Raw genomic sequence first — 55,819 nt, 5'->3', positions numbered from 1 at the left:
GCACTATGCGTCAATCCCTCTCAGGGTTGTAAGGCTTGGGGTCTGATACGGGGGTCCTGGGGCCGGCCGGGGACTCAGCGGTGAAACGCCGAGCCCCCGACCGAACTCCCGTCAGACCTCTTCGACGCTGCTCGGCTCGCGCCGGGACAGGTCGATGCCGAGCTCCTCCGCTGCGCGGAAGACGTCCTCGTCGGTGTCGCGCATCTCGATGGACATGCCGTCCGAGGACAGCACCTCCACGTTGAGGCACAGGGACTGCATCTCCTTGATGAGCACCTTGAAGGACTCGGGGATGCCGGGCTCAGGGATGTTCTCGCCCTTGACGATGGCCTCGTAGACCTTCACGCGGCCGGTCACGTCGTCGGACTTGATCGTCAGCAGCTCCTGGAGGGCGTAAGCGGCGCCGTACGCCTCCAGCGCCCACACCTCCATCTCACCGAAGCGCTGGCCACCGAACTGGGCCTTACCACCCAGCGGCTGCTGGGTGATCATCGAGTACGGGCCGGTCGACCGGGCGTGGAGCTTGTCGTCGACCAGGTGGTGGAGCTTGAGGATGTACATGTACCCGACCGAGATCGGGTCCGGGAACGGCTCGCCGGAGCGGCCGTCGAACAGCCTCGCCTTACCGGTCGGGAGCACCATGCGCTCGCCGTCGCGGTTCGGGATGGTGTGGTTCAGCAGGCCCGCGAGCTCGTCCTCACGCGCACCGTCGAAGACCGGGGTCGCGACGTTGGTGCCGGGGGCGACCTTGTCGGCGCCGATCACCTGGAGGCGCTGCGCCCACTCGTCCGCGAGACCGGAGACGTCCCAGCCGCGGCTGGCGAGCCAGCCGAGGTGGATCTCCAGGACCTGTCCCGGGTTCATTCGGGACGGGACACCCAGCGGGTTGAGGATGATGTCGACCGGGGTGCCGTCCTCCAGGAACGGCATGTCCTCGATCGGCAGGATCTTCGAGATGACGCCCTTGTTGCCGTGACGGCCGGCGAGCTTGTCACCATCGGTGATCTTGCGCTTCTGGGCGACGTAGACGCGGACCAGCTGGTTCACGCCCGGGGGAAGCTCGTCGCCCTCCTCGCGGTCGAAGACGCGGACGCCGATGATCTTGCCGATCTCGCCGTGCGGCACCTTCAGCGAGGTGTCACGGACCTCACGGGCCTTCTCACCGAAGATCGCGCGGAGCAGGCGCTCCTCCGGGGTCAGCTCGGTCTCGCCCTTGGGCGTGACCTTGCCGACCAGGATGTCGCCGGCGACGACCTCGGCACCGATACGGATGATGCCGCGCTCGTCGAGGTCGGCGAGGACCTCCTCGGAGACGTTCGGGATGTCCCGGGTGATCTCCTCCGGGCCGAGCTTGGTGTCACGGGCGTCGACCTCGTGCTCCTCGATGTGGATCGAGGAGAGGACGTCGTCCTGCACGAGGCGCTGCGACAGGATGATCGCGTCCTCGTAGTTGTGACCCTCCCACGGCATGAACGCCACGAGCAGGTTCTTGCCGAGCGCCATCTCGCCGTCTTCGGTGGCGGGACCGTCGGCGAGGACCTGGCCCTCGATCACACGGTCGCCCTCGTCGACGACGACCTTCTGGTTGACCGAGGTGCCCTGGTTCGAGCGCGAGAACTTGTGCAGGCGGTACGTGATGTACGTGCCGTCGTCGTTGGCGACGGTGACGTAGTCCGCGGAGAGCTCCTGGACGACACCGTCCTTCTCGGCCTTGAGCACGTCGCCGGCGTCGGTGGCACAGCGGTACTCCATGCCGGTGCCGACGAGCGGGGCCTCAGACTTGATCAGCGGCACCGCCTGACGCATCATGTTCGCGCCCATGAGGGCACGGTTGGCGTCGTCGTGCTCGAGGAACGGGATCATGGCGGTCGCGACCGACACCATCTGGCGCGGCGAGACGTCCATGTAGTCCACGTCCGACGGCTCGACGTAGTCGACCTCGCCGCCACGCTTACGCACCAGGACGCGCGGCTCGGTGAACTGCAGGTCGTCGTTGAGCGCGGCGTTGGCCTGCGCGATGACGAAGCGGTCCTCCTCGTCGGCGGTGACGTAGTCGACCTCGTCGGTGACCTGGCCGTCGACGACCTTGCGGTACGGCGTCTCGATGAAGCCGAACGCGTTGACGCGGCCGTACGAGGCGAGCGAACCGATCAGACCGATGTTCGGGCCTTCGGGGGTCTCGATCGGGCACATGCGTCCGTAGTGGGACGGGTGCACGTCTCGGACCTCGAAGCCGGCCCGCTCACGGGACAGACCACCAGGGCCCAGCGCCGAGAGACGACGCTTGTGCGTCAGACCCGACAGCGGGTTGTTCTGGTCCATGAACTGCGACAGCTGGCTGGTGCCGAAGAACTCCTTGATGGAGGCGACGACCGGCCGGATGTTGATCAGGGTCTGCGGCGTGATCGCCTCGACGTCCTGGGTGGTCATGCGCTCGCGCACGACGCGCTCCATACGAGCCAGACCCGTGCGGACCTGGTTCTGGATGAGCTCGCCGACGTTGCGCAGACGACGGTTGCCGAAGTGGTCGATGTCGTCGGTCTCGACGACGATCTCGTTGCCGTTCTCGCCGATCGTCTCGGTCTCGCCCGCGTGGAGCTTGACCAGGTACTTGATCGTGGCGATGACGTCATCGGTGGTGAGCACGCCGGCGTCCAGCGGCTCGTCGGCGCCGAGCTTCTTGTTCACCTTGTAGCGGCCGACCTTGGCGAGGTCGTAGCGCTTCGGGTTGAAGTAGAGGTTCTCGAGCAGCGTCTGAGCGGCCTCACGGGTCGGCGGCTCGCCCGGACGCAGCTTGCGGTAGATGTCGAGCAGCGCGTCGTCCTGGCCCTGGGTGTGGTCCTTCTCCAGGGTGGCGCGCATGGACTCGTACTCGCCGAACTCCTGGAGGATCTGCTCGGTGGTCCAGCCGAGAGCCTTGAGGAGGACGGTGACGGACTGCTTGCGCTTGCGGTCGATGCGGACACCGACCAGGTCGCGCTTGTCGATCTCCATCTCCAGCCAGGCACCCCGGGACGGGATGATCTTGGCGGAGAAGATGTCCTTGTCGGACGTCTTGTCGATGGAGGAGTCGAAGTAGACACCCGGCGAACGGACCAGCTGCGACACCACGACACGCTCGGTGCCGTTGATGACGAAGGTGCCCTTGTTCGTCATGAGCGGGAAGTCGCCCATGAAGACCGTCTGGGACTTGATCTCGCCGGTCTCGTTGTTGGTGAACTCGGCGGTGACGAAGAGCGGGGCGCCGTACGTGAAGTCACGGTCCTTGCACTCGTCGATCGAGTTCTTCGGCGGCTCGAAGCGGTGGTCGCGGAAGGTCAGCGACATCGACCCGGAGAAGTCCTCGATCGGCGAGATCTCCTCGAAGATCTCTTCCAGACCGGACTTCCTGGGGACGTCCTGTCCCGACTCAAGGGCAGCCTCGACGCGAGCCTTCCAGGCGGCGTTGCCGAGCAGCCAGTCAAAGCTCTCGGTCTGCAGCGCGAGGAGGTTCGGAACCTCGAGGGGCTCCTTGATCTTTGCAAAGGAGATGCGCAGCGGGGCGGTGCTTGCGCCGTTGTTCGTATTGGTCGAGGCGTTGCGCGAGGCGGCCAAGAGGGGGTCCTTCCGAGGGCTCGGACTCACTACGCGCGTACCGGTCCCCTGCATCGCTTCACGGCAGACTTTTCCTGATACGACCAAAAGGCCAGCTCAGACGGGGTCGGTCCACGAAGCGGATGCGAAGGTATGCCCCTGGTGACGGGCAGGGGGCAGCTAACAGGCAGCGCAAAGGGTCAGTGTAGCCACTCGGCTCACTGATGTCCAGGGCGAATAATTCGCGACCCTCGTTGCTCTCAACTCCGCGGTACCTCGCGCCGTGCGGCGCACCTCGATACTGCCCGTTCAGTCGTCGATCCATGCCTCGGAAACGGATCGTTGTGACGACGCGTCCTGAGAATTGCGCGCTGCGTGCGGTTCGTCAAGGCCCCCCGGTCTGCGGGGCGCACGGCGAAGATCACCATACTCCGCCGCCGACGGCCCTCGGGCCCCCCGCCACGCCCTTCCCGGGGAACGCCGAAAGGCGACCACCCAGAAGGGTGATCGCCTTTCGATGCCCCCGCGTTACACGGGGGCAGGAGTCAGCTTCAGCGACTCGAAACGGTCTTACTTGACCGTGACGGAGGCGCCGGCGGCCTTGAGGGACTCGGCAGCCTTCTCGGCGGCCTCCTTCGCGACCTTCTCGAGGACCGGCTTCGGGGTGCCGTCGACGAGGTCCTTGGCCTCCTTGAGGCCCAGGGAGGTGAGCTCGCGCACGACCTTGATGACCTGGATCTTCTTGTCGCCGGCACCCTCGAGGATGACGTCGAACTCGTCCTGCTCCTCGACGGCCTCGGCACCGGCGACCGGGGCGCCCGGGCCGGCAACGGCGACGGCCGCGGCGGCGGTGACGTCGAACTTCTCCTCGAAGGCCTTCACGAACTCGGAGAGCTCGATAAGGGTCATCTCCTCGAACTGGGCGAGGAGGTCGTCCTGAGAGAGCTTCGCCATGATGGGCGATCCTTCCACTAATTCGGCAGGTGCCGGATGTATAGAGAGGCGGGCGTTACGGCCCGCTACGACCTGTGCCTAGGCGGCGCAGATCATGACGCGAGCCGAATTACTCGGCACCGCCCTGCTCGGCGAGCTTGACGCGAAGCGCCTCCGCGGTGCGGACGAACTTCGACGGCAGCGCCTGCAGGAGCGAGGCAGTCTGGGACTGCTTGCCCTTGAACGCGCCGGCCAGCTTGCTGAGCAGAACCTCGCGGGACTCGAGGTCCGCGAGCTTCTTGAACTCGTCGGCGGACAGCGCCTTGCCGTCAAGGACACCGCCCTTGATGACGAGGTTCGGGTTCTCCTTGGCGAAGTCACGCAGAGCCTTCGCCGACTCCACCGGGTCACCGGTGACGAAGGCGGCCGCGGTCGAACCAGCAAGCTGGTCGTCCAGCGCGGAGATGCCGGCCTGGTTGGCCGCAATCTTGGTCAGCGTGTTCTTCACCACGGCGTACTGGGCGTTCTCACCGAGCGAACGACGCAGCGTCTTCAGCTGCGCCACGGTGAGCCCCGTGTACGAGGTCAGCACGACGGCGTTCGAGCTGCGGAACTTGTCCTCAAGCTCGGCTACCGCGGCAGCCTTGTCGGGCCTTGCCATAGAGCGTCGGCCTCCTTCCGGGTGATGAGGACCGCTCAGAAGGCACTGCCACAACGAAAACGCCCCGGGCGCAGGCGCTCGGGGCTCAGCTCAACCGCATCACGAGGATTCGGGAACTCATCCACAATCACCTGCGCGGGTCGTTCGCATCACAGCGAATCCTTCGGCCACCGCACCTTGACGGCGCAGTGACGACCAGCGGTCTTTGGCTTCCTCGGAAGAGTACGTGACCGACACGCCCGGGGGCAAATCCGGCCTGACCGCCCCCGGACGCCTGCCGTGGGTCAGGCCTGACCGCCCCCTGCGCCGATGCCCTTCAGCATCTCGAAGAGGTCGACGGTGTCCTTGGCCGGCGGGGCCTGGACGGCGGCCTCGGAGCCGTAGTCGGAGAAGTGCATCCCCATCTTCACGGTGCCCTGCGCCGACTTCATGCCGATGTCCATCCGGGCCGGGTAGCCGTCCTCACGGACCCAGACCTCGGTGTCGTACGCCGTGATGCCGGCCTTCTTGACGCTCTCGACCAGGTCCGCGCGGTCCTTCTCGGACAGCACGTCCAGGGACTTGTTGGTGGCGACCATCTGCTCCAGGGTCAGCGTGCCCTTGTAGTGCTGGGTCTCGGCGCCGTCGACCTTCTCGGCACCGAGGTGCTTGAGGTCGGGCGAGTCGATGAGCAGGGCGAGCTGCTTGGCCGGGTCCTGGTTCATGTTCTCCAGGCCGCCGGTCATCGACTTCGACAGGGCCTTGTCGCCGGAGGCGGCCGCGGCGGCCTGCATGTCCAGCTTCATCCAGCGCTTGCCGTCCATCTGGGCGGCCTGCTCGGCACCCATGTCCATGTACATGACGTTGCCGAGCATGATCATGCGCATCTTGTCGGGGCCGCCGGCGTTGGCCGCGCCCAGCATCGAGCCCTTGACGGTGATGTCCATGACGGTCGGGTCCCAGCCCTGGACGCCGGTCATCTCCATGGTGCCGCCACCCTCGAGACCGGCCGGCAGCTCCATCGTCATCCGGATCTTCGCGGACTTGGCGGCCGAGGTCTTCTCGTACGCGGTCCGGATGACCTTCGTGATGTCGCCGAGGCTCTGCGTCTGCGCCGTGTCGGCGCCCGCGGCCTTCCCGTCCCCGTCCTGACACCCCGCGACTCCGGTGACGACGGCCACGGCCGTCACGGCGACGCCCGCGCGCTTCCATGCGGATACGTTCATCTGTTCCCCCACCCCTTGGACAGCTTCGTACGGTCCCTCGAACCGTAACAAAAGCCGGCCCCGCACCTCCGGAGAGGTGCGGGGCCGACTGACCACTCAGTGAGCCGGAAGGGCTCAGACCGCGGCCGGGTCCTCCTCGACGAGGAGGTTGCGGGTGCGGTTCGAGTCCAGCGGGATGCCGGGGCCCATCGTCGTCGTGATGGTCGCCTTCTTGATGTAGCGACCCTTCGCGGCGGACGGCTTCAGACGAAGGATCTCGTCCAGGGCCGCGGCGTAGTTCTCGACCAGCTTCGTGTCATCGAAGGAGACCTTGCCGATGATGAAGTGGAGGTTCGAGTGCTTGTCGACGCGGAACTCGATCTTGCCGCCCTTGATGTCGTTGACAGCCTTGGCGACATCGGGGGTGACGGTGCCGACCTTGGGGTTCGGCATGAGACCACGCGGGCCCAGGACGCGGCCGAGGCGGCCGACCTTGCCCATGAGGTCCGGGGTGGCCACAACGGCGTCGAACTCGTTCAGGCGGTTGCCCTTGGAGATCTCGTCGATGAGCTCGTCGGAGCCGACGATGTCGGCGCCCGCGGCGATCGCGGCCTCGGCACGGTCACCGGTCGCGAAGACCAGGACCCGGGCGGTCTTGCCGGTGCCGTGCGGAAGGTTCACGGTGCCACGGACCATCTGGTCGGCCTTGCGCGGGTCGACGCCCAGGCGGAAGGCGACCTCGACGGTGCCGTCGAACTTCGTGCTGGAGGTGTCCTTGGCGAGACGGACGGCCTCGAGAGGAGCGTAGAGCTTCTCGCTGTCGATCTTGGCGTCCGCTGCGCGGAGGGTCTTGCTGCGCTTCACTGCTTCTCCTGTTGGTTCAGGTGTGGAGTCGTGGTGCGGGCCGGCGCTGGCCCTACCACTAGGTCACGAGGGGGCTGATCAGCCCTCGACCGTGATGCCCATGGAACGGGCGGTGCCAGCGATGATCTTGGACGCGGCGTCCAGGTCGTTGGCGTTCAGGTCGGGGAGCTTGACCGTGGCGATCTCGCGGACCTGGGCAGCCGTGAGCTTGGCGACCTTGGTCTTGTGCGGCTCGCCGGAGCCCTTGTCCACACCAGCGGCCTTGAGGATCAGCTTGGCGGCCGGCGGAGTCTTGGTGATGAAGGTGAAGGAGCGGTCTTCGTAGACCGTGATCTCCACCGGCACGACCATGCCACGCTGCGACTCGGTCGCGGCGTTGTAGGCCTTGCAGAACTCCATGATGTTGACGCCGTGCTGGCCCAGCGCGGGACCGACCGGCGGGGCCGGGTTGGCCGCACCAGCGTTGATCTGGAGCTTGATAAGCCCCGTGACCTTCTTCTTCTTGGGAGGCATTGCTCTCTCCGGGTCCTAGTGAGAGTGTTCAGCCCGCCATCCGGTCATCCGGATGGAGGCATACCGCACAACGATAACGGGTATAGACGCGCGGCCAAAAACCGAGCAGGTCAGAGCGGCTGTAAGAGCCACTCTGACCTGGTCGGAAACTTGTGAGATCAGTTCTTCTGGATCTGGTCGAAGCTGAGCTCGACCGGGGTCTCGCGACCGAAGATCTCGACGAGGCCCTTGACCTTCTTCGAGTCGGGGTTGATCTCGTTGATGGTCGCCTGGAGGGTGGCGAAGGGGCCGTCGGTGACGGTGACCGAGTCGCCGACCTCGAAGTCCAGCACCTGGACCTCCAGCTTGCGGGCCGGAGCCGGCTTGCCCTCGGCCTCCGCGGCCTCGCGGGCGGCCTTCTCCTCGGCCTCGGGGGCGAGCATCTTGACGATCTCGTCCAGGGTCAGCGGGTACGGGTCGTAGGCGTTGCCCACGAAGCCGGTGACGCCGGGGGTGTTGCGGACGACGCCCCAGGACTCGTTCGTCAGGTCCATGCGGACGAGAACGTAGCCGGGAAGCTTGTTCTGCTTGACGTTCTTCCGCTCGCCGCCCTTGATCTGGACGATCTCTTCCTCGGGGACCTCGGCCTGGTAGATGAAGTCCTCGACGTTGAGCGAGACGGCACGCTGCTCGAGGTTGGCCTTCACGCGCTTCTCGTAGCCCGCGTAGGTGTGGATGACGTACCACTCGCCGGGCAGGGTGCGCAGCTCCTCGCGGAGCGCGGCGACCGGGTCGACCGGGGCGGCCGGCTCGGCCTCCTCCTCGGCGTCCTCGACCTCGTCGGCGACGGACTCGTCGTCCTCGTCAGCCTCGACCTCGGCGTCCTCGTCAGCCTCGGCCTCGACCTCGGCGTCCTCGTCGGACTCCGCCTCGTCCTGGTCCTCGTCCTCGACCTCGAGAGCGGCTTCCTCGGCGGCCTCGCCGGCAACGTCGTCAGCAGCGTCTGCCTGGTCCTCGTCGGCGGCCTCGACGATGTCCAGCTCGTCCTCGACGGACTCGGACTCGAAGGCGTCGTTCAGGTTCGCGTCAGACACGGTGGCTGCTTCTTCCTGCGATACAGATGGGGTGGAACAAAAAGTCAGCCGAAGACGTACTTGACTGCTTCCTGGAAGCCATAGTCAATCACGGTGACAAGGCCGATCATGATGACGACGAAGACAATCACCACGGTGGTGTACGTCGAAAGCTGGCTGCGCGTGGGCCAGACGACCTTGCGGAGCTCGGCGACGATCTGTCGGTAGAAGAGCGCGAGACGGCCCAGGGGGCCCTTCTTTCCGCGCTTGCCGCCCTTGCGGGACTTCTTCTTCGACTCGGAGGCCTCGTCATCGGCATCAGGCATGTCGATGGAGCCTACGGCGTCCGTCACGATCTCTCACCTGATTCCGGGTCGGCCGTGCCGCGCCCGGGTGGAGCCGCACGGCGGTGCAATGAAGTACGTACATGCGCACAACACCTGGCGGTGTGTGTAGCAGGGCCGGAGGGACTTGAACCCCCAACCGCCGGTTTTGGAGACCGGTGCTCTACCAATTGAGCTACGACCCTTTGTTGGTGTCCCTCAACGTACCGCATCGTGAGATGTGGTCGCTGCGGGCCAACGAGGAGTGAGCATACGTGGTCAGGGGCCCCCGCGTCGAACAGAAACCACGACCGACCTGCCGCCGGACGCGCGTACGACCGGTAATGACCGTTCCTGTCCGGTCCGTGAAACCTGTGTGCCGGGCCTTGATGGGGTCTGGGACGATGGGCCGCATGAGCGCTGCTACCCCTCCCACCGAGCGTCGGGTCTCCGCCCGGATCGGTGCGATCTCCGAGTCCGCCACCCTCGCCGTCGACGCCAAGGCCAAGGCCCTCAAGGCCGCCGGGCGCCCGGTGATCGGTTTCGGCGCGGGTGAGCCCGACTTCCCGACCCCGGACTACATCGTCGACGCGGCCGTCGAGGCCTGCAAGAACCCGAAGTACCACCGCTACACGCCGGCCGGCGGCCTGCCGGAGCTGAAGGCCGCCATCGCCGCCAAGACGCTGCGCGACTCCGGTTACGAGGTCGACGCCTCCCAGGTCCTGGTGACCAACGGCGGCAAGCAGGCGATCTACGAGGCGTTCGCCGCGATCCTCGACCCGGGCGACGAGGTCATCGTCCCGGCGCCGTACTGGACGACGTACCCGGAGTCGATCCGCCTCGCGGGCGGTGTCCCGGTGGACGTCGTGGCCGACGAGACCACCGGTTACCGGGTCTCGGTGGAGCAGCTGGAGGCGGCCCGCACGGAGCGGACCAAGGTCGTCCTCTTCGTCTCGCCGTCCAACCCGACCGGCGCGGTGTACAGCGAGGCCGACGCCGAGGCGATCGGCCGCTGGGCCGTCGAGCACGGCCTGTGGGTCCTCACCGACGAGATCTACGAGCACCTCGTCTACGGCGACGCGAAGTTCACCTCGCTGCCGGCGATCGTCCCCGAGCTGCGCGACAAGTGCATCGTGGTCAACGGTGTGGCGAAGACGTACGCGATGACGGGCTGGCGCGTCGGGTGGATCGTGGGCCCGAAGGACGTCGTGAAGGCCGCGACGAACCTCCAGTCGCACGCCACGTCCAACGTGAGCAACGTGGCGCAGGTCGCCGCCCTCGCCGCCGTCTCGGGCAACCTGGACGCCGTCGCGGAGATGCGGACCGCCTTCGACCGCCGCCGCCAGACGATCGTGCGGATGCTCAACGAGATCGAGGGCGTGTTCTGCCCGACGCCGGAGGGCGCGTTCTACGCGTACCCCTCGGTGAAGGCCCTGCTCGGCAAGGAGATCCGCGGCAAGCGCCCGCAGACCTCCGTCGAGCTGGCCGCCCTGATCCTGGACGAGGCCGAGGTCGCGGTCGTCCCCGGCGAGGCCTTCGGCACGCCTGGCTACCTGCGCCTGTCGTACGCGCTGGGTGACGAGGACCTGGTGGAGGGCGTGTCCCGCCTCCAGAAGCTCCTCGCCGAGGCGACGGACTGATCGCACTCCTCGCGGGCCCCCGGTTCCTCGGAGCCGGGGGCCCGTTTTTGCGTTCTAGCAAGGTCCCGATCGGGGAAACGGGGTGCCTTCGTCCATTCGGGTGCGGCAGGATCAGCCGATGGAGCACGTTTACCGCGATCTCACCCAGCTGCCCAAGGCCCATCTGCACCTGCACTTCACCGGTTCGATGCGGCCCACCACCCTGATCGAGCTGGCCGACAAGTACGGCGTGCACCTTCCCGAGGCGCTGAGCAGTGGCACGCCTCCGAAGCTGCGGGCCACCGACGAGCGCGGCTGGTTCCGCTTCCAGCGGCTGTACGACATCGCCCGCTCCTGCCTGCGCGCCCCCGAGGACATCCAGCGGCTCGTCCGCGAGGCGGCCCAGGAGGACGTCCGGGACGGCTCGGGCTGGCTGGAGATCCAGGTCGACCCCACCTCGTACGCCCCGCACCTCGGCGGACTCATCCCCGCCCTGGAGATCATCCTCGACGCGGTCGACGCGGCCTCGCGGGAGACCGGGCTCGGGATGCGGGTGCTCGTCGCGGCGAACCGGATGAAGCACCCCCTGGAGGCGCGGACGCTCGCCCGGCTCGCGGTGCGGTTCGCGGACCGCGGCGTGGTCGGCTTCGGGCTCTCCAACGACGAGCGGCGCGGGCTGGCGCGGGACTTCGACCGGGCCTTCGCCATCGCGCGCGACGGCGGCCTGCTCGCGGCCCCGCACGGCGGCGAGCTGACGGGTCCGGCGTCGGTACGGGACTGCCTGGACGATCTGCGGGCCTCGCGGGTCGGCCACGGGGTCCGGTCCGCCGAGGACCCGCGACTGCTGCGCAAGCTCGCGGAGCGCGGGGTGACCTGCGAGGTCTGCCCGGCGTCCAATGTGGCCCTCGGGGTGTACGAGAAGCACGAGGACGTCCCGCTGCGGACGCTCTTCGACGCGGGGGTGCCGATGGCCCTCGGCGCGGACGACCCGCTTCTCTTCGGCTCCCGCCTGGCGGCGCAGTACGAGATCGCCCGCAGGCACCACGGCTTCACGGACCCGGAACTGGCGGAACTGGCCCGGCAGTCGGTCCGGGGCTCGGCGGCGCCGGAGGACATCAGGGAGAAGCTGCTGGCCGGGATCGACGACTGGCTGGCCGTCCCGGTGGGGTGAAGCGGTGCAGCGGGGGCCGGGCCTGGAACCCGATGTCCACCTCGGTGCGGTCCCACCCGGACACGGGCTGCTCCAGGAACGGGGTCAGTGAGGCGAGCAGGACGTCGTGGCCCTTCGGAGCCCGCTCGTGCAGCGGCCCGTGTCCGGCCGCCAGGGCGAGTTCCCCTGCGGCGGCGCAGAACACGTCCCGGTCGCCGAGGAGGAAGAGCGTGCGGGCGTGCACGGCGGGCCGGAGCCGTCCGGCGATCCGCTCGGGGGCCGCTTCCCAGGCGGCGGCGCGGTCGGCGGTGCGCCGCTCGTCGGTACGGAGGGTCAGCGGCCGCCCGTCGCGGAGCCGGCCGCGCAGCGCGGGCCAGGCGGAGGGGCGCAGGCCGCCGGTGTCCCGGTGGGCCAGGACGAGGTCGACGGGGGTGCCCGGCGCGTAGGCGCGCGGCAGGCTGTCGCGCAGCGGGACGTGGACGAGCGTGTGCCGGGAGAACGCGGCGAAGGAGAAGAGCGCGGCGAGCCGGGCGAGGCCGTCGTGGTCGCCGACGAGATAGCCCCAGCGGTCGTGGAGGGGCGAGTTGAGCGTGGTGTGCCGGAGCGGGGGCCACGGCCGGACGACCCGGTGCTCGCGCTCGCCCGCGCGGATCCGGTACTCCCGGGCCTTGAGGCGCATCCGGAAAGACTGCGGCCCCGCGCGGGTCCCGCACAAACGCTTTAGAGGCTGACGCCGACCGTCACGGGCTCGTTGACCAGGGTGATCCCGAACGCCTCGTGGACTCCGGCCACGACCTCACGGGCCAGCGCGAGCAGGTCCTCGGTGGTCGCCTCGCCCCGGTTGGTCAGCGCGAGCGTGTGCTTGGTGGAGATCCGCGCGGGCCCGGAGCCGTACCCCTTGGTGAACCCGGCCTTGTCGATCAGCCAGGCGGCGGAGGTCTTCACGGCGCCGTCCTCGCCCGCGGGAAAGGCCGGCGGGGTGACGTCGGCGCCGAGGCGCGCGGTCACGCGCGTGAGGAAGGTCTCGTACTCCCCCGCCGTGAGGATCGGGTTGGTGAAGAAGGAGCCGGCGGACCAGGTGTCGTGGTCCGCGGGGTCCAGGACCATGCCCTTGCCGGCGCGCAGCCGCAGGACGGTCTCGCGGGCCCGCGCGAGCGGCACCCGGTCGCCCGCCCCGACGCCGAGGGCGCGGGCGGTCTCGGCGTACTTGACCGGCGCGGACAGGCCGTCCGCGTCCTCCAGCTCGAAGCGGACCCGGAGCACCACGTACCGCTCGGGGTGCTCCTTGAAGAGGCTGTGGCGGTACGAGAAGGCGCACTCGGCGTTGGTGAGGGTGACGGTCTCCTCGGCGCGCCGGTCGTAGGCGACGACCTCGGTCACGGTGGCGGAGACGTCCTGCCCGTACGCGCCGACGTTCTGGATCGGGGTGGCGCCGGCCGAGCCGGGGATGCCGGCCAGGCACTCGATCCCGGCGAGCCCGGCCTCGACGGTGCGGGCGACGGCGTCGGTCCAGACCTCGCCGGCGGCGAGTTCCAGCGTGGTCCCGTCGAGGGCGAAGCCCTCGGTCGCGATCCGCAGGGCGGTGCCGTCGAAGCCCTTGTCGCCGATGACGAGGTTGGACCCGCCGCCGATGATCAGCAGCGGCGTCCCCGTGGCGTCGGCCTCGCGTACGGCCGCGACCACCTCGTCGTCCGTGGTGGCGGTGACGAGCCGGGCCGCGGGACCGCCGAGCCGGAAGGTGGTCAGGGGCGCGAGGGGGGCGTCGAGAAGAGGCTGCACGGGCTCAAGAGTACGGGGCCGTCCCGGCCGGGAGACGTTTCGTCTCCGGGCCGGGACGGCGCGGGGCCCGCTCACACGGCGACCGGGTCCTTCTCCCCGGCCGCCGCCTCGGCCGCCGCCTCCGCCTTCCGCCGGGCCTCCTGGCGCCGCGAGGGCGCGAACAGCACCGCCACCGCGCCGAGGGCCACCGCCCCCGCGCCGACCCACAGCGCGGGCAGCAGGCCGTCGACGAAGCTCTGGCCGGATTCGTAGCCGCCCTGGGCGGCGAAGATCGAGGCCATCACGGCGACGCCGAGCGCGCCGCCGACCTCGCGCAGCGCGTTGTTGGCGCCGGAGGCGATGCCCTGCTCGGACGGGCGGACGCTGGACATCACGAGGTTGGCCGCCGGTGCGAAGTACAGCGCCATGCCGATGCCGCTCACGACGAGGGCGGGGAGCTGGGCGGCGTACGAGGCGTCGGGGGTCAGGACGAGCGCGAACCAGGCGAGGCCGACCGCCTGGAGGGCGAGGCCCGCGGCGACGACCGGGCGGCCGCCGACGCGGTCGGAGACGGCGCCGGCGAGCGGCGCGACGATCATCGGCATGCCGGTCCAGGGGAGCATCCGCAGCCCGGCCTCGGTGGGCGAGTAGCCGAGGACGCCCTGCATGTACTGGCTGAGCAGGAAGATCGAGCCGAACATGCCGAGGAACATCAGCAGGCTGGCCGCGTTGATCCCGGCGAAGGCCCGGTTGCGGAAGAGCCGCATGGGCAGCATCGGGGCCTTGGCGCGTATGCCGTGGCGGATGAATCCGCCGAGGAGCGCGGTGCCGGCGATCAGTCCGGTGAGGACGGTCAGGGAGGTCCAGCCGTCGATCGGGCCTCGGATCAGCGCGTACACGATGCCGAAGAGGCCGCCGCTGGCGAGGAGGGTACCGGTGATGTCGAGCGGGGCGCCGGTGCCGTGCGACTCGGCGAGGCGCAGCCGGGCGAGCGGCAGCAGGGCGAGGCCGAGCGGGACGTTCAGCCAGAAGATCCACTGCCAGGAGAGGTGCTCGGTGAGGACGCCGCCGATGAGGGGGCCCGAGGCGACGGCGAGTCCTTGTACGGCGCCCCAGACGCCGAAGGCCGTGCCGCGCTTGGCGGCCGGGACGGCCGCGGTGAGCAGGGTGAGCGTGAGCGGCATCATGATCGCGGCACCGACGCCCTGGACGGCGCGGGCGGCGATCAGCGCGTCGATGCCGGGGGCGAGGGCGGCCGCGGCGGAGGCGCCGGTGAAGACGGCGAGTCCGACGAGGAGGAGGCGGCGGCGGCCGAAGCGGTCGCCGAGGGCGGCGCCGAACATGAGCAGGACGGCGAACGTGAGGGTGTACGCGCTCACCGTCCATTCGAGGTCGTGGAGTGCGCCGCCGAGGTCCTCGCGGATCGAGGGGAGGGCGGTGGTGACGACGAGGTTGTCAAGGGCCGCCATGAAGCCTGCGGCGCTGGTGATGACGAGTGCCCAGGCGGCGGAACCGCGGCGGGCTGCTGGCTGGTTCATGACTGCCCCTCGGATCTCAGGTTAGTTATTGCTGACTAACTTTCACGATCATGAAAATGCCGTCAGGCGCGGCGATGGCGCCCCTACTTCTCCAGACGGCCGAGACGGCGGGCCGAAGGGTAGAGCCCCTCCCAGACCCGGTGCTCGGGGGGAAAGCCCATGGCGACGAGGGTGTTGATGAGCATCCCGTACGCCAGGAAGGTCGTCGTCTCGTCGGCGTCCGCGCCGAGCGCGAGGTGGACGGTCTCCCAGAGACCCGTCCAGCCGGCCCGCACGGCCTCGCCGAACTCGTGATCGCCGGCCGCCTCGGCGGCGGCGACGGTCACGTACACCTGCATCTGCATCAGGAGCCGGTCGGGATCCTCGGTGATGATCCTGGTGTACGCGTTGGCCATGGCACGCAGGGCCTCCTCGCCCGACAGCCCCTCCGAGGCCTCCTCGAAGACCCGGACGGTGTCGCCGATGCAGCGCTCGGAGGCGGCCAGGAAGATGGCCTTCTTGCCGGGGAAGAGCCGGAAGAGGTACGGCTGCGAGACGCCGACGCGCTTGGCGATCGCCTCGGTGGACGTGCCGTAGTACCCGCCGCGGCTGAACTCGCTCATCGCCGCGCGAATGACGCTCTCGCGCCGCTCCTCCGCACTCATCCTGGCCATGAAACCAAGTTAGTACTCAATCACTAACTTGGTCAAGAGCGAGCCGGGGCGGCCGCTTCCCGCAGCCGCCCTCTGGTCCCTGCGCGAGCCGGACCGGTCCCTACGCGAGCCGGACCGGTCCCTACGCGAGCCGGACCACGGCCCGGGACATGCCCAGGACCTTCTGGCCCGCGCACATCGCGGTCAGGTCGACCCGCACCTGCTGGTCGTCCAGCTTCGCGGCGACCTTGGCGCTGACCTCGATCAGCGCACCGGTCCCGTCATCGGGGACGACGACGGGCTTGGTGAAGCGGACGCCGTACTCGACGACGGCGGCGGGGTCGCCGGCCCAGTCGGTGACGACGCGGATCGCCTCGGCCATGGTGAACATGCCGTGGGCGATGACGTCGGGGAGGCCGACCTCCACCGCGAACTTCTCGTTCCAGTGGATCGGGTTGAAGTCCCCGGAGGCGCCGGCGTACCGGACGAGTGTGGCGCGGGTCACGGGAAAGGTCTGCGCGGGCAGCTCGGTGCCGACCTCGACCTCGTCGTAGGCGATCTTCGCGGTCATGGTCAGGCCCCCTCGGGTGCGCGGGAGACGAGCTTCGTCCAGGCGGTCACGACGTGCTCGCCGGACTCGTCGTGGACCTCGCCGCGGATGTCCAGGATGTCGTTGCCCGCGAGGGACTTGATCGCCTCGATGGTGGAGGTGACCGAGAGCCGGTCCCCGGCACGCACCGGCCGCGTGTAGGCGAACTTCTGGTCGCCGTGGACGACCCGGCTGTAGTCGAGCCCCAGCTGGGGGTCCTCGATGACCGCGCCGGCCGCCTTGAACGTGATGGCGAACACGAAGGTCGGCGGAGCGATCACATCGGGGTGCCCGAACTCCTTGGCCGCTTCCTGGTCGACATAGGCGGGATTCACGTCCCCGATCGCCTCGGCGAACTCGCGGATCTTCTCGCGGCCGACCTCGTAGGCCGGGGTGGGCGGATAGGTCCGGCCCACGAAGGACTGGTCGAGCGCCATGGACTCGATACCTCCTGGATTTGTTGCCGACAAACGACACGAGGCCGCCCCCGAGTGGGGACGGCCTCGTGTACGAGCCTGGTTAGCGCGTCTCGCGGTGTGCAGTGTGCGAGTTGCAGCGGGGGCAGTGCTTCTTCATCTCAAGACGGTCCGGGTTGTTACGCCGGTTCTTCTTGGTGATGTAGTTCCGCTCCTTGCACTCCACGCAGGCCAGCGTGATCTTCGGGCGGACGTCGGTGGCAGCCACGTGAGTGCTCCTTGGACGGATGGGACGGATGAACGCATAAAAGAGTAGCCGATCGAAGGACCGACCCCACAATCGGCTACCGTGTGTAGCGGTGACCGGACTTGAACCGGTGACACAGCGATTATGAGCCGCTTGCTCTACCGACTGAGCTACACCGCTTTGATGATCCGGATCCCGTCCGAAGACGGGTCCTTCTCACCAGAGCCCCAATACGGAATCGAACCGTAGACCTTCTCCTTACCATGGAGACGCTCTACCGACTGAGCTATTGGGGCGAGCGAGGAAGACATTACACGGTCTCCGGCCCATCACCCAAATCCGTTTCGCGACGCCCTCGCGACGCCCCCCACCAGGCGTCCCGTACGCCACTCGTGGCCTCATCGGTACGACTATTGCGCTCCTCCTCGAAGCTCGGTCCGAGCGCCCCTAGGCTCTGCCCCACGCTTCGTGATCTTGATCTTGAGGAGCCTTGAGGAGCCCCGATGTCAGCCGAAAGCAAGCAGCCCCAGCCGCCCGAGGACGGGGCAGCCACCACGGCCGACTCGACCTCGCTCCTGCTCTCCCACGCACGGCTCACCGACGGACGGACCGTGGACGTACGGCTCGTCGGCGGCCGCATCGAGGCGGTCGGCACGGCCGGCAGCCTCACCGCCGCGGGCGCGCGCGTGGACCTCGCCGGCTACCTGCTGCTGCCCGCCGCCGCCGAACCCCACGCCCACTCCGACACCGCGCTCTCCGCCGACTCCCCCGGCCCCGTCTCGTACGCCCCCGACGAGGTGCAGCGCCGGGCCACCGAGGCCGCGCTGCTCCAGCTCGGGCACGGCGCGACCGCGCAGCGCGCGCACGTCCGGATCGGCGACGTCCACGGACTCGGCCCGCTCGAAGCCGTCCTCCAGGCCCGGCGCTCGCTGCGCGGCCTCGTGGACCTCACCGCGGTCGCGGTGCCGAGGCTGCTCACCGGGGTGGCCGGCGCGGACGGTCTCGCGATGCTGCGGGACGCGGTGAAGATGGGCGCCGGAGTGGTGGGCGGCTGCCCGGACCTCGACCCGGACCCGGCGGGGTACGTGGAGGCGGTCCTGGAGGTCGCGGCCGAGCACGGCGTCCCCGTCGACCTGCACACCGACGGTGACGACCCGGCCCGGCTCGCCCGGCTCGCGGCGATGGCCGGCGGGCTGCGGCCCGGCGTGACGATCGGACCGTGCGCGGGCCTCGGCCGGCTCCCCGCCGACGTGGCGCGCCGGGCGGCGGACGGGCTCGCGGCGGCCGGCGTGACCGTGGTGTGCCTGCCGCAGGGCGGCTGCGCGGGCACGGAGCTGCGCGGAGCGGCACCGGTACGGCTGCTGCGGGCGGCCGGGGTGCGGCTCGCGGCGGGCAGCGGGGCGATGCGGGACGTGTCCAACCCGGTGGGGCGCGGCGATCCGCTGGAGGCGGCGTACCTCCTCGCCTCGCTCGGCGGGCTGCCGGCGGAGGAGGCGTACGCGGCGGTGAGCGCGGAGGCGAGGGCGGCGATGGGGCTGCCGGCGGTGCGGGTCGAGGCCGGCTTCCCTGCGGAGCTGCTCGCGGTGCGCGGCGAGCGCCTGTCGGGCGTGCTGTCCCTCGCGTACAGCCGGATCGTGGTGCACCGGGGCCGGGTCGTGGCCCGGACCAGCGCCGTCCGCGAGTACTGCGACTCGGCAGCGGCGCTCGACCTGCCCCGCCAGGCCCGTCCGGAGCGGCCGCCCGAGCCGGGAAGCCCTCCGGCCGGTCCCGTCGTACGGTCGTGAGTATGCGCATCGTCATCGCTGGAGGACACGGACAGATCGCCCTGCGCCTGGAGAGGCTGCTCTCGGCGCACGGGCACGAGGTCGCGGGGATCATCCGCAGACCGGAACAGGCCGGGGACCTGCGGGACGCGGGGGCCGAACCCCTCGTCCTGGACCTGGAGTCGGCTTCGGTCGAGATGGTCGCCGCCGTGCTCCAGGGCGCCGACGCGGCCGTCTTCGCGGCCGGCGCGGGCCCGGGCAGCGGCGTGGACCGCAAGGACACGGTGGACCGCGCGGCGGCGGTCCTGTTCGCCGACGCGGCCGAACGCGCGGGCGTACGCCGGTACATCGTCATCTCGTCGATGGGCGCGGACGCCACGCACACGGGCGACGGGGTCTTCGACGCCTACCTGCGCGCCAAGGGCGCGGCGGACGACGAGGTCCGCTCCCGTACGGCCCTGGACTGGACGATCCTGCGCCCCGGCAGCCTCACCGACGACGCGGGCACGGGCCTGGTCCGCCTGGAGGCCGACACGGGCCGCGGCCCGGTCCCCCGCGACGACGTGGCGGCGACGATCGCCGAACTCCTGGACACCCCGGCGACGGCCGGCCTGACCCTGGAACTGATCTCGGGCTCGACCCCGCTCTCGGTGGCGGTGAAGGACATGGCCGGAAACTGACGGGCCCGCCACCACCCGGAAACGAAGGAAGGCCCCCGGTGCAAGCACCGGGGACCTTCCGATTCGCGTGGCGACGCCAGGATTCGAACCTGGGTAGGCTAAGCCGACGGATTTACAGTCCGCTCCCATTGGCCACTCGGGCACATCGCCATGAGATCGCTGCCGTGGAGCCGCTTTTCGGCGGTGTTCCGTGGCAACGACGTAAACAATACCTGATCCCGGGGGGTGGTTCGCCACCCGGTTGATCAGCGGTTCGGGCCGTGGCTCACCCCCTAGGCTTTGGGCTGTACCCAAGCATCCGAGCAAGGAGCCACGAGTCATGGCCGACTCCAGTTTCGACATCGTGTCCAAGGTCGAGCGGCAGGAGGTCGACAACGCCCTCAACCAGGCCGTGAAGGAGATCTCGCAGCGCTACGACTTCAAGGGAACCAACGCCTCGATCTCGTGGTCGGGCGAGAAGATCCTCATGCAGGCCAACGGCGAGGAGCGCGTCATGGCGATCCTCGACATCTTCCAGACCAAGCTGATCAAGCGGGGCATCTCGCTGAAGTCGCTGGACGTCGAGGGTGAGCCGCAGCTGTCCGGCAAGGAGTACAAGCTCTTCGCGTCGGTGACCGAGGGCATCTCCCAGGAGAACGCCAAGAAGGTCGCGAAGGCCATCCGCGACGAGGGCCCCAAGGGCGTCAAGGCGCAGGTCCAGGGCGACGAGCTGCGGGTCAGCTCGAAGAGCCGGGACGACCTGCAGGCCGTGCAGGCGCTGCTCAAGGGCAAGGACTTCGACTTCGCGATCCAGTTCGTGAACTACCGCTGACCTCGTAGCGGGTCGTGAGGCTCGTGTCCGAATACCGCCAGCCCGAGGCGCGGCGGGCCCCGCACACTGGACGTGGAAGACCCGTGCGGGGAGAGGAACCAGCCATGACCGTGTACGCGTACGTCGACGGCCCCCTGGGCGAGATGCTGCTTGTCGGACAGCTCACCGAAGGGGGCCGTGCCGTGCTGCGCTCGCTGTCCCTGCCGGGGCAGAAGGGCGCCGTCGAGGTCGAGGACGGCTGGACCCCGGCCCCCGAGGCCTTCGCCGAGGCCGCCGGGCAGCTCGGCGAGTACTTCGCCGGCCGGCGCGACCGGTTCGACCTGCCCCTCGACAACGACGCCGGGACCGAGTTCCAGCGCCGCGTCTGGCGGGCCCTTGAGGAGATCCCGTACGGCACGACCGTCTCGTACGGGGAGATCGCCCGTCGGGTCGGTTCCCCGGGCGCCGGTGTACGGGCCGTGGGGACCGCGATCGGGCGCAATCCGCTGCTCGTGGTGCGGCCCTGCCACCGGGTGATCGGAGCCGACGGCGGTCTGCGCGGGTACGCCGCGGGGCTCGACCGCAAGGAGCGGCTCCTCGGCCTCGAGGGAGTCCCGGTGTGACCGAGGGGCTGTTCCCCCGCGAGCGGGCCACGATCGCGCCCGGCGCGGTGCACGTGCCCGCGTGGCTCCCGCTCGCGCGGCAGCGGGAGTTGGTGGACGTCTGCCGGGAGTGGGGGCGGGGCCCCGTGCCGTACCGGCAGACCGTGCTGCCCGGTGGCGGGGTCATGTCGGTGCGGTCACTGTGCCTGGGCCGCCAGTGGGTGCCGTACCGCTACCTCGACACCGTCGGGGTTCCGGTGCCCGACTGGCTCGTGAGGCTGGGCCGGGAGGCGCTGGTCGAGGCGTACGGGGACGACGGCGGGTTCACTCCCGACACCGCGCTCGTGAACTTCTACGCGCCGGGGGCGCGGATGGGCATGCACCAGGACCGCGAGGAGCGTTCGAGCGCGCCGGTGGTGTCGCTGAGCCTCGGGGACCGGTGCGTGTTCCGCTTCGGCAACGAGGAGACCCGGGGACGTCCGTACCAGGACGTCGAGCTGGCCTCCGGCGATCTGTTCGTCTTCGGCGGGGCTTCGCGGTGGGTCCACCACGGGGTGCCCACGGTCCGGCCGGGCACGGCCGATCCCGCACTCGGGCTTGCCGGACGCCTCAACATCACCCTCAGGGAGACGGGGCTCTAGGACGACGGGGCGCCGAGCTCGCGCGAGCCCGGTCCGATCGGCGGGACACCCCCTAGGCTGCGGCGCATGAGTGCTGAGCTGCGCCGGTCCCTCGGTGTCTTCGACGCGGTCGTCATCGGGCTCGGCGCCATGGTCGGGGCCGGGATCTTCGTCGCCCTCGGGCCCGCCGCGGGGGCCGCCGGGTCCGGGGGCGGGCTGCTCCTCGCGCTCGGGATCGCCGCCGTCGTCGCGTACTGCAATGCCATGGCCTCGGCACGGCTCGCGGCCCGGTACCCCAGTTCGGGTGGCACCTATGTGTACGGTCGCGAATGCCTCGGATCCTTCTGGGGGTACCTCGCCGGCTGGGCGTTCGTGGTCGGCAAGACGGCCTCCTGCGCGGCCATGGCGCTGACCGTGGGCGCATACGTGTGGCCGGAGCACGCGCACGCGGTGGCCGTGGCCGCCGTGGTGGCCCTGACAGCCGTCAACTACGGGGGAGTTCAGAAGTCGGCGCTGATCACACGGGTGATCGTGGGGCTCGTTCTCGCGGTCCTCGCCGCGGTCGTCGCGGTCGGCCTGGGGGCCGGCGGGACGACCCCGCTCTCCCTCGGCGCGGAACTCACCGCCGGCGGGGTCCTCCAGGCCGCGGGTTTGCTCTTCTTCGCATTCGCGGGGTACGCGCGCATCGCCACGCTCGGCGAGGAGGTCCGCGACCCGGCCCGGACGATCCCCCGGGCCGTGCCCCTCGCCCTCGGCATCGCGCTCGCCGTCTACGCGCTCGTCGCGGTCGGCGTGCTCACCGTCCTCGGCCCCGAGGCACTCGCCGACTCCCCCGCACCCCTGACCGACACCGCCCGGGCGGCGGGCGCCGCATGGCTGGTGCCCGTGGTCGCGGTGGGCGCGGCCGTCGCGGCCCTCGGCTCGCTGCTCTCGCTGATCCTCGGGGTGTCCCGTACGACCCTCGCGATGGCCAGGGACGCCTATCTGCCGACCGCGCTCGCGGCCGTCCACCCCCGCTTCCAGGTACCGCACCGGGCCGAGCTCGCGGTGGGCGCCGTGGTCGCCGTCGTCGCGGCCACGGCGGACCTGCGGGGCGCGATCGGCTTCTCGTCCTTCGGGGTGCTCGTCTACTACGGCATCGCGAACGCCTCCGCCTGGACCCTGGGACCCGCGCGCCGGCCGCTCGCCGCGCTCGGGCTCGCCGGGTGCGCGGCGCTCGCCTTCGCGCTGCCGCTCGGCGCCGTCCTCGCCGGGTCAGGGGTGGTCGCCGCGGGCGTCGTGGCGTGGGCGATCAGTCGAGGACGAGCCGTACCCCCGCCTTCCTGAGGCCGTCGGTCAGCTCCTGGAAGGTCGCGGGACGGCGTCCGAGCCACGGCTGGACGCCCAGGGAGGCGCGGGCCACATCGGCCCGGTGCCAGACGAGCGTGACGCCCGCCCACTCCTCCCCGAACCCGCCGGCCTGCTCCCCGAACCCGCCGGCCTCCACACCGGGCCCCCGGCCGGGGCCGTACACGGCCTCCCCGAGGGCGCACAGGAAGGACGTCTCGTCGACGACGTCCGTCCCGTCGAGCTCGTACGTGCCCCCCGGGCTGATCTCCGGGGCGCCGTGCGGCCGGCGGGCGGCCTGTCGCAGCCACTCGCCGCGCGCCGCGCCGGTGAACCGCCGCCAGGTGCCGGGCTCGGCGGGCCTGCCGCCGAAGAACAGCTCCCAGACCTCGCGGGTCTGCGGCGGCACCAGCCGCGCGCGGGGGAAGGCCACGGTCAGGTCGACCAGACCGCGGTGGTCGGCGGAGGCGTCCCAGCCGGTGATGCGGCCCGCCTCGCCGCCGTGGTCCAGATCCCCCACCCAGGCCAGGACGCGGTAGTCGACCGTCCCGAACTCCTCCGCCCCGGCGGCGAGCGCGTCCCGCAGCGCCCCGCGCGGAGAGCAGCCGAGGAAGGTGACCTCGGTGTGGGTGACCTCCGGCGGCGGCTCGGGCGAGATCCGTATCAGGTTGGCGCAGCGGGCCGGGTGCGGGCCGTGGGCCCGTCGGCGCGGGGCGCCCGTCGTCTCGACGGTCACGGCGTCCCCGCGCGCGCCGAGGACGCGGACGCCTTCGAGGCGCCACAGGCCGTCGGGCACCTCCACGTCCAGCGTGCCGAGCGGCGCCGTGCCCTCCACGAGCGCCTCGGTGACGGCCCTGGCCAGCTCCCCGCGCGGCTCGCAGCCGCGGAGCTCGTAGCGCACGGGCGGCACCGGCACGGGCTCCCCGTACAGGCCGTCGACGTCCTTGCAGAGGGCGACGGCGTACGAGCCGGAGAGGAGCGCGTAGCGGGGGTTCTGCACTCAGTGGCCCGCGTAGCCGTAGGCCTGGTCGGTGGGGACGATCTCCTTGCCGAGCGGCAGCAGCGACACCGGGATCATCTTGAAGTTCGCGATCCCGAGCGGGATGCCGATGATCGTGATGCAGAGGGCGATGCCGGTGGTGATGTGGCCGAGGGCGAGCCACCAGCCGGCCAGGATCAGCCACAGGACGTTGCCCACGCAGGAGGGCGCGCCCGCGTCGCGGCGGTCCACGACCGTGTGCCCGAAGGGCCACAGCGCGTACATCCCGATACGGAACGCGGCGAGGCCGAAGGGGATGCCGATGATCGTGATGCAGAGCAGGACGCCCGCGAGCATGTAGCCCAGGAACATCCAGAATCCGCAGAGGATCAGCCAGATGATGTTGAGGATCGTCTTCACGGGCGTCGACCTGCCATCTGTTCGAGCCGGGCGATCCGCTCGGCCATCGGCGGGTGGGTGGAGAACATCTTGGACACTCCCTTTCCGGGCCCGAACGGGTTCGCGATCATCATGTGGCTCGCGGTCTCGATCCGGGGCTCGGCGGGCAGCGGCAGCTGCTTGGTGCCGGCGTCCAGCTTCCGCAGCGCGCTGGCCAGGGCGAGCGGGTCGCCGGTGAGCTGGGCTCCGGAGGCGTCGGCCTCGTACTCCCGGGAGCGGGAGATGGCGAGCTGGATGATCGAGGCGGCGATCGGGCCGAGGATGAGGATCAGGAGGTAGCCGAGGATGCCCGGTCCGTCGTCGTCGCTGGAGCGGCCGACCGGGATCAGCCACGCGAAGTTGACCAGGAACATGATCACGGAGGCGAGCGCTCCGGCGACCGAGGAGATGAGGATGTCCCGGTTGTAGACATGGCTCAGCTCGTGACCGATGACCCCGCGCAGCTCGCGCTCGTCGAGGATCGCGAGGATGCCCTCGGTGCAGCAGACCGCCGCGTTCCGCGGGTTGCGGCCGGTCGCGAAGGCGTTCGGCGCCTGGGTCGGTGAGATGTAGAGCCGCGGCATGGGCTGACGCGCCTGCGTGGAGAGGTCCCGCACCATCCGGTAGAGCGCGGGGGCCTCGAACTCGCTGACCGGCCGGGCCCGCATGGCCCGCAGCGCCAGCTTGTCGCTGTTCCAGTACGCGTACGCGTTGGTGCCGAGCGCCACGAACAGCGCGACGATCAGTCCCGTACGGCCGAAGAAGCTGCCGATGACGATGATGAGGGCGGAGAGCCCTCCGAGAAGTACGGCGGTCCTCAGCCCGTTGTGCCGGCGGTGCACGGTACGCCCTCCAAGTGGTGCGGCAGGGGAACCCTTTGCTTCGTGGTCTTATCCACTCGTCCAGTGGACCCTTCCGTACTGGTCAACGCCAGGCGGGAGGTTCGGGTTCCCCCGGCCGCACCGGGGGCGCCGGGGGCGGGGTGTGGGCCGTTCGGGTGATCAGCGGGCGGCGGGGATCTTCTCCTCGAAGAGGAGGGTGGGCTCGACCTCGCTGGTGCAGTGGGCGCAGCGGGAGGCGATGGCCGGGATCTCCGTGTAGCAGCGGGGGCAGTCGCGCTTCTCGGACTTCGGGTCGGCCGCCTCCTCCTTCGCGAACCGCTCCTGGACCTTCGCCAGCGGGGCGACGATCAGGAAGTACAGGACCGCGGCGGTGATGACGAAGGCGATGGCGGCGGAGATGGCGAGGCCGTAGGGGAAGACGGTCTTGCCGACGTGGAACTGTGCGTCGTTGAAGTTGCCGACGGAGCCGGTCGCGAGACCGATGAGCGGGGTGATGAAGGCCTTGCTGAAGCCGGTGACGACCGCCGTGAACGCCGTTCCGACGGCCAGACCGATGGCCATCGAGATGACGTTCCCGCGAAGTATGAAGTCCTTGAATCCGTTCAGCACGGTGTTTCCCGCTCCTGGTGTCTCGTCGTGTGGGGGGTCAGAACAGGCTGTCCGTCGCGAAGCGGAGCGCGATCTGCGGGTAGCCCGACAGGACGACTCCGGCGGCGGCGGTCAGCACGATCGCCAGGGTGATCGGCACGGGGACCGTGTGGGGGACGGAGGTCCCGGCGGCCGGCGGCCGTACCGCGCCCTCCGGCGTACGGAACAGCAGTGCCGTCCAGCGGAGGTAGTAGTACAGCCCGATCACGACGTTGACGCCCATGATCACGGCCAGCCAGCCGAGGCCCGCGTCGACGGCCGCCGAGAAGACGGTCACCTTGGCGAAGAGGCCGATGATACCCGGGGGCAAACCGGCCAGATTCAGGAGGAAGAAGGCGAGCGCGAGGGCGGCGGCCGGGCTCGTCGCGTACAGGCCCCGGTAGTCCGCGATCCGGTTCTCGGGGTGCCGGCGGGCGACGAGCGCGACGACCGCGAAAGCGCCGAGGTTCACCACGGCGTACATCAGGGCGTACGCGACGGTGGCGCCGATCTGGTCGTCACTGGAGTACGCGGCGGCCGCGATCGGCACGAGCAGGTAGCCGGCCTGGGCGACGGAGGACCAGGCGAGCAGCCGGACCGCGCTCCACGCGCGCGTGGACAGCTGCCGAAGGGCGGCGACGTTGCCGACGGTCATGGTCAGCGCCGCGAGGGCGGCGAGCGCCGGGCCCCACACATCGGCGTACGAGGGGAAGGCGACGACCGTCACCAGGATGAGCCCGGTGAAGCCGACGGCCTTGCCGACCACCGACAGGTAGGCGGCGACGGGCAGCGGGGCGCCGACGTACGTGTCCGGCACCCAGAAGTGGAAGGGGACGGCGGCCGTCTTGAAGGCGAACCCGACGAGGGTGAGGGCCACGCCCGCCTCGGCGAGCGTCTGGAGCTGACCGGGGACGTCGTCGAGGGACTGGGCGAGCTCCGTGAGGTGCAGGGTGCCCGTCGCCGCGTACACGAAGCTGACGCCGAGCAGGGTGACGGCGGTCGCGGTCACGGAGGACAGGAAGAACTTGAGCGCCGCCTCGCCGGACATGCGGTCGCCGCGCTTGAGGCCGACGAGCGCGAAGGCGGGCAGCGAGGCCACCTCGAGGGCGACGACCAGGGTCGCGAGGTCCCGGGAGGCGGGCAGCAGGGCGGCCCCGGCGGCCGAGGAGAGCAGCAGGAACCAGTACTCGCCGGCCGGGAGCCTCTCGCGGGTCTCGGTGACGGAGAGCAGCGCCGTCAGGAGCGCGCCGCCGAGCACGAGCAGCTGGATGACCAGGGTGAAGTGGTCGGCGGTGTAGCTGCACGCGTCGATCCGGGTGTCCGCGGTGAGGCAGAAGGTGGAGCGGTCGCCGGCCCGCAGCGGGACGAGGAGGGCGAGGGCGGCGACGAGTCCGGCGATCGCCGTCCAGCCGAGGATGCGCTTGCGCTCCTCGGGGACGAACAGGTCGGCGACGAGCACGACGAGGGCGACCACGGCCGTGAGGGTGGGGGGCGCGATCGTGAGCCAGTCGACGGACTGGACGAGCGACTCGCCGGCGAACGCCGTCGGTGGGGTCATCGGGTGCCTCCGGCGAGGAGCTTCTGGACGGCCGGGTCGGTGAGGCCGAGGAGGACCGCGGGCCAGAGGCCGGCGAGGACGGTGAGGGCGACGAGCGGGGTCCAGGCGGCGAACTCGTACCCCTGGACGTCGGCGATCGGCGTCTCCCCTGCGGGGCGGGGGCCGCCCATGCAGACGCGGCGGACGACGAGCAGGAGGTACGCGGCGGTGAGGAGGGTGCCGAAGGCGCCGATCGCCATGAAGGTGAGGAAGGCGGGGCGGCTGAGGCCCTCGGCGGGCTCGAAGGCGCCGAACAGGGCCAGCATCTCGCCCCAGAAGCCGGCCAGGCCGGGCAGGCCGAGGGAGGCGACGGCGGCGAAGGCGAGGAGGGCGCCGAGGCGCGGGGCGCGGCCGTAGAGGGCGGCGCCAGTGGCTCCGGCGAGGGTGTCGAGGTCGGCGGTGCCGTACCGGTCCTTGACCGCGCCGACCAGGAAGAAGAGCAGGCCGGTGACGAGGCCGTGGGCGACGTTGGCGAAGAGGGCGCCGTTGACCCCGGTGGGGGTCATGGTGGCGATGCCGAGGAGTACGAAGCCCATGTGGCCGACGGAGGAGTACGCGATGAGGCGCTTGAGGTCGCCCTTGTTGCCGGGCCGTACGAGGGCGAGGCAGGCGAGCGATCCGTAGATGATCCCGGCGACGGCGAAGGCGGCGAGGTAGGGGGCGAAGATCCGCATGCCGTCGGGGGCGATCGGCAGGAGGATCCGGACGAAGCCGTACGTGCCCATCTTGAGCAGGACGCCGGCGAGGAGGACCGAGCCGACCGTCGGGGCGGCGGTGTGGGCGTCCGGGAGCCAGCTGTGCAGCGGCCACATCGGGGTCTTCACGGCGAGCCCGATGCCGATCGCGAGAACGGCGATGACCTGCACGGACGTGGTCAGTCCGCGGCCGTTGTCAGTGGCCAGTGCCACCATGTCGAACGTGCCCGCCTTCACGCCGATGAGGAGCAGGCCGAGCAGCATGACGACGGAGCCGAGCAGCGTGTAGAGGATGAACTTCCAGGCCGCGGCCTGCTTGCCCTCGCCGCCCCAGCGGGCGATGAGGAAGTACATCGGGATGAGGACCATCTCGAAGGCCAGGAAGAACAGGACCAGGTCGAGGACGGCGAAGGTGGCGAGGGTGCCGGACTCCAGGACGAGGAGCAGCGCGACGAAGCCCTTGGGGGAAGGGCCGCCGGGCATCTTGAAGTAGGAGTACAGCGCGCAGAGGAAGCTCAGGAGCGCGGTCAGGACCAGAAGGGGGAGTGAGATGCCGTCGACACCGAGGTGGATCCGCACGTCGAGTGCCTGGATCCAGCTGATGTCCGTCGTGGCCTGCATCCTCGACGGCTGGTCGTGGTCGAAGCCGAGCGCGAGGACGATCGCGGCCAGCAGGATCACACCGGTGACGGTGACGCCGTGGCGGAGCACGGCCTGGTCGGGCGACTTCCCCTTCAGCCCCGGCGGGGCCGGGAGCAGGGCGGCGGCCGCGCCGAGGAGCGGTCCGGCGACGATCAACGCCAGAAGGAACTGCATCACGGATTCGCTGATATCGATCACGGCTCACGCTCCGACGGCGTTGGCGAGGGCGACGGCGACGATCGCCAGGACGACGGAGCCGGCGAGCAGGGCGCTGAGGTAGGTCTGCACGTTGCCGGTCTGGGCGCGGCGGACGAGCCAGCCGAGCCCCTTGGCGGAGGTGCCCGCGGCGCGGACGTAGGTGTCGACGACCTCGCGGTCCAGGAAGCGGACCAGGGAGGCGGCGGCGAGGACGGGGCGGACGAACGCCGTCCGGTAGACGGCGTCCAGGTGGAAGCCGTCGGCGGCGGGACCGTGCAGCGGGCCGAGGAGGGCGCGGCCGGGGTCGGCCGGGTCCTCGGCGGGGTGCGGCAGGTGCAGCGCCTCGGCCTCGACGAGACCGGCGTCGGCGTCCGGGTGGGCCACGTGCGGGACGGGCGCCTGGGCGGCGGCCGTCACCGGGGTCCTGGCGGCGAGGGTGCGCCACACCGCGTACGTGATCACGGCGCCGGCGGCGGCGAGTCCGGTGCCGAGGACGGCCGTCGTGACGGTCGGGGTGAGCGCGTTCCCGTCGAACCAGTCGTCGAGGTACGTGACCGTCAGCCCGAAGCCCAGGGAGGGGATCGCGAGGACCCACAGGACGGACGTCATGGCGATCGGCTGGCGACCGTGGTGAGGGGCTTCGGCGCCCCGGCCGCGGAAGGTCCGCAGCCAGAGGCGGAGCGCGTAGGCGGCGGTGAGGAAGGCGGTCAGCAGCCCGGCGACGAGGACGGTCCAGCCGGCCCCGGCGGGGGCGACGGTCCGCTCGCCGAGCGCGGTGTGCTCGGCGGCCACCAGGACGGCCTCCTTGGAGAAGAAGCCGGCGAAGGGCGGGATCGCGGCGAGCGCCAGCAGGGCGACGGTCATCGTCCAGTACGCGTCCGGGATGCGCTTCGCGAGGCCGCTCATGCGGGACATGGCGGTCAGCGAGTTCGTACCGGCGGCGTGGATGACGGTGCCGGCGGCGAGGAACAGCAGGGCCTTGAAGGCACCGTGCGAGAGGAGGTGGAAGACGGCGGACCCGCGGTCGCCGACGGCCAGGGCACCGGCCATGTAGCCGAGCTGTCCGATCGTCGAGTAGGCGAGGACCCGCTTGATGTCGTCCTGGGCGAGCGCGGCAAGCGCCGAGCCGACCATCGTGATCGCGGCCATCACGGCGAGCACCGTCATCGCGGCGGCCGAGGCGGCGAAGACGGGCAGCAGCCGGGCCGTGAAGTAGATGCCGGCGGCGACCATGGTCGCCGCGTGGATGAGCGCGGAGACGGGGGTGGGGCCGGCCATGGCGTCCGGGAGCCAGGTGTGCAGCGGGAACTGGGCCGACTTGCCCGCCACACCGGCCAGCAGCAGCAGCGCGACCACGGTGGGGTGGTCGAGCTCGCCGCGCGCGACGGCGCCGAGGACGCCCGTGATCCGGAACGTGCCCGCGTCGGTGGCGAGCGCGAAGAGACCGATGAGGAAGGGGACGTCGCCGAGCTTGGTGACGAGGAAGGCCTTCAGGGAGGCGGCCCGCGCCTCGGGGGTCTCCCAGTAGTGGCCGACGAGGAAGTACGAGCAGATGCCCATGATCTCCCAGCCGACCAGGAGCACCATCAGGTCGCCCGAGTAGACGACGAGCAGCATCGCGGAGGTGAAGAGGGAGACGAGCGCGGCGTACGAGGGGTAGCGCGGGTCCTCGCGGAGGTAGCCGGTCGAGTAGATCTGCACACAGGTCGCGACGACGCCGACGAGGACGGCGACGAGGGCGGCGAAGCCGTCGATGTACAGGGCCAGGTCGATGGGGACCGAGCCGGTGGGGGTGAGCTGGGTCGCGGCGTCGATCGCCTTCCCGCCGCCCTGCCGTACGGCGACGACCACGGCCAGGACTGCGGCGGCGACGGTGGGCAGCACCGCGAGCGGGCGGACGTAGCCGGGGGCGGTGCGGCCGAGGAGGAGTCCGGCGACGGAGCCGAGGAAGGGGAGGAGGGGGACCAGGACGGCGAGGGTCGTGGTGGTCACGCGGTGGCCTCGGCCTTCTCGCCGGTGGGCGTGTCGTCGGTGGTCGTGCCGTCCTCGGCCGCGGAGTCCTCGGCCGCGGAGTCCCAGGGCTGCGGCGGTTCCGCCGTGTCACGGAGCCGGTCGATGTCCGAGGTGCCCTTGTTGCGGTGGACCATCAGGACGATCGCGAGACCGATGCCGATCTCCGCGGCGGCGATGGCGATGGTGAAGAGGGTGAGGGCCTGACCGGCGTGCAGGGTGTCGCGGAGCCAGACGTCGAAGGCGACCAGGTTGAGGTTGACGGCGTTGAGCATCAGCTCGACGGACATCAGGACCAGGATCGCGTTGCGGCGGGCGAGGACGCCGTACACGCCGATGGCGAAGAGGAGGGCGGCGAGGACGGCCGGGTAGGCGAGGTGCATCAGCGCTGCTCCTCCTTCTTCCTGCGGGAGAGCACGATGGCGCCGACCAGGGCGGCGAGGAGCAGCACGGACAGCGCCTCGAACGGCAGCACCCAGTGCCGGAAGAGGATCTCGCCGGTCACCGCGGTGGAGCCCTGCACGGCTCCGTCGAGGTCGATCCAGGTCGTACGGAACGCGTCGACGACCACCCAGACGAGCGCGCCCGCGGCGGCGAGCGCGACGGCCGCTGCGACCGGTTTGTTGCGGGAGTCGGCGTCCGGCGAGTGGCCGATGGGGGCCTTGGTGAGCATGAGCCCGAAGAGAAGGAGGACGACCACGGAACCGACGTAGATCAGGACCTGGACCCAGGCGATGAACTCGGCCGTCAGGAGCAGGTACTCGACGGCGAGACCACCGAGCGCCACGACCAGCCAGAGCGCGGCATGGACGAGCTGGCGGGTGGTGACCGTGACGAGGGCGGCGCCGAGGGTGACGAGGCCGACCAGGAGGAAGGCGATCTCGACGCCGGTGGGCGAGAGGAAGCCGTGGGTCTGCTGGTTCAGCACGGGCTGCTGGGCGGCCTGCTGAACGGCCTGCTGGGCGACGCTGTGAGCGGCGCTGTGAGCGGCGGCGAGGATCACGACTGCTCCCCCTCGGCCTGGGCTGCTGCCTCGGCCTCCGCTGCGGCGGCGGATGCGGCTGCCGCGACGGCTGCCGCCTTCTCGGCCGCCTTGCGGGCGGCCGCGATCTCCTTCGGCTCCTCCGCGCGCGGGTCGAGCGCGGGCGGTTCGGGAACCGTCCACATCCACTCGCGGAGCTTGTCGCGCTCATGGGTCAGCTCGTGGATGTCGGTCTCCGCGTACTCGAACTCGGGCGACCAGAACAGCGCGTCGAACGGACACACCTCGATGCAGATGCCGCAGTACATGCAGAGGGAGAAGTCGATGGCGAAGCGGTCGAGGACGTTCCGGCTGCGCTCGCGGCCACCGGGGGCGGCCGCAGGCACCGTCTCCTTGTGGGAGTCGATGTAGATGCACCAGTCGGGGCACTCACGGGCGCACAGCATGCAGACCGTGCAGTTCTCCTCGAACAGCCCGATGACCCCGCGGGTGCGGGGCGGCAGCTCGGGCTGGACGTCCGGGTACTGCGCGGTGACGGTCTTCTTCGTCATCGTGCGGAGAGTGACGGCGAGGCCCTTGGCGAGGCCCGAGCCGGGGATCGGAGACATTACTGGATCGCCACCTTCACGACGCCGGTGAGCGCGATCTGCGCGAGCGCGAGCGGGACGAGGGTCGTCCAGGCGAGCTTCTGGAGCTGGTCCTCGCGCAGGCGCGGGTAACTGACCCGCAGCCAGATCACGACGAACGCGAGGACGGCGGTCTTGAGCAGGGTCCACACCCAGCCGAGACCGTCACCGCCGAACGGGCCGTGCCAGCCGCCGAGGAACAGGACGGTGGTGAGGCCGCACAGGACGACGATGCCGGCGTACTCGGCGAGCAGGAACAGCGCGAAACGGAGACCGGTGTACTCGGTGTACGCGCCGAAGATGATCTCCGAGTCGGCGACGGGCATGTCGAACGGGGGCCGCTGGAGCTCGGCGAGACCCGCCACGAAGAACACGAGGGCCCCGACGATCTGCCAGGGCAGCCACCACCACTCGAAGGCGTTGAGGATGCCCGGCAGCGAGACGGTGCCCGCGGCCATCGCGACGGAGGCGGCGGCGAGGAGCATGGGGAGCTCGTACGCGAGGAGCTGGGCGGCGGTACGGAGCCCGCCGAGCAGCGAGAACTTGTTCGCGGACGCCCAGCCGGCCATCAGACTGCCGAGGACCCCGACACCCATCACGGCCAGCACGAAGAAGATGCCGGCGTCGACGACCTGCCCGACGGCGCCCTCGCTCGGACCGATCGGGATCGCGACGAGAACGAGGAGGTACGGGAGGAGGGCGACGGCCGGCGCGAGCTGGAAGACCCGCCGGTCGGCGTCCTTGGGGACGACGTCCTCCTTCTGCGCGAACTTCACCCCGTCGGCGACGAGCTGCGCCCAGCCGTGGAAACCACCGGCGTACATGGGACCGAGGCGGCCCTGCATGTGGGCCATGACCTTGTGCTCGGTCTGGCCGACGACGAGCGGCAGGACGAGGAAGACGGCGAAGACGACGAGAAGCCGGAGGGCGACGTCGAGTACGTCGTTCACGCGGGATCGCCTCCGGCGGGGGTGGTGGGGGTGCTCGGGCCTGTGGGGTCGGGAGGGCCTGTGGGGCTGGTGGGGCTGGTGGGGCTGGTGGGGTCAGGAGTGCCGGTGGGGCCGGGAGGGCCGGTGGGGCCGGTGGAGCTGGGAGGGCCGGTGGGGCCGTCCTTGGGCGGGGCGCCGGACTCGGGCTCGGGGGTGGCCTCGGGCTCGGGGGCCGCCTCGGGCTCGGGGGCCGGCTCCTCCGGGGTCTCCGGCTTGGGCGCGGGCTCAGGCCGCGCGGCCTCGGGCGTGGGCGCGGCCTCCGGCGCAGGCGCGGTCTCCGGCTTGGTGGCCTCCTCCGCCGGGGGCGGCGGAGGGGTCGGCTCCTCGTCGAAGGCCGGGCGGGCGTGGTGCCAGGGAGCGTCCGAGCTGCGGGTGCGCGGGGGCGCGGCCTCCGCGCGTGGCGCGGGGCCGTCAGGGGTCGCCTGGCTCGCCGAACCGTCCGCAGCCGAACGGGACCGGCGCGGCGGACGCGCCGCAGGCGGGGTCTCCGCCGACGGGTCGGGGGTGAGCGCCGACGGGTCAGGAGTGGGCGCCGACGGGGCGGAGGTCGGCGGCGCCTGGCTCGCCGAGCCCTCCGATACCGAGCGCGTGCGGCGCGGCGGGCGGGTGGTGTCCGGGGCTTCCGGCTGGGTCGCCGAGCCCTCCGTCACCGAGCGGGCCCTGCGGACCGGGCGGTCGCCTGCCGCCGCCCGGGCCGGACGCGCCGGGGCCGGGGGCAGCTGGCCCTTCAGGGGGCCCCATTCGTTGGGGTCCGGGACGCCCGGGGGAAGCATCTGGCGGCGCTTCGGGCCGCCGTCGTGCGACTCGCCCGGCTCCTTCGCGCCCGGCCACGCCTTCGCGACCCGGGCCGCGAGGACGAAGTCCTTGCGCAGCGGGTGGCCCTCGAAGTTCTCCGGGAGGAGCAGCGGCACGAGGTGCGGGTGGCCCGTGAAGTCCACGCCGAACATCTCGTGGGTCTCGCGCTCGTGCCAGCCCGCGCCCGCGTACACACCGATCGCCGTGGGCAGGACGGGAGCGCTGTGCGGGACCGTCGTCCGGAGCAGGAGGCGGCGCGGACGCCCCTCCCCGACCACGGCGACGTGCGCGCAGACCCGGAAGCCCGTGCCCGGCTCGTCGACCGCGCTCAGCCAGTCGAAGTAGGTGCACCCGAGCGTGTCCCGGGCCGTTTCGAGCGCCGTGATCCACGAGGCCGGCGGGACGTCGACGGTCAGCAGGTCGTACGCCTGCTCCGCCGTCGCCTCCTCGCCGAAGACCTCCGTCACGGAGTCGGGGAGGGAGTCGTACGCCGTCGTCATGCCTCGGCTCCCGGTCGCTCCACGGACGGGCTCTCGGCCGACGGGCGCTCGGCCGACGGGCGCTCCACCAGCGGGCTCGTCAGCTGCGCGACCGACGCGCCGCCCGTGGTCCCGTACCGCTCGGCCAGGCTCTCCCGCGCGATCTTCTCCTGGAGTTTGAGGATGCCCTGGAGCAGCGCCTCGGGGCGCGGCGGGCACCCCGGCACGTACACGTCGACCGGGATGATCTGGTCGACGCCCTTGGTCACCGAGTACGAGTCCCAGTAGGGACCGCCGCAGTTGGAGCAGGCGCCGAAGGAGATGACGTACTTCGGCTCCGGCATCTGCTCGTACAGTCGCTTCACCGCCGGCGCCATCTTGTCCGTCACCGTGCCCGAGACGATCATCAGATCGGCCTGGCGCGGGCCCGGCGCGAAGGGGATCACGCCGAGCCGGATGAAGTCGTGCCGGGCCATCGACGCGGCGATGAACTCGATCGCGCAGCACGCGAGCCCGAAGTTGAAGACCCAGAGGCTGTAGCGGCGGCCCCAGTTCAGGACCACCTTCATCGGCTCGGGGGCCAGGCGGGCCAGCGGGCCCAGCTTCGGAGCGGGCAGGGGTGTGGGCAGGGGTGTTACGTCCATGCCAGGACGCCCTTCTTGTACGCGTAGAGCAGCCCCACGGCCAGGAAGCCGAGGAAGACGAACATCTCGACCAGGGTCGTGGCGCCGTAGCCGGGCGCGGCGAAGACCGTCGCCCAGGGGAAGAGGAAGATCGAGTCGACGGCGAAGATGACGTAGAGGAAGGCGTACACGTAGTAGCGGACCTGGGTGTGCGCCCAGCCCTCCCCCACGGGGTCGACACCGCACTCGTACGTGAGGAGCTTCTCGGGCGTCGGCACGACAGGCCTCAGCAGTCGGCCCGCGCCGAACGCCACGGCGACGAAGAGCACTCCGACGACGGCGAGCAGCCCGACGACGGAGTACGTCTGGAAGTAGTCCGCCGCGCCCGTCGCGTCGGCTGCGACAACGGTCGGTTCCCGCACGTCCGTCCGCCCCTCGGTCTCGGTGTCTCATGAGTCACTTCTGTACGCACGCGAGTCTAGGCCCTGCTAAAGGGACCGTAAGCAGTCGCGTGAGCACGGTCCTCGCGCAGTGCTCACGCAGTGCTCACGCAGTGCTCGCGCAGTGCTCGTACGGGGCCGGAGGGGGCCGGGTGGGGATATCCCCCCTGCCGCTCACCCACCTCCCCCATGGCGTCGCACGGTCCTCAACCGGCAGGCTGGAGAGCATGACCGCCGATCTTGATCCCGCCGCGTCCTCCGGGGCCGCCGTCGCCACGCCCCCGCGTCCACGTCCGCCCAAGCGCACCGCCTACGGGAAGGAGACCTGGAAGGAGCTCGTCTTCCTCCTCTCCAACCTCTTCACCGCGCTGGCCGGTTTCGTCTACGCGGTCGTGAGCGTGCTCCTCGGCGTCGGGCTGTCCGTCACCGTCATCGGGCTCCCGCTGCTCGCCCTCGGGCTCGGCGGCGCGCGCCTCATCGGCCGGTCGGAGCGGGCGCGGGCCCGGGCGCTGCTCGGGATCGAGATCGCCGAACCGTCCCCGTTGCCGTCGCGCGGCGGCTTCTTCGGCTGGCTGTGGAGCACGTTGAAGGACCCGGTGGCCTGGCGGACGCAGCTGTACGGGCTGATCCGGCTGCCCTGGGGGATCGTGACGTTCACGATCGCCCTGGTCTCCCTCATCGTCCTCTGGCCCGTACTGCCCTTCCTGTCCCGGGGCATGGCGAGCGCCGACCGGGGCATGGTCCGGGGTCTCCTCTCCCCCTCCGACGAACTGGAGCGGCGGATCGCCGAGCTGGAGTCGGACCGGGGTGTCGTCGTCGACACCGCGGCGGCGGACCTGCGGCGCATCGAGCGGGACCTGCACGACGGGGCGCAGGCGCGGCTCGTGGCGCTCGCGATGGGGCTCGGCCTCGCGAAGGAGAAGCTCCTCGACGATCCCGAGACGGCCGCGGCGATGGTCGACGAGGCGCACGGCGAGGTGAAGCTCGCGCTCCAGGAGCTGCGGGACCTCGCCCGGGGCATCCATCCGGCCGTCCTCACCGACCGCGGGCTGAGCGCCGCGCTGTCTTCGGTGTCGGCGCGCTGCACGGTGCCGGTGAAGGTGACCGTGGACCTGTCGGAGCGGCCGGCGGAGGCGATCGAGGGCATCGCGTACTTCACGGTGTCGGAGCTGCTCCAGAACGTCTCGAAGCACGCGCGGGCGCGATCGGCGTCGGTGGAGGTGTGGCGGGCGAAGGACCGGCTGCTGCTCCAGGTGCGCGACGACGGGGCAGGTGGCGCCCGCTTCGACGGCGGCACGGGTCTCGCGGGCCTCGCGGAACGGCTCGGGGCGGTGGACGGCCTGCTCGTCCTGGACTCGCCGGAGGGCGGCCCGACGACGGTGACGGCGGAACTGCCGTGGCGTTCGCGGCCGGGGGTGTGACGCCGGCCGGGTGCGCGGCCCGACGGGGGAGCGAACGACGTTCGCTCCCCCGTCGGCCTTTCGGCCGTCGGCCGGCGACGTCGACCCGTCGGCCTTCGGCCTGTCCTTCGGCCTGTCGACCGTCAGCCGGCGACATCGGCCTGTCGGTCGTGGGCGGCGGCGGTATCGGCCTTTCGGCCGACGGTCGGCGGCGTCCGCCTTTCGGTCCTCGGCAAGGCGGCGCGTGGGCCGGGCGGGCCTGGCGCCGAACCCCCTCCCGTACCCCCGGGGTAGGGAAAACCCCCGCCCCCAGACGCCCACCCGCCTCATGGTCCCGGGAGGCCCGGCACGGAACCCTGGGATACGTACCGCCCGCCCCCTCCCTGAGCAGAGAAGGACCCCAGCGATGGCATCCCACCTCCCCGCCGCGATCCGCGCGCCGTTCGAGGGCCGCACGTGGCGTGCGCTGCTCTACGTGCTGATCGGGCTGCCGCTGAGCGTCTGCTGGTTCGCGCTCTCCATCGCCTTCGTCTCGGCCGGCGCCGGGCTGCTCATCACCTTCCTCGGCGTGCCGATCCTCGCCGGTGCCCTCGCCATGTGCCGGGGCTTCGGCGTCGTCGAGCGGGCCCGGGCGCGTGCCCTGCTCGATGTCGACGTGCGCGCGCCCGAACCGGTGCGGGGCCGGACCGGCGGGGCCTTCTCCTGGATGGGTGCCATGTTGAAGAGCGGGGCCTCCTGGCGGCACCTGCTGTACGCGGTCGTGCACATGCCGTGGGCGGTCTTCTCGTTCTCCGTGACCGTGGCCTTCTGGGCCTGGGGCTGGAGCCTCTTCACGTATCCGCTGTGGCAGTGGGTCTTCCCGGCGTACGTCGGGCAGGACGGCATTCAGCTGTACGGCGACGGGACCCACAGCCTCTACCTCGACTCCCCCTTCGAGATCGCCGTCACCAGCCTCGTCGGGCTGCTCTTCGTGATGGTCGGCCCCTGGCTCCTGCGCGGCTTCGTCGCCGTCGACCGCTTCCTCGTCTCCGGGCTCCTCGGGCCCTCCCGGCTGGCCTCCCGTGTCACCGAGCTGGAGTCGGACCGGGGTGTCGTGGTCGACACCGCGGCGGCGGACCTGCGGCGCATCGAACGCGATCTGCACGACGGGGCGCAGGCCCGGCTCGCCGCGCTCGCCATGGATCTCGGCCTCGCGAAGGAGAAGCTCGCGGAGGATCCGCAGGCTGCGGCGGTGCTCGTCGACGAGGCGCACGGCGAGGTGAAGCTCGCGCTGCAGGAGCTGCGGGACCTCGCCCGGGGCATCCATCCGGCGGTCCTCACCGACCGGGGTCTGGACGCTGCGCTGTCCGCGGTGGCCTCGCGGTGCGCGGTCCCGGTGTCGGTGGACGTCGACCTGCCGGCCCGGCCGGTGGCGGCGATCGAGGGCATCGCGTACTTCACCGTGTCGGAGCTGCTGCGGAACGTCACGGCGCATGCGCGGGCGCGGCGGGCCTGGGTGGATGTGTGGCGCACGGGCGGCCGGCTGATGCTTCAGGTGCGGGACGACGGGGTGGGCGGGGCGCACGTCGTGACCGGGCGGAGTCTGTCCTCGCTCACGGAGCGGGTGGGGGCGGTGGACGGAGTCCTCGCGGTGGATTCGCCGGAGGGCGGACCCACGACGGTGACGGTGGAGCTGCCCTGGCGGGCGTGACCGGGCGCGACCGGGCGGGACCGGCGCGACCCGTGTGACCCGTGTGACCAGCAGGACCGGCGGACCGGGCGGTACCGGGCGCCACCCGCGTGACCAGCAGAACCAGCAGAACCACCAGAACCAGCGCGACCGCGCGCGACCGGGCCCGCAGGCCACCAGCAGGACCGGCTGTGACCAGGCGTGACCCCGCGACGGGGCGGCGCCCCGAGGCCCGAGCGCCCGGGGCCGCCGCCCCTTCCCCGCCCCCGTGGGCGCCCGCACGCCGTGCGGGCCCGGGTGCGGCCGGAGGTCCGGCGGTGGGCACTCCTCCCGGGAATGAGCACAACGCGAGGCGACCCTGCGATGCTGGCCGAGTCGTAGGAAGTACTCGGGCAAGAAGGCATGGGGGCTGTGGGGCGTGGCTGTGGATCAAGGGGTCGGGCGCGTGCGGGTGGTCATCGCGGAGGATTCCGTGTTGCTGCGGGAGGGACTGACCCGGCTTCTCACCGATCTCGGGCATGACGTGGTCGCCGGGGTGGGGGACGGTGAGGCGCTCGTCGAGACCGTTGCCGGGCTCGCCGCGCAGGGCGCGTTGCCGGACGTCGTCGTCGCCGATGTGCGGATGCCGCCGACGCACACGGACGAGGGGGTGCGCGCGGCCGTGCGGCTGCGCAAGGAGCACCCGGGACTCGGTGTGCTCGTGCTGTCGCAGTACGTGGAGGAGCAGTACGCCACCGAACTCCTGGCCGGTTCCAGCCGCGGTGTCGGCTATCTGCTGAAGGACCGGGTCGCCGAGGTCCGGGAGTTCGTGGACGCCGTGGTGCGGGTCGCCGGCGGCGGTACGGCGCTGGACCCCGAGGTCGTGCAGCAGCTGCTGGGCCGGAGCCGTCAGCAGGACGTGCTGGCGAACCTCACGCCGCGCGAGCGGGAGGTCCTCGGCCTGATGGCGGAGGGGCGGACGAACTCGGCGATCGCCAAGGCCCTGGTCGTGAGCGACGGCGCGGTGGAGAAGCACATCAGCAACATCTTCCTGAAGCTGGGACTCTCACCGAGTGACGGCGATCACCGACGGGTACTGGCGGTGTTGACGTATCTGAAATCCTGATCATCTGACACCCTGTCAGATGGCGGGAAAGCCGCCCTCCGGAGAGTCACCACCCGCGTGACCCCCCGGGCGGCGGCCGGTTGAAGGCCCTCAGGGGCCCTAGGTCCAAAGAATGAGGCGGAATCCGGCTTTCCGGAACACTCCGGGTGGCGACAGAACGTGACAATTCAGGGCAAGAGGGCATCTCAAAAAGAGGTCCATGATGCGAGAAGTCCAGGGAAGGCCCTCCTTACCGTCGTAGGGTGGGCCTCGGGACGGACGGTGATCGGCCGACCGCATCCCGAGCCTTCTCCCGCCTCCGGCGGAGAGTCCCCTTGCCGCGAGGGAGGTCCAGTTCAGTGACCAGCCAGGTCAGTAGCGAGGCCGGTGAGGCATTGCTCGGGGAGCAGCGCAGCGCCCCGGCGAAGCCGCACCACGGCACCGAGAAGGAAGTGCGCCGGCTCGACCGGGTGATCATCCGCTTCGCGGGTGACTCCGGTGACGGCATGCAGCTGACAGGTGACCGCTTCACCTCGGAGACGGCGTCCTTCGGGAACGACCTCTCCACGCTGCCGAACTTCCCGGCCGAGATCCGGGCACCCGCCGGAACCCTGCCGGGCGTCTCGTCCTTCCAGCTGCACTTCGCCGACCACGACATCCTGACCCCGGGCGACGCCCCGAACGTGCTGGTCGCGATGAACCCGGCCGCCCTCAAGGCCAACATCGGGGACGTGCCGCGCGGTGGCGAGATCATCGTCAACACCGACGAATTCGCCAAGCGCGCCATGGCCAAGGTCGGCTACGCGACCTCGCCGCTCGAAGACGGCTCGCTGGACGGCTACCGGGTCCACCCGGTGCCGCTGACCACGCTGACCGTCGAGGCGCTCAAGGAGTTCGGCCTGTCCCGGAAGGAGGCCGAGCGCTCCAAGAACATGTTCGCGCTCGGACTGCTCTCCTGGATGTACCACCGGCCGACCGAGGGCACCGAGACCTTCCTGCGGCAGAAGTTCGCGAAGAAGCCGCAGATCGCCGAGGCCAACGTCGCCGCCTTCCGGGCCGGCTGGAACTTCGGCGAGACCACCGAGGACTTCGCCGTCTCGTACGAGGTCGCCCCCGCGACCCGGGCCTTCCCCACCGGCACGTACCGGAACATCTCGGGGAACCTGGCCCTCTCGTACGGCCTGGTCGCCGCCTCGCGCCAGGCGGACCTGCCGCTGTACCTGGGCTCGTACCCCATCACCCCGGCCTCGGACATCCTCCACGAGCTCAGCAAGCACAAGAACTTCGGCGTCCGCACCTTCCAGGCCGAGGACGAGATCGCCGGCATCGGCGCCGCCCTCGGGGCGGCGTTCGGCGGCGCGCTCGGCGTGACGACCACGTCCGGCCCCGGCGTGGCGCTCAAGTCGGAGACGATCGGCCTCGCGGTCTCCCTGGAGCTGCCGCTGCTGATCGTCGACATCCAGCGCGGCGGCCCGTCCACCGGTCTGCCCACCAAGACCGAGCAGGCCGACCTGCTCCAGGCGATGTATGGCCGCAACGGCGAGGCGCCGGTCCCGATCGTCGCCCCGAAGACGCCCGCCGACTGCTTCGACGCGGCGATCGAGGCGGCCCGGATCGCCCTCACGTACCGCACGCCGGTCTTCCTGCTCTCCGACGGCTACCTCGCCAACGGCTCCGAGCCCTGGCGCATCCCGGACGTCGACGAACTCCCGGACCTGCGGACGCGGTTCGCCACCGGCCCGAACCACGAGCTGGCCGACGGCACCGAGGTGTTCTGGCCGTACAAGCGCGATCCGGAGACCCTGGCCCGCCCGTGGGCCGTGCCCGGCACCCCCGGCCTCGAACACCGCATCGGCGGCATCGAGAAGCAGGACGGCACCGGAAACATCTCGTACGACCCCGCCAACCACGAGTTCATGGTCCGCACCCGGCAGGCCAAGGTCGACGGCATCGACGTCCCCGACATCGAGGTCGACGACCCGGACGGCGCACGGACCCTGGTCCTCGGCTGGGGCTCCACCTACGGGCCGATCACGGCGGCGGTCCGCCGCATCCGCCGGGAGAACGGCCACATCGCCCAGGCCCATCTGCGGCACCTCAACCCCTTCCCGAAGAACCTCGGCGAGGTCCTGAAGCGGTACGAGAGGGTCGTCGTGCCCGAGATGAACCTCGGCCAGCTCGCCACCCTCGTCCGGGCGAGGTACCTCGTCGACGCCCGCAGCCACACCCAGGTCAACGGCATGCCGTTCAAGGCCGAGCAGCTCGCCGCCGCTCTCAAGGAGGCCATCGATGAGTGAGTCCCTCCTCCACCTGGTCCCCAGGGCCGAGGCGCAGCAGTCCATGAAGGACTTCAAGTCCGACCAGGAGGTGCGGTGGTGCCCCGGCTGCGGTGATTACGCCGTCCTGGCCGCCGTCCAGGGCTTCATGCCGGAGCTGGGCCTGGCGAAGGAGAACATCGTCTTCGTCTCCGGCATCGGCTGCTCCTCCCGCTTCCCGTACTACATGAACACCTACGGGATGCACTCGATCCACGGCCGCGCCCCGGCCATCGCCACCGGCCTCGCCACCTCCCGCCGCGACCTGTCCGTCTGGGTCGTCACGGGCGACGGCGACGCGCTGTCCATCGGCGGCAACCACCTCATCCACGCCCTCCGGCGCAACGTCAACCTCAAGATCCTCCTGTTCAACAACCGGATCTACGGGCTGACCAAGGGCCAGTACAGCCCCACCTCCGAGATCGGCAAGATCACCAAGTCGACGCCGATGGGCTCCCTCGACTCCCCCTTCAACCCGGTGTCGCTCGCCCTCGGCGCGGAGGCCTCCTTCGTGGCCCGCACGGTCGACTCCGACCGCAAGCACCTCACCGAGGTGCTGCGGCAGGCCGCCGACCACAACGGCACGGCGCTCGTCGAGATCTACCAGAACTGCAACATCTTCAACGACGGCGCCTTCGAGGTCCTCAAGGACAACGACCAGGCCAAGGAGGCGGTCATCCGCCTCGAACACGGGCAGCCGATCCGCTTCGGCGCCGAGAACGAGAAGGGCGTCGTCCGCGACCCGGCCACCGGCGACCTCCAGGTCGTCACGGTCACCCCCTCGAACGAATCGCGGATCCTGATCCACGACGCCCACGCGGCCACCCCCACCACGGCCTTCGCCCTCTCCCGCCTGGCGGACCCGGACACCCTCCACCAGACCCCCATCGGGGTGTTCCGGTCGGTGGAACGCCCGGTGTACGACACCCTGATGGCGGACCAGCTGGAGACGGCCCTGGAACGGCACGGCAAGGGCGACCTGGGCCGGCTGCTGACGGGGAACGACACCTGGACGGTCGTCGGCTAGACCGGTTCTGAGGGGCCCGGTCCGCACCTGCGGACCGGGCCCCTCCGTGCGCTCCGGCCGCGTCACGCCCCCTTGAGTGCCGCCTTGGCGAACGGCCCGAGGAAACGGGGCGCCCCGTCCTTCACCTGCCACAGGTACAACCCCAGCAGGGCGATGTCCGTGTCCTTGTTCGCCTGGGCCGTGTACGTCTTGACGAGCCCCGTGTACGGAGTCTGCAGCAGGCCGTTCCGGACGCCCGAGGCCACCGATTCGGCGTGGTTCGCGGCCGCCGTGCGCAATGCCTGGAGCATCCAGTTGGCGAGGTCGTACGCCTCCGTGGCGAACCGGTCGACCGGTGTCGTACCGGGCAGTTGCCAGCGCCTGCGGTACGCGGCGGCGAACGGCTTCGCCTTCGGGACCCCGTCGGGGTCGACGTAGCCCGTACCGAAGTACCAGCCTTCGGCGGCCGCGCCGGCGGCGGCGAGGAACTCCGGCTGGAGTACGTACTCGACGCTGCCGCGGGGCCCCCGGTATCCCTGGTCACGCAGCGCCCTCGCGCACAGCGCGGCCCGGCGCGGCGACGTCCCCACGTACATCACGCCCTGCGGGTCGGTCGCGAGGGCGGCCCGTACGGCGGGGCCGAAGTCCTCGCTGCCCGCATCGACGGGGTGAGAGGTCACGATCCCGCCCTTGTCGCTCGACGGCGGGTTGTCCTTCATGTTCTTGACGGCGAACCAGCTGTACTCGCCACCGGCCCGGTCCTCCACGGCGGCGGTCCTGATCGCCCCGTGTTCGGAGAGGTAGCGGCTGAAGGGAACGACCATCATGTCCTGGATGGTGCGCGGCTGGATGTAGGTGGTCTTGGTCTCCTGGCCCTTGATCTGACCGGCCGGCACATCGGCGACGACGCTCGCCAACGGCATTCCGTGGAGGACCAGTTCGCCCGCTGCCGCGACGGCGGTCGACGTGACGGTCGGCCCCACGACCCCGACCAGCCCGGGGACCTTCAACAGGGCGAGGGCCGCGGCCTTGGCCCGCTCCGGCCTCCCGCCGTCGTCCTCGACCCGCAGGCGTACGTCGAAGGGGCGGTCACGGCGGGCGTTGAACTCCTCCACCGCCAGCCGGACTCCGCGCTCCTGCCCCCGGCCGTCCGCCTTGGTGGGGCCGCTCAGGTCGGTGAGGACGCCGATCGTGTACGTGTCGAGCGGGGCGCCGGTGCCGCCCGTTCCCGTGCCCGTCCCGCCCGGTGTGCGGTTCAGCAGCCAGGCGGTCAGACCACCGGCTCCCGCCACCGCGGCGGCCGAACCCGCCATGAGGACGCGTCGCCGCGACATTCCCCGGGGCTGCCCGGGGTCCACCAGCATGGTCGGCTCGGCGACGGGCAGGTCCAGGACCCGTGAGGAGCGCTGGGCGATCAGCGCCGGCAGGCCCGGCGGCAGCCAGTCCCCCGCCGGGGCGTCGGCCTCCCCCAGCGCCACCCGCACCTCGGGCGCGGTCGGCCGGTCCGCGGGGTCCTTCGCCAGACAGGCCGTGACCAGCGGGAGGACCGTGTCCGGCACCTCGGTGAGATCGGGCTCCTCGTGGACCGTCCGGTAGACGACCGCCGCCACCCCGCCCGTACCGAAGGGCCGCTCCCCCGTCAGGGCGTACGCGAGGACGCAGCCGAGCGAGAAGACGTCGCTCGCCGGTCCGACCTCGCCCGCCCCGGCGGCCCTGGCCTGCTCCGGGGCGAGGAAGCCGGGGGTGCCGATCATCGCGTCCGTGGCCGTCAGGGCGGTCGCCCCCGCGGACCTCGCGATGCCGAAGTCGATGAGGCGCGGGCCGTCGAGGGCGAGGAGGACGTTCCCCGGCTTGACGTCCCGGTGGACGAGCCCGGCCTCGTGCATGTCGGCGAGCGCGGACGCCAGCCGGGCGCCCAGGGCCCGTACCGTCGGCTCGGGCAGGGCGCCGTGCAGCGCCACGGCCTCGGCCAGCGAGGGGCCCGGCACGAACTCGGTCGCCAGCCACGGCTCCCGGGCCTCCGGGTCGGCGCCGAGCACCCTCACGACCCAGCGGCCGGTGATCCGCCCGGCGGCCGCGGCCTCACGGCGGAACCGCTCCCGGAAACCGGGGTCGGCGGCGTGCTCGGCCCGGATGAGCTTGAGCGCGGCGAGCGCCCCGCCGCCGGAGCGGGCGAGGTAGACCACGCCCATGCCTCCGGCGCCGAGACGGCCGAGCAGCCGGTATCCGGCGATGGCCGACGGGTCGGCCTTGCGCAGCGGTTGCACGGACTCAGGCCTTCTCGTCGTTCTTGTCGGGCTTGTGCGGCAACAGAGGGGCGGAGCCGATCGGTTTGTACGCGCCGTTCTGGACCGCGAAGACGAAGGTGCCCCCCATACCCAGGTCGCCCGACTCGGTGAAGTTGTATCCGCCCATCGCGCCCTTGTAGTCCTGCTTGCGCAGCGCGGCCCACAGCCCCTTGCGCGCGGGCTTGCCACCGGCCTTCGCCCGGGCCGTCAGCTGCCCGATCGTCATCATGACCACGTCGTACGACTCGCCCGCGTAGTACGCGGGGGCCGTGCCGTACCGCTTGCGATGGGCGGCGCTGAAGGACGCGGCCGTCTTCTGCGCGGCCGGGTCGGCGACGGGCGCGCACACGAACCAGCCCTCGGCGGCTGCCCCGGCCTGCCGGACGAACTCCTGGCCGAAGACGGCCTGGCCGGTGAACCTCGGTCCGGTGAAGCCGAGTTCGCCGAGCGCGCGGGCGGCGAGGACGGCGGTCTCGGTGACTCCGCAGTGGACGTAGGCGTCGATGCCGGCGTCGATCATCTCGCCGAGCACCCGGCGGTACGCGCGGGCGTCGGCGTGGGCGGGGACGACGCGGAAGTGCGGGGGGATCCCGGCCTGCCCGAAGCCGAAGCGCACGCCGCCGGTGACCTGCCAGCTGTAGTGGTCCTCGGTCCGGTCCTCCAGGACCCCGGGGCGGCGGATCTGGGGCAGCAGGGTGACGGCGAAGGCGAGGTGGGTCCCCGCGCTGATGTGGTTCGGGATGGCGCGCAGGACCGTCTCGTTCCGCGCGCTTCCCGAGCGCAGGGTGAGCAGGTTGTATCCGGCCGACACGGTGATCAGCGGGATGCCGGCCTCCTCGAAGGCGGGGATGACGGCCTGGGCGACGGCGTCCGTGGTGGGGCCGAGGACCGCGAGGACGCCGGGGTCGGTGGTGAGGGCCTTGGCGGCCTCCAGGGCCCTGGACGCGTCCCCCCGGTCGTCGACCACCTTGAGGCCGAGGGTGAAGGGCTTGTCCTTCCGCGCGTTGAACTGCTCGACGGCCAGCCGCGCGCCGCGTTCCTGGGCCCGGCCGATGTCCTTGGCGGGCCCGGACAGGTCGGCGAGGACGCCGATGGACCAACTGGTGCGGGGCGGGGCGGCCTTCTTGCCGTCGTCCTTGCCGTCCGCCTCGTCCTCTCCGAGCCCCGCCCAGACGGCCGCCGCGCCGCCGCCGGCCGCCAGGACCGCGGCGCCCGACACGAGCAGCAGGAAGCCGCGTCTGCTCTTCTTCGGGGCGGCCTGGCCGGTGCCGGTGCCCGACTCGGTGACGTCGATCTCCGGCAGGGCGAGCATCCGGGCGGAGCGTTCGGCGATGGTCCGGACGACCGGGGCGGGCAGCCAGTCGGCGCCGTTGCCGGGGTTGTCCTCCACGAGCCGGACGCCGATCTCGGCGGCGGTGGGCCGGGCGGCCGGGTCCTTGGCCAGACAGGCCCGGACGAGGTCCACCAGCCCCTCGGGGACGCCGGCGAGGTCGGGCTCGTCGTGGACGGTCCGGTACATCAGGGCGTCCACGGCGCCGGTGCCGAAGGGCGGGCGGCCCGTGACCGCGTACCCGAGGAGGCAGCCGAGCGCGAACACGTCGGCGGCCGGGCCGATCGCGTCGACGCGGGCCTCGGCCTGCTCGGGGGCGAGGAAGCCGGGGGTGCCGACGACCATGTCGGTGGCGGTGAGCGCGGTCTCTCCGGTCGCGCGGGCGATGCCGAAGTCGATGAGGCGCGGGCCGTCGACGGCGAGGAGGACGTTGCCGGGCTTGACGTCCCGGTGGACGAGACCGGCCGCGTGCACGGCGGCGAGCGCTCGGGCGACGGACCAGCCGAGGAGGCGGACGCTCCGCTCGGGCAGCGGGCCGTGCGCGGTGACGGCCTCGCCGAGGGAGGGTCCCGCGACGAAGGCGGTGGCCATCCACGGTTCGGGGGCGTCGGGATCGGCGCCGGTGACCGGCACGGCCCAGGGGCTGGAGACCCGTCGGGCGGCCTCGACCTCACGGCGGAACCGGGCCCGGAAGTCGGGCTGGTCGGCCTGGTCGGCGTGGGTGACCTTGACGGCGGCGAGCTCGCCGGCGGCGGTACGGCCGAGGTAGACCACCCCCATGCCGCCGGCGCCGAGGCGGCCGAGGAGCCGGTATCCGGCGATCGCCGACGGATCGGAGGGCAGCAGCGGCTGGAGGGCGCCGGGCTCGGGGCGGGGCGGCGGGGCGGCGGGGCTCACGACTGGACCTCCAGCTCTTTCTTGGCGCGATCGAGCATGGTGACGAGTGCCCGCACCTGCGCCTGGCTCGTGCCGGTGATCGTGCCGTCGTTCATCTCGCTGTAGCCGGGAGCTCCCTTGACGACGGTGGCGACGGTGACCTGTCCGATCCGGGACTGGTACCAGCTGTAGAACTGCTTCCCCTTCACCGCGTCGTTGACGTAGGAGCCGCCTTCGCGGAGGGAGTCGTCGGCGGTGGCGTTGCCTCCGACGCCGAAGGGGTTGCCGAGCGACATGAGCTCGGTGATCCGCTCGCCGTCGCGCAGCTTCTGGTCGGGGCAGCGCAGCGCCTCTTCGAGGGTCGACGCCATCTCCCAGTCGGCGTCGGACGCGGTGCGGTGCACGGTGACGGTGGCGGCGACCCGCAGGACGCCCTTGCCGCCGGCGGCGGGCAGCTCGCTGTAGGCGGTGACGCTGGCGAGGACGTCGGCCGGCCGGGTTCCGGTCTCCCAGGAGCAGGTGGCGCCGAGGACGGGCCAGTAGTCCGGGTCGCTGAGATGGGGGGTGCGTTTGACGTAGCCCGAGGCCCAGGCGTCGGGCCCGGCGACGACGGCGAGGGCGAGGCGTCTGGCCGCCGCCTCGGTCTTCGGCGCGCGCCGCGGGTCAGGGGTGAAGTCGAGGGCGGTCGGGGTGGGAGCCGGTGTGCTGGTCGGGGCCTTGGTCGGGGCCGCCGTCGTGCCCGTACTCCCCTTGCCGTCGGGTTTCTCGCCGCCGCTGGTGCAGCCGGCGGCCATCACCCCGCCCACCAGTACGGCACAGCAGGCACGCCACAGTCTTCGGTCCCCGTACGCCACAGTTCCCCCACGGTCCCTCACGGTTTCCCCACGAACGGTGAGCAGATCGTACGGCCCGGCACCGACAACTCACCCTGGTTACAACATCATTGGGACGGATTCGTGGCACGCTCGCAACGCACCTCGTCGTACCGCTCACGGGCCCCCTCGACCGCGGCGACCTGTCGCTCCGACCAACGGGCCAGTTCCCAGACCTGGCGGGCCGCTCCGGTGCCCAGTTCGGTGAGGCTGTAGTCGACGCGGGGCGGGATGACGGGCTTGGCGTCGCGGTGGACGAAGCCGTCGCGCTCCAGGGTCTGGAGGGTCTGGGCGAGCATCTTCTCGCTGACGCCGCCGATGTGCCGCCGCAGCTCGCTGAAGCGGTACGAGCGCTCCAGGAGGGCGGCCAGGACCAGGACGCCCCAGCGGCTGGTGACGTGCTCCAGGACGAGCCGCGAGGGGCACATCTGCTGGTTCACGTCGGGCTTCTTCGACCGCTCACTTACTCCCATACCAGTACCTTACTTCAAAGTGGGTACTTTCTCTTGGTTAGCGCCCGACGTACGGTGAGTGCATCGCACACCGCACAGCCACCACACCCCACGGGGAAAGGACGCACCATGAGCATCGTCGTCACCGGAGCCACCGGCCAGCTCGGCCGTCTCGTCATCGACGCCCTCCTCTCCAACCCCACCGTCCCCGCCGAGTCCGTCGTCGCCGTCGTCCGCGACAAGGCGAAGGCCGCCGGCCTCGCGGAGCGCGGTGTCGAGCTGCGGATCGCGGACTACAGCAGGCCGGAGACCCTGGCCGGAGCCTTCGAGGCCGGCGACCGGGTGCTCCTCATCTCGGGCAGCGATGTCGGGCAGCGCGTCGCCCAGCACTCCGCCGTGATCGACGCCGCCAAGGCCGCGGGCGTCGCCCAGCTCGCGTACACCGGCGTCCTCGGCGGCGACGAGGCCGACTTCGACCTGGCCGCCGAGCACAAGGTCAGCGAGCGGCTGATCCTCGAGTCCGGGCTGCCGTACACCTTCCTCCGCAACGGCTGGTACACCGAGAACTACACCGCCAACCTCGCCCCCGTCCTGGCCCACGGCGCCGTCGTCGCCAACGCCGGCGAGGGCCGGGTCGCCTCCGCCACCCGCGCCGACTACGCCGCCGCCGCGGCCGCCGTCCTGACCGGCCCCGCCGACGAGCACCTGAACAAGGCGTACGAGCTGAGCGGCGACACCGCCTGGTCCTTCGCCGAGTACGCGGCCGAGGTCGCCGCCCAGACCGGCCGGGAGATCACGTACAGCAACGTGCCCGCCGAGGCGCACCTCGCGATCCTCACCGGCGCCGGCGTCCCGGCCCCCTTCGCCGAGATCCTGGTCGACGTCGACCGGGCCGTCGAGCACGGCGCGCTCGCCCGGCAGACGGGCGACCTGACCCGCCTGATCGGCCGCCCGACCACCCCGATCGCCGTGACGATCGAGGAAGCCCTCGCCGGTTCCTGACCACCGCCTCCATGCGGTCATGACCGTATAGCGGTACGGGCATGACAACCCGCCCCGTGCGGCGCTACCTTCGACAGGACAGCGCGGCACAGGGCGGGAGGTCCGGTGAAGACGGAGAACGAGGAACGAGCAGGATTGCTCTACGGGATCGGCGCCTACGGCATGTGGGGTCTGGTCCCGCTCTTCTGGCCCCTGCTCAAGCCCGCCGGATCGGTCGAGATCCTCGCCCACCGCATGGTGTGGTCCCTGCTCTTCGTCGGCGTCGCCCTGCTCGCGGTGCGCCGCTGGGGCTGGGTGCGCGAACTCGTCCGCAGCCCCCGCAAGCTCGGCCTGATCACCGTCGCCGCCGCCGTCATCACGGTGAACTGGGGCCTCTACATCTGGTCCGTCAACACGGGCCACGTCGTCGAGGCCTCCCTCGGCTACTTCATCAACCCGCTCGTCACCATCGCCCTCGGCGTCCTCGTCCTCCAGGAACGGCTGCGCCCCGCCCAGTGGGCCGCGGTCGGCATCGGCTTCGCCGCCGTCCTCGTCCTGGCGATCGGCTACGGACAGCCGCCCTGGATCTCCCTGACCCTCGCCTTCTCCTTCGCCGTCTACGGCCTGGCGAAGAAGAAGGTCAACATCGGCGGCCTGGAGTCGCTCGCCGCCGAGACCGCCGTCCAGTTCCTGCCGGCCCTCGGCTACCTCGTCTGGCTCGGCACCCAGGGCACCCTCGCCTTCGGCTCCCACGGCGCGGGCCACACGGCCCTGCTCGCCGCCACCGGCATCGTCACGGCCGTGCCGCTCGTCTGCTTCGGAGCGGCCGCGATCCGCGTACCGCTGTCGACGCTCGGCCTCCTCCAGTACCTGGCGCCGACCTTCCAGTTCCTCCTCGGGGTCCTCTACTTCCACGAGGAGATGCCGCCGGAGCGCTGGGCGGGCTTCTCCCTCGTCTGGCTGGCCCTGACGATCCTCACCTGGGACGCCCTGCGCACGGCCCGCCGGAGCAGGGCCGCCATGGAGGCGGCGAAGGCGACGGCCGGGGCTGCGGCCGGGGTCGAGGGGGCGGCGGGGGTCGAGGGGGCGGCCGGGACCGAGGACGCGGCCGGGGTCGAGGCGACGGCCGGGGCCACGGATCCGACTCAGGCCCTGGCGCCCGCGCCGGCGGCGCCCACGACCCGGCAGGCACCCTGACCTCAGGCGTCCAGCAGGTCGTACTCCCGGATCAGCCAGCAGACCGCCGTCAGGCGGAGGGTCGCGAAGTCGTGGCCGGCCGGCTCGGTCCAGTCCGCCCCGGTCAGCCAGTCGGTGAACCCGAGGACGTAGTCGGCGAGCTCCTCCCGCCGGACGGTCCGGCCCCGCGGCCCCCGCTGGGCCGGGACCAGGGCGTCGCGCACCGCGGCGGCGTGCTGGTCGACGGCAGCCGCGAGCCCCGGCTCGGAGGTCGTCTCCGAGAGCCGGGGCATGTACGTGGCGGCGACGCCGATCAGCGGACAGCCGGGCGAATCGTTCATCCCTCCACATTAGGCGCGTACCGGGGCACTGAAGCCGTGAGCTTGGTCGCAGCGCCCGGGGCGGACACCGACACGAGGGGCGGTCACCGATCCGGTCGACGGCCACCGATCCCAGGGTCGGTTACCGATCCCAGGGTCGGTTACCGATCCGAGGGGCAGTTCCCTCTTGTAACCGTCGGCGCCCTGCGGGATCATCCTGTGCCATGGAACTCACCGCGAAGGTGCCGAGTCACTGCACGGGAACGTACGGGGACGACGGGGACCCCGACCCCTTCCAGTGGGACACCCGCGAGGACTGCGAGGTACGGCAGATCCTCGACCGGGTCGCCGACAAGTGGTCGCTCCTCGTCATCGCCCTCCTCGACCGCCGGGTGATGCGCTTCACCGAGCTCAAGCGCGAGATCGACGGCGTCAGCCAGCGCATGCTGACCGTGACCCTGCGCCAGCTGGAGCGCGACGGCCTGGTGAAGCGGACGGTCCACCCGGTCGTCCCGCCCCGCGTCGAGTACGAACTGACGCCCCTGGGCGGCACCTTGCACACCACGATCCGCTCCCTCGTCACCTGGACCGAGCAGCACCAGAACGAGATCGCGGCGGCACGCGAGGAGTACGACACACGGGAGGCGACGGCGGTGGCCTGAACAGGCCCGCCCGCCCACGTGCGACGCGGATAACCGGTGGCCCCGGCCCCCGACTTCACCCATCCTCATGGCCATGGAAGAAACGAAGTCGGCCATCGACGAGCCGAGGTACCGCATCCGCGCGCTCCACACCGACCGCACGGTCACCGTCTACCAGGCGTACCGGCCCGAGATCGGCCTGCCCGCCGCCCGCGAGGGACGATTTCCGGCCGCCTGGAAACGGGACCGGATGACATGGATCAAGCCGTCGTTCCTGTGGATGATGTACCGCTCCGGCTGGGGGAAGAAGGAGGGCCAGGAGACCGTCCTCGCCGTGGAGATCACCCGCGAGGGCTTCGAGTGGGCCCTGCGGAACGCCTGCCTCTCCCACTACAAACGCGGGTTCCACCCCGACCAGGCCACCTGGGAAAGGGAGTTGAGACAGGCGCCCGCGCGCGTCCAGTGGGACCCGGAGCGCGACCCGCAGCTCCGGGAACTCCCGTACCGCTCACTCCAGCTCGGCCTGTCCGGCGAGGCGTCCCGCCGGTACGCGGACGAGTGGACGGTGTCCGTACGCGACGTGACCCCGCTCGCGCACCGGGTCCACGACCTGGTCCGCTCGGGCGACCTGGCGGCGGCCCGGCTCCTGCTCCCGCACGAGGAGCCGTACCCGGAACCCGCGGGGCTGCTCGACCACCTGCGCGGACAGCGGCGGCCGGAACTCAGCCGGCCGGCGTCGGCGCCGTGACGACCGAGAAGTTGAAGTCGCCGGTGCCGAGCATCCCGTAGAGCCGCAGCCACAGCTGTACGAGCTGCTCGGTGGCGCGTGCGCTCGTCAGGTCGCCGAGGTCGAGGATCCGGTCGGGGGCCCAGCCGAAGGAGCCGAGCAGACCGGCGACGACGGCCTTGGCGTCCTCGTCGTCCCCGCTGAGGAAGACGTTGTGGTGCCCCGGGACACGGCCGGGCTCGACCATGACCGTGTTGGTCATGGTGTTGAGCGACTTGACGACCCGGGCCTCCGGGAAGGCGTGCTGGAGCTGCTCGGCGATGCTGACGCCGTCCGGGGTGACGACCTTGGGCGGGAAGCCCTCGGAGAAGTCGAGCCCGTTGGACACGTCGAGGAGGACCTTGCCGCGCAGCCTGTCCGCGCCCACGGACCGCAGGACGACGAGGGAGACGAGACCGCCGGTCGCGTTGACGACGAGCTCGGCGGGCCCGGCGACGTCCGCGAAGGTCCCGTGCCCGCCGCCGAACTCGTCGGCCCACTTGACGGCCTCGGCGTTGTCGGCCGTACGGGAGCCCAGGGCGACCTCGTGGCCGAGGGAGGCGAGCTTGGTGGCGAGTCGGCGGCCGACTTCGCCGGTGCCGAGTACGGCGATCTTCATGAGGTGCGCTCCTTCGAGGGAGACGACGGCCGGGATGCCGACCCTACGCCGGACCACACGCGGCCGCCGCTCCGTCACGCCTTCCGGCAGGTCGTACGCCGGACGGGTCGCGGCACGAAGCGGCCCCCGCCGCAGGGACGGGGGCCGCTTCGCGCGTCTCCTCGGGAGACAGCGGGTGGGCGTCTAGAACAGGTGGTTGTACGTCTGCCAGCCGCCGCCGATCCTCGCGCGGGTGGCGTACGGCTTCGTCGCCGCGCCCGTGCCCTGGTAGTACCAGAGGGCGCCCGAGCCGTCGCGGGCCACGAGGTCCGCCTTGCCGTCGGCGTTCAGGTCGCCGGGCGCCACCATGGAGTTGTAGGCCTGCCAGCCGGTGCCGATCTGCGTCCGGCCGCCGAACGGCCGGGCCGACACGCCCGTGCCCTGGTAGAGCCACTGCAGGCCCGCCGCGTCACGGGCGATCAGGTCGGCCTTGCCGTCACCGGTCACGTCGGTACCGCCGACGAGCGAGTTGTACGCGCCCCAGCCGCCGCCGATCCGCACGCGCGCGCCGAACGGCGCCGTGGTGTTGCCCGTGCCCGGGTAGAGCCACAGGACGCCCGTGGTGTCCCGGGCGAGGAGGTCCGCCTTCTTGTCACCGGTCAGGTCCGAGGCGCCGGCCAGCAGGTTGAAGGCGTTCCAGCCGCCGCCGACGCGCAGCCGGTCCTTGTAGATGCCGCCGTCTCCGGACATCCGGTAGAACCACAGCACGCCGTTCCTGTCCCGCGCGACCGCGCCGGGGCCGGTGCTCTGGACGGTCACCGGGCCGAGCCGGGTGAGCGCCGAGTACTGGTTCCAGTTCAAGGTGCCGCCGACGAGTTCGGCCGAGCCGAACGGCCGCGTGGCCTTGCCCGTACCCCTGTGGTCGAGCAGGTCACCACTCGCGGAACGACCCACGAGCCGGTAGCGCTCGGTCACCCGGATCGCGCTGGAGACCGCGAAGTCGGAGACCTTCTCCGGGTTGCCGGTGCCGAAGGAGTACACCTCGTACGTCATGGTGTTCCGCAGCCGCCAGGCGGGCGCGGTGGCCCCGGCCTTGAGGCCGTAGGTGACCGTGTAGTCGCCGGGGGCCTTGATGTCGCAGCGGATCTCGCCGCCCCAGCCCACCTCGCCGAGCGAGTGGTCGCACGCGGCGCCGGCGGCACCGCCCGCGTCGACACCGTCGACGCTGACCTTCAGCTCGCCCTCGTCCCAGCGGCGGAAGCCGGGGGCCGGGCTCAGGCTCATGATGATCCGGCCCGTGTCGGCCGCGTGCAGCTTCACCGTGTGCTTGACCGTGCCGCCGGCGGGCAGCGCGGGCGTCGACGGCGTCATCGTGTTCTTGGCGACCTGGGCCTTGGTCTTGGCGACGATCACCGCGTGCGCCCGGCGCGGGCCGATGGCCTTGGAACCGGCGGTCTGCGCCTCCTTGACACCCGCGTCGACGCTGGCGCCGCGGGGCACGTAGACGAGGCCGTAGTAGGCCTTGGTGCCGTTGGCGGCGGTGCCGGTGGCGGAGACCTCCGGCCCCGGGTTGCCCCAGTCCTTCACGTCGCACAGGTAGACGCCGGCGGTCCCCGCCTTGGCCTTGCAGCCGTCAGCCCGGTCCACACGGAGCCCGGCGGGAAGACCGCCGCCGGACCAGGTGGCATCGGTGAGCGGCTTCTTGCTCAGTGCGTAGATGTACGTACCGTCCGGCCGGCCGTCGTTCTGGCCGCCGGTGGAGGCCGGGGACAGCTCGCCCCAGCCCTCACCCGGCATCAGGACGACGTCATCGACGCCGTCGAAGGAGAACGTCGGGTCCCCGGCCGCGACGGCCGTCCCCGCCCCCACGATGCCGCCGGTGGCAAGAAGCACCGCCGCGACACCGGACCCCAGAAGCTTGCGCAAAATAACCCCCTGCAATGAATCAACCGGCGGACGGTAACACGCACCTCGGACAGACGAAGGCGCAGGTGGTGGGGGGCGGGAGCGGGGGCGGGAGCGGGGAGGTGGTGCGGGTCTTGGGGTTCCTTGGGGTGGGCCGGGTGTGTGGGCTTCTGGTGGGACCGCCCTCTTTCCGAGAGTCGCTCCTTCCGGTGGTGCGTCAAGGGCGCTCCTTCGTCGCGTCGCTGCGCGATGGGCTGCGCCCACCCTTGACCCACCACCTCCAGGAGCGAAAACACTCTCGGAGGGCGGTCCGGGGGGCGGGGTCACCGCCGGGCTTCGGGCAGT

The 55,819-nt window shown here is 71.3% G+C and carries 55 protein-coding genes and 4 tRNA genes (1 of these 59 cut by a window edge); 18 read left to right on the top strand and 41 right to left on the bottom strand.

Features of this window, described 5'->3' with window-relative positions; all coding sequences use genetic code 11:
• The 10 genes from ACFQ79_RS12835 to ACFQ79_RS12790 form a co-directional block, all read right to left on the bottom strand.
• On the bottom strand, positions 1-4 hold the 5' portion of the coding sequence (locus ACFQ79_RS12835; RefSeq protein ID WP_383582153.1) for a DNA-directed RNA polymerase subunit beta'. 3,896 nt of this gene lie to the left of the window's left edge; only the first 4 of its 3,900 coding nucleotides appear in the window; it begins with the start codon at positions 2-4; the stop codon falls past the left edge of the window.
• Positions 5-111: 107 nt separating this feature from the next.
• Positions 112-3,594 carry a DNA-directed RNA polymerase subunit beta gene (gene rpoB, locus ACFQ79_RS12830; protein WP_030318711.1) on the bottom strand — a complete coding sequence of 1,161 codons (3,483 nt, stop codon included), beginning with the start codon at positions 3,592-3,594 and terminating at the stop codon, positions 112-114.
• A 549-nt stretch (positions 3,595-4,143) separates the two neighbouring features.
• Positions 4,144-4,527 (bottom strand): 50S ribosomal protein L7/L12, encoded by a 384-nt coding sequence (gene rplL, locus ACFQ79_RS12825; RefSeq protein WP_073910766.1) that lies wholly within the window; start codon positions 4,525-4,527, stop codon positions 4,144-4,146.
• Positions 4,528-4,636: 109 nt separating this feature from the next.
• Positions 4,637-5,167 carry a 50S ribosomal protein L10 gene (gene rplJ, locus ACFQ79_RS12820; protein WP_030318714.1) on the bottom strand — a complete coding sequence of 177 codons (531 nt, stop codon included), beginning with the start codon at positions 5,165-5,167 and terminating at the stop codon, positions 4,637-4,639.
• A 284-nt stretch (positions 5,168-5,451) separates the two neighbouring features.
• Positions 5,452-6,372, bottom strand: a complete 921-nt coding sequence (locus ACFQ79_RS12815; protein WP_383582151.1) for a hypothetical protein — start codon at positions 6,370-6,372, stop codon at positions 5,452-5,454.
• Between the two features lie 114 nt (positions 6,373-6,486).
• Entirely contained in the window at positions 6,487-7,215 is a 729-nt protein-coding gene (gene rplA / locus ACFQ79_RS12810) for a 50S ribosomal protein L1 (RefSeq protein ID WP_030318718.1), read from the bottom strand.
• A gap of 78 nt (positions 7,216-7,293) precedes the next feature.
• On the bottom strand, positions 7,294-7,728 hold the full coding sequence (gene rplK / locus ACFQ79_RS12805; protein WP_030318720.1) for a 50S ribosomal protein L11: 435 nt from the start codon (positions 7,726-7,728) through the stop codon (positions 7,294-7,296).
• Between the two features lie 158 nt (positions 7,729-7,886).
• Positions 7,887-8,801 carry a transcription termination/antitermination protein NusG gene (gene nusG / locus ACFQ79_RS12800; protein ID WP_383582149.1) on the bottom strand — a complete coding sequence of 305 codons (915 nt, stop codon included), beginning with the start codon at positions 8,799-8,801 and terminating at the stop codon, positions 7,887-7,889.
• Between the two features lie 44 nt (positions 8,802-8,845).
• Complete coding sequence (secE, locus tag ACFQ79_RS12795; RefSeq protein WP_030318724.1) at positions 8,846-9,133, bottom strand: preprotein translocase subunit SecE; 288 nt, start codon at positions 9,131-9,133, stop codon at positions 8,846-8,848.
• 103 nt (positions 9,134-9,236) lie between these two features.
• Positions 9,237-9,309: transfer RNA gene (locus ACFQ79_RS12790), tRNA-Trp, on the bottom strand.
• Positions 9,310-9,516: 207 nt separating this feature from the next.
• On the opposite strand from ACFQ79_RS12790, the gene ACFQ79_RS12785 reads away from it, so the two are divergent.
• Together ACFQ79_RS12785 and ACFQ79_RS12780 are read left to right on the top strand one after the other, a co-directional pair.
• On the top strand, positions 9,517-10,743 hold the full coding sequence (locus ACFQ79_RS12785; RefSeq protein WP_383582147.1) for a pyridoxal phosphate-dependent aminotransferase: 1,227 nt from the start codon (positions 9,517-9,519) through the stop codon (positions 10,741-10,743).
• A 118-nt stretch (positions 10,744-10,861) separates the two neighbouring features.
• Positions 10,862-11,893, top strand: coding sequence for an adenosine deaminase (locus tag ACFQ79_RS12780; RefSeq protein WP_383582144.1), 1,032 nt, complete (start codon positions 10,862-10,864; stop codon positions 11,891-11,893).
• Here ACFQ79_RS12780 and ACFQ79_RS12775 read toward each other — a convergent pair.
• The 9 genes from ACFQ79_RS12775 to ACFQ79_RS12735 form a co-directional block, all read right to left on the bottom strand.
• The gene (locus ACFQ79_RS12775; protein WP_383582141.1) at positions 11,838-12,551 is read right to left on the bottom strand and encodes a hypothetical protein; all 714 of its coding nucleotides are present in this window, start codon (positions 12,549-12,551) and stop codon (positions 11,838-11,840) included. The two genes, ACFQ79_RS12780 and ACFQ79_RS12775, sit on opposite strands and share 56 nt — an antisense overlap.
• A 41-nt stretch (positions 12,552-12,592) precedes the next feature.
• A complete protein-coding gene (locus ACFQ79_RS12770) occupies positions 12,593-13,651 on the bottom strand; it encodes a UDP-N-acetylmuramate dehydrogenase (RefSeq protein WP_383582139.1) in 1,059 nt (352 codons plus the stop codon).
• Between the two features lie 71 nt (positions 13,652-13,722).
• Complete coding sequence (locus ACFQ79_RS12765; protein WP_383582136.1) at positions 13,723-15,168, bottom strand: MFS transporter; 1,446 nt, start codon at positions 15,166-15,168, stop codon at positions 13,723-13,725.
• 83 nt (positions 15,169-15,251) lie between these two features.
• On the bottom strand, positions 15,252-15,821 hold the full coding sequence (locus ACFQ79_RS12760; protein WP_383582133.1) for a TetR/AcrR family transcriptional regulator: 570 nt from the start codon (positions 15,819-15,821) through the stop codon (positions 15,252-15,254).
• Between the two features lie 121 nt (positions 15,822-15,942).
• Positions 15,943-16,371 carry a MaoC family dehydratase gene (locus ACFQ79_RS12755; protein ID WP_383582130.1) on the bottom strand — a complete coding sequence of 143 codons (429 nt, stop codon included), beginning with the start codon at positions 16,369-16,371 and terminating at the stop codon, positions 15,943-15,945.
• A gap of 2 nt (positions 16,372-16,373) precedes the next feature.
• The gene (locus ACFQ79_RS12750) at positions 16,374-16,826 is read right to left on the bottom strand and encodes a MaoC family dehydratase N-terminal domain-containing protein (protein WP_266968255.1); all 453 of its coding nucleotides are present in this window, start codon (positions 16,824-16,826) and stop codon (positions 16,374-16,376) included.
• Positions 16,827-16,908: 82 nt separating this feature from the next.
• Positions 16,909-17,073 carry a 50S ribosomal protein L33 gene (gene rpmG / locus ACFQ79_RS12745; RefSeq protein ID WP_003956487.1) on the bottom strand — a complete coding sequence of 55 codons (165 nt, stop codon included), beginning with the start codon at positions 17,071-17,073 and terminating at the stop codon, positions 16,909-16,911.
• Positions 17,074-17,159: 86 nt separating this feature from the next.
• Positions 17,160-17,232, bottom strand: a tRNA-Met gene (locus tag ACFQ79_RS12740).
• 43 nt (positions 17,233-17,275) lie between these two features.
• A tRNA-Thr gene (locus tag ACFQ79_RS12735) sits at positions 17,276-17,348 on the bottom strand.
• A 207-nt stretch (positions 17,349-17,555) separates the two neighbouring features.
• On the opposite strand from ACFQ79_RS12735, the gene ACFQ79_RS12730 reads away from it, so the two are divergent.
• The gene (locus ACFQ79_RS12730; RefSeq protein ID WP_383582126.1) at positions 17,556-18,836 is read left to right on the top strand and encodes an amidohydrolase family protein; all 1,281 of its coding nucleotides are present in this window, start codon (positions 17,556-17,558) and stop codon (positions 18,834-18,836) included.
• Positions 18,837-18,838: 2 nt separating this feature from the next.
• Positions 18,839-19,495, top strand: coding sequence for an SDR family oxidoreductase (locus ACFQ79_RS12725; RefSeq protein WP_383582123.1), 657 nt, complete (start codon positions 18,839-18,841; stop codon positions 19,493-19,495).
• A gap of 68 nt (positions 19,496-19,563) precedes the next feature.
• Here the strand turns inward: ACFQ79_RS12725 and ACFQ79_RS12720 are convergent.
• A tRNA-Tyr gene (locus tag ACFQ79_RS12720) sits at positions 19,564-19,645 on the bottom strand.
• Between the two features lie 169 nt (positions 19,646-19,814).
• Here ACFQ79_RS12720 and ACFQ79_RS12715 point away from each other — a divergent pair.
• From ACFQ79_RS12715 to ACFQ79_RS12700, 4 genes are all read left to right on the top strand, one after another.
• Positions 19,815-20,306: a YajQ family cyclic di-GMP-binding protein gene (locus tag ACFQ79_RS12715; RefSeq protein ID WP_015035522.1), complete on the top strand. Its 492-nt coding sequence runs from the start codon at positions 19,815-19,817 to the stop codon at positions 20,304-20,306.
• Between the two features lie 104 nt (positions 20,307-20,410).
• Positions 20,411-20,908, top strand: a complete 498-nt coding sequence (locus tag ACFQ79_RS12710; RefSeq protein ID WP_383582120.1) for a methylated-DNA--[protein]-cysteine S-methyltransferase — start codon at positions 20,411-20,413, stop codon at positions 20,906-20,908.
• Entirely contained in the window at positions 20,905-21,528 is a 624-nt protein-coding gene (locus ACFQ79_RS12705) for an alpha-ketoglutarate-dependent dioxygenase AlkB family protein (protein WP_383582117.1), read from the top strand. Before ACFQ79_RS12710 ends, ACFQ79_RS12705 begins: the two co-directional genes overlap by 4 nt.
• A 66-nt stretch (positions 21,529-21,594) precedes the next feature.
• Positions 21,595-22,833 (top strand): APC family permease, encoded by a 1,239-nt coding sequence (locus ACFQ79_RS12700; RefSeq protein WP_383582114.1) that lies wholly within the window; start codon positions 21,595-21,597, stop codon positions 22,831-22,833.
• Here ACFQ79_RS12700 and ACFQ79_RS12695 read toward each other — a convergent pair.
• From ACFQ79_RS12695 to ACFQ79_RS12630, 14 genes are all read right to left on the bottom strand, one after another.
• A complete protein-coding gene (locus ACFQ79_RS12695) occupies positions 22,799-23,833 on the bottom strand; it encodes a hypothetical protein (protein ID WP_383582112.1) in 1,035 nt (344 codons plus the stop codon). The two genes, ACFQ79_RS12700 and ACFQ79_RS12695, sit on opposite strands and share 35 nt — an antisense overlap.
• Complete coding sequence (locus ACFQ79_RS12690) at positions 23,834-24,232, bottom strand: YccF domain-containing protein (RefSeq protein WP_383582109.1); 399 nt, start codon at positions 24,230-24,232, stop codon at positions 23,834-23,836.
• Positions 24,229-25,092, bottom strand: coding sequence for a zinc metalloprotease HtpX (gene htpX, locus ACFQ79_RS12685; protein WP_383582107.1), 864 nt, complete (start codon positions 25,090-25,092; stop codon positions 24,229-24,231). Before htpX ends, ACFQ79_RS12690 begins: the two co-directional genes overlap by 4 nt.
• A 159-nt stretch (positions 25,093-25,251) precedes the next feature.
• The gene (gene mscL / locus ACFQ79_RS12680; protein ID WP_383582104.1) at positions 25,252-25,701 is read right to left on the bottom strand and encodes a large conductance mechanosensitive channel protein MscL; all 450 of its coding nucleotides are present in this window, start codon (positions 25,699-25,701) and stop codon (positions 25,252-25,254) included.
• Positions 25,702-25,738: 37 nt separating this feature from the next.
• Entirely contained in the window at positions 25,739-27,277 is a 1,539-nt protein-coding gene (locus ACFQ79_RS12675) for an NADH-quinone oxidoreductase subunit N (RefSeq protein ID WP_383582102.1), read from the bottom strand.
• Positions 27,274-28,827: a NuoM family protein gene (locus ACFQ79_RS12670; protein ID WP_383582207.1), complete on the bottom strand. Its 1,554-nt coding sequence runs from the start codon at positions 28,825-28,827 to the stop codon at positions 27,274-27,276. The genes ACFQ79_RS12675 and ACFQ79_RS12670 overlap by 4 nt, the downstream gene beginning before the upstream one ends.
• 27 nt (positions 28,828-28,854) lie before the next feature.
• The gene (locus tag ACFQ79_RS12665) at positions 28,855-30,843 is read right to left on the bottom strand and encodes an NADH-quinone oxidoreductase subunit L (RefSeq protein ID WP_383582099.1); all 1,989 of its coding nucleotides are present in this window, start codon (positions 30,841-30,843) and stop codon (positions 28,855-28,857) included.
• Entirely contained in the window at positions 30,840-31,244 is a 405-nt protein-coding gene (gene nuoK / locus ACFQ79_RS12660; protein ID WP_383582096.1) for an NADH-quinone oxidoreductase subunit NuoK, read from the bottom strand. Before nuoK ends, ACFQ79_RS12665 begins: the two co-directional genes overlap by 4 nt.
• Positions 31,244-31,789, bottom strand: a complete 546-nt coding sequence (locus tag ACFQ79_RS12655; RefSeq protein ID WP_231077022.1) for an NADH-quinone oxidoreductase subunit J — start codon at positions 31,787-31,789, stop codon at positions 31,244-31,246. The genes nuoK and ACFQ79_RS12655 overlap by 1 nt, the downstream gene beginning before the upstream one ends.
• A 71-nt stretch (positions 31,790-31,860) precedes the next feature.
• Entirely contained in the window at positions 31,861-32,451 is a 591-nt protein-coding gene (locus tag ACFQ79_RS12650) for a NuoI/complex I 23 kDa subunit family protein (protein ID WP_383582093.1), read from the bottom strand.
• Positions 32,451-33,419 (bottom strand): NADH-quinone oxidoreductase subunit H, encoded by a 969-nt coding sequence (locus tag ACFQ79_RS12645; protein ID WP_383582091.1) that lies wholly within the window; start codon positions 33,417-33,419, stop codon positions 32,451-32,453. Before ACFQ79_RS12645 ends, ACFQ79_RS12650 begins: the two co-directional genes overlap by 1 nt.
• On the bottom strand, positions 33,416-34,753 hold the full coding sequence (locus ACFQ79_RS12640) for an NADH-quinone oxidoreductase subunit C (protein WP_383582088.1): 1,338 nt from the start codon (positions 34,751-34,753) through the stop codon (positions 33,416-33,418). The genes ACFQ79_RS12645 and ACFQ79_RS12640 overlap by 4 nt, the downstream gene beginning before the upstream one ends.
• Complete coding sequence (locus tag ACFQ79_RS12635) at positions 34,750-35,376, bottom strand: NADH-quinone oxidoreductase subunit B (protein ID WP_383582085.1); 627 nt, start codon at positions 35,374-35,376, stop codon at positions 34,750-34,752. Before ACFQ79_RS12635 ends, ACFQ79_RS12640 begins: the two co-directional genes overlap by 4 nt.
• Positions 35,367-35,777, bottom strand: coding sequence for an NADH-quinone oxidoreductase subunit A (locus ACFQ79_RS12630; protein WP_209496319.1), 411 nt, complete (start codon positions 35,775-35,777; stop codon positions 35,367-35,369). The genes ACFQ79_RS12635 and ACFQ79_RS12630 overlap by 10 nt, the downstream gene beginning before the upstream one ends.
• 245 nt (positions 35,778-36,022) lie before the next feature.
• On the opposite strand from ACFQ79_RS12630, the gene ACFQ79_RS12625 reads away from it, so the two are divergent.
• From ACFQ79_RS12625 to ACFQ79_RS12600, 6 genes are all read left to right on the top strand, one after another.
• A complete protein-coding gene (locus tag ACFQ79_RS12625) occupies positions 36,023-37,216 on the top strand; it encodes a sensor histidine kinase (protein WP_383582082.1) in 1,194 nt (397 codons plus the stop codon).
• A 385-nt stretch (positions 37,217-37,601) separates the two neighbouring features.
• The gene (locus ACFQ79_RS12620) at positions 37,602-38,885 is read left to right on the top strand and encodes a sensor histidine kinase (RefSeq protein WP_383582079.1); all 1,284 of its coding nucleotides are present in this window, start codon (positions 37,602-37,604) and stop codon (positions 38,883-38,885) included.
• A gap of 43 nt (positions 38,886-38,928) precedes the next feature.
• Positions 38,929-39,069: a hypothetical protein gene (locus ACFQ79_RS12615; RefSeq protein ID WP_383582076.1), complete on the top strand. Its 141-nt coding sequence runs from the start codon at positions 38,929-38,931 to the stop codon at positions 39,067-39,069.
• Between the two features lie 240 nt (positions 39,070-39,309).
• Positions 39,310-39,969, top strand: coding sequence for a response regulator transcription factor (locus ACFQ79_RS12610; RefSeq protein ID WP_030318780.1), 660 nt, complete (start codon positions 39,310-39,312; stop codon positions 39,967-39,969).
• Between the two features lie 338 nt (positions 39,970-40,307).
• Positions 40,308-42,245, top strand: a complete 1,938-nt coding sequence (locus ACFQ79_RS12605) for a 2-oxoacid:acceptor oxidoreductase subunit alpha (protein ID WP_383582073.1) — start codon at positions 40,308-40,310, stop codon at positions 42,243-42,245.
• Positions 42,238-43,290 carry a 2-oxoacid:ferredoxin oxidoreductase subunit beta gene (locus tag ACFQ79_RS12600; protein ID WP_383582071.1) on the top strand — a complete coding sequence of 351 codons (1,053 nt, stop codon included), beginning with the start codon at positions 42,238-42,240 and terminating at the stop codon, positions 43,288-43,290. Before ACFQ79_RS12605 ends, ACFQ79_RS12600 begins: the two co-directional genes overlap by 8 nt.
• Positions 43,291-43,352: 62 nt before the next feature.
• Here ACFQ79_RS12600 and ACFQ79_RS12595 read toward each other — a convergent pair whose 3' ends face one another.
• From ACFQ79_RS12595 to ACFQ79_RS12580, 4 genes are all read right to left on the bottom strand, one after another.
• Entirely contained in the window at positions 43,353-45,536 is a 2,184-nt protein-coding gene (locus ACFQ79_RS12595; RefSeq protein WP_383582068.1) for a bifunctional serine/threonine-protein kinase/ABC transporter substrate-binding protein, read from the bottom strand.
• Positions 45,537-45,540: 4 nt separating this feature from the next.
• Complete coding sequence (locus ACFQ79_RS12590; RefSeq protein WP_383582066.1) at positions 45,541-47,784, bottom strand: bifunctional serine/threonine-protein kinase/ABC transporter substrate-binding protein; 2,244 nt, start codon at positions 47,782-47,784, stop codon at positions 45,541-45,543.
• A complete protein-coding gene (locus tag ACFQ79_RS12585) occupies positions 47,781-48,557 on the bottom strand; it encodes a hypothetical protein (protein WP_383582063.1) in 777 nt (258 codons plus the stop codon). The genes ACFQ79_RS12590 and ACFQ79_RS12585 overlap by 4 nt, the downstream gene beginning before the upstream one ends.
• Before the next feature lie 146 nt (positions 48,558-48,703).
• Positions 48,704-49,108, bottom strand: coding sequence for a winged helix-turn-helix transcriptional regulator (locus tag ACFQ79_RS12580; protein WP_383582060.1), 405 nt, complete (start codon positions 49,106-49,108; stop codon positions 48,704-48,706).
• A gap of 108 nt (positions 49,109-49,216) precedes the next feature.
• On the opposite strand from ACFQ79_RS12580, the gene ACFQ79_RS12575 reads away from it, so the two are divergent.
• Together ACFQ79_RS12575 and rarD are read left to right on the top strand one after the other, a co-directional pair.
• Positions 49,217-50,089, top strand: a complete 873-nt coding sequence (locus ACFQ79_RS12575; protein ID WP_383582057.1) for an SDR family oxidoreductase — start codon at positions 49,217-49,219, stop codon at positions 50,087-50,089.
• A gap of 105 nt (positions 50,090-50,194) precedes the next feature.
• Positions 50,195-51,265, top strand: coding sequence for an EamA family transporter RarD (rarD, locus tag ACFQ79_RS12570; protein ID WP_383582054.1), 1,071 nt, complete (start codon positions 50,195-50,197; stop codon positions 51,263-51,265).
• Between the two features lie 2 nt (positions 51,266-51,267).
• Here the strand turns inward: rarD and ACFQ79_RS12565 are convergent, their stop codons facing one another.
• Positions 51,268-51,585, bottom strand: coding sequence for a DUF6401 family natural product biosynthesis protein (locus tag ACFQ79_RS12565; protein WP_383582051.1), 318 nt, complete (start codon positions 51,583-51,585; stop codon positions 51,268-51,270).
• A 203-nt stretch (positions 51,586-51,788) separates the two neighbouring features.
• On the opposite strand from ACFQ79_RS12565, the gene ACFQ79_RS12560 reads away from it, so the two are divergent.
• Both ACFQ79_RS12560 and ACFQ79_RS12555 read left to right on the top strand, forming a co-directional pair.
• Positions 51,789-52,226: a winged helix-turn-helix transcriptional regulator gene (locus ACFQ79_RS12560; RefSeq protein ID WP_383582049.1), complete on the top strand. Its 438-nt coding sequence runs from the start codon at positions 51,789-51,791 to the stop codon at positions 52,224-52,226.
• A 73-nt stretch (positions 52,227-52,299) separates the two neighbouring features.
• Positions 52,300-52,953 (top strand): DUF4291 domain-containing protein, encoded by a 654-nt coding sequence (locus ACFQ79_RS12555; protein WP_383582046.1) that lies wholly within the window; start codon positions 52,300-52,302, stop codon positions 52,951-52,953.
• Here ACFQ79_RS12555 and ACFQ79_RS12550 read toward each other — a convergent pair.
• On the bottom strand, positions 52,928-53,590 hold the full coding sequence (locus ACFQ79_RS12550; protein WP_383582044.1) for an NADPH-dependent F420 reductase: 663 nt from the start codon (positions 53,588-53,590) through the stop codon (positions 52,928-52,930). The genes ACFQ79_RS12555 and ACFQ79_RS12550 overlap by 26 nt on opposite strands.
• Before the next feature lie 183 nt (positions 53,591-53,773).
• A complete protein-coding gene (locus ACFQ79_RS12545) occupies positions 53,774-55,495 on the bottom strand; it encodes an FG-GAP repeat domain-containing protein (protein ID WP_383582042.1) in 1,722 nt (573 codons plus the stop codon).
• Between the last annotated feature and the right edge of the window lie 324 nt (positions 55,496-55,819).

The organism is Streptomyces sp. NPDC056480 (genome assembly GCF_042795405.1).
Taxonomy (GTDB): Bacteria; Actinomycetota; Actinomycetes; order Streptomycetales; family Streptomycetaceae; genus Streptomyces.
The sequence above is the reverse complement of the archived record's forward strand: the minus strand, read 5'-3'. Positions and strand labels throughout refer to the sequence as shown.

Excerpts from the sequence above, each read along its gene's own strand:
- rplL (WP_073910766.1), bottom strand. The coding sequence starts at position 4,527 with ATGGCGAAGCTCTCTCAGGACGACCTCCTCGCCCAGTTCGAGGAGATG.
- rplJ (WP_030318714.1), bottom strand. The coding sequence starts at position 5,167 with ATGGCAAGGCCCGACAAGGCTGCCGCGGTAGCCGAGCTTGAGGACAAG.
- ACFQ79_RS12815 (WP_383582151.1), bottom strand. The coding sequence starts at position 6,372 with ATGAACGTATCCGCATGGAAGCGCGCGGGCGTCGCCGTGACGGCCGTG.
- rplK (WP_030318720.1), bottom strand. The coding sequence starts at position 7,728 with ATGCCTCCCAAGAAGAAGAAGGTCACGGGGCTTATCAAGCTCCAGATC.
- ACFQ79_RS12785 (WP_383582147.1), top strand. The coding sequence starts at position 9,517 with ATGAGCGCTGCTACCCCTCCCACCGAGCGTCGGGTCTCCGCCCGGATC.
- ACFQ79_RS12780 (WP_383582144.1), top strand. The coding sequence starts at position 10,862 with ATGGAGCACGTTTACCGCGATCTCACCCAGCTGCCCAAGGCCCATCTG.
- ACFQ79_RS12775 (WP_383582141.1), bottom strand. The coding sequence starts at position 12,551 with ATGCGCCTCAAGGCCCGGGAGTACCGGATCCGCGCGGGCGAGCGCGAG.
- ACFQ79_RS12765 (WP_383582136.1), bottom strand. The coding sequence starts at position 15,168 with ATGAACCAGCCAGCAGCCCGCCGCGGTTCCGCCGCCTGGGCACTCGTC.
- ACFQ79_RS12760 (WP_383582133.1), bottom strand. The coding sequence starts at position 15,821 with ATGGCCAGGATGAGTGCGGAGGAGCGGCGCGAGAGCGTCATTCGCGCG.
- ACFQ79_RS12755 (WP_383582130.1), bottom strand. The coding sequence starts at position 16,371 with ATGACCGCGAAGATCGCCTACGACGAGGTCGAGGTCGGCACCGAGCTG.
- ACFQ79_RS12750 (WP_266968255.1), bottom strand. The coding sequence starts at position 16,826 with ATGGCGCTCGACCAGTCCTTCGTGGGCCGGACCTATCCGCCCACCCCG.
- ACFQ79_RS12730 (WP_383582126.1), top strand. The coding sequence starts at position 17,556 with ATGTCAGCCGAAAGCAAGCAGCCCCAGCCGCCCGAGGACGGGGCAGCC.
- ACFQ79_RS12725 (WP_383582123.1), top strand. The coding sequence starts at position 18,839 with ATGCGCATCGTCATCGCTGGAGGACACGGACAGATCGCCCTGCGCCTG.
- ACFQ79_RS12715 (WP_015035522.1), top strand. The coding sequence starts at position 19,815 with ATGGCCGACTCCAGTTTCGACATCGTGTCCAAGGTCGAGCGGCAGGAG.
- ACFQ79_RS12710 (WP_383582120.1), top strand. The coding sequence starts at position 20,411 with ATGACCGTGTACGCGTACGTCGACGGCCCCCTGGGCGAGATGCTGCTT.
- ACFQ79_RS12700 (WP_383582114.1), top strand. The coding sequence starts at position 21,595 with ATGAGTGCTGAGCTGCGCCGGTCCCTCGGTGTCTTCGACGCGGTCGTC.
- ACFQ79_RS12675 (WP_383582102.1), bottom strand. The coding sequence starts at position 27,277 with ATGACCCCACCGACGGCGTTCGCCGGCGAGTCGCTCGTCCAGTCCGTC.
- ACFQ79_RS12670 (WP_383582207.1), bottom strand. The coding sequence starts at position 28,827 with ATGCAGTTCCTTCTGGCGTTGATCGTCGCCGGACCGCTCCTCGGCGCG.
- nuoK (WP_383582096.1), bottom strand. The coding sequence starts at position 31,244 with ATGCACCTCGCCTACCCGGCCGTCCTCGCCGCCCTCCTCTTCGCCATC.
- ACFQ79_RS12650 (WP_383582093.1), bottom strand. The coding sequence starts at position 32,451 with ATGTCTCCGATCCCCGGCTCGGGCCTCGCCAAGGGCCTCGCCGTCACT.
- ACFQ79_RS12640 (WP_383582088.1), bottom strand. The coding sequence starts at position 34,753 with ATGACGACGGCGTACGACTCCCTCCCCGACTCCGTGACGGAGGTCTTC.
- ACFQ79_RS12635 (WP_383582085.1), bottom strand. The coding sequence starts at position 35,376 with ATGGACGTAACACCCCTGCCCACACCCCTGCCCGCTCCGAAGCTGGGC.
- ACFQ79_RS12625 (WP_383582082.1), top strand. The coding sequence starts at position 36,023 with ATGACCGCCGATCTTGATCCCGCCGCGTCCTCCGGGGCCGCCGTCGCC.
- ACFQ79_RS12620 (WP_383582079.1), top strand. The coding sequence starts at position 37,602 with ATGGCATCCCACCTCCCCGCCGCGATCCGCGCGCCGTTCGAGGGCCGC.
- ACFQ79_RS12600 (WP_383582071.1), top strand. The coding sequence starts at position 42,238 with ATGAGTGAGTCCCTCCTCCACCTGGTCCCCAGGGCCGAGGCGCAGCAG.
- ACFQ79_RS12585 (WP_383582063.1), bottom strand. The coding sequence starts at position 48,557 with ATGGCCGCCGGCTGCACCAGCGGCGGCGAGAAACCCGACGGCAAGGGG.
- ACFQ79_RS12580 (WP_383582060.1), bottom strand. The coding sequence starts at position 49,108 with ATGGGAGTAAGTGAGCGGTCGAAGAAGCCCGACGTGAACCAGCAGATG.
- ACFQ79_RS12575 (WP_383582057.1), top strand. The coding sequence starts at position 49,217 with ATGAGCATCGTCGTCACCGGAGCCACCGGCCAGCTCGGCCGTCTCGTC.
- ACFQ79_RS12565 (WP_383582051.1), bottom strand. The coding sequence starts at position 51,585 with ATGAACGATTCGCCCGGCTGTCCGCTGATCGGCGTCGCCGCCACGTAC.
- ACFQ79_RS12560 (WP_383582049.1), top strand. The coding sequence starts at position 51,789 with ATGGAACTCACCGCGAAGGTGCCGAGTCACTGCACGGGAACGTACGGG.
- ACFQ79_RS12555 (WP_383582046.1), top strand. The coding sequence starts at position 52,300 with ATGGAAGAAACGAAGTCGGCCATCGACGAGCCGAGGTACCGCATCCGC.
- ACFQ79_RS12550 (WP_383582044.1), bottom strand. The coding sequence starts at position 53,590 with ATGAAGATCGCCGTACTCGGCACCGGCGAAGTCGGCCGCCGACTCGCC.